Annotated in this window: 54 protein-coding genes (2 of these 54 cut by a window edge); 41 read left to right on the forward strand and 13 right to left on the reverse strand. The window is 71.6% G+C overall.

Annotated elements, in window-relative coordinates:
- Together ACIBSV_RS25520 and ACIBSV_RS25525 are read left to right on the forward strand one after the other, a co-directional pair.
- A protein-coding gene (locus ACIBSV_RS25520) for a PH domain-containing protein (protein ID WP_395866796.1) crosses the window boundary here: on the forward strand, positions 1-205 show its 3' end. 1,166 nt of this gene lie to the left of the window's left edge; only the last 205 of its 1,371 coding nucleotides appear in the window; its start codon lies off the left edge, out of view; it ends in the stop codon at positions 203-205.
- Positions 206-241: 36 nt separating this feature from the next.
- Positions 242-1,495 (forward strand): CaiB/BaiF CoA transferase family protein, encoded by a 1,254-nt coding sequence (locus ACIBSV_RS25525; protein WP_395866798.1) that lies wholly within the window; start codon positions 242-244, stop codon positions 1,493-1,495.
- 167 nt (positions 1,496-1,662) lie between these two features.
- On the opposite strand, the gene ACIBSV_RS25530 is transcribed toward ACIBSV_RS25525, so the two are convergent.
- Complete coding sequence (locus ACIBSV_RS25530) at positions 1,663-2,637, reverse strand: SAM-dependent methyltransferase (RefSeq protein WP_395866800.1); 975 nt, start codon at positions 2,635-2,637, stop codon at positions 1,663-1,665.
- Between the two features lie 107 nt (positions 2,638-2,744).
- Between ACIBSV_RS25530 and ACIBSV_RS25535 the strand changes: the two genes are divergently transcribed.
- The 3 genes from ACIBSV_RS25535 to ACIBSV_RS25545 all read left to right on the forward strand — a co-directional run bounded on the left by ACIBSV_RS25535 (position 2,745) and on the right by ACIBSV_RS25545 (position 5,969).
- A complete protein-coding gene (locus ACIBSV_RS25535) occupies positions 2,745-3,923 on the forward strand; it encodes a sensor histidine kinase (RefSeq protein WP_395866802.1) in 1,179 nt (392 codons plus the stop codon).
- Between the two features lie 118 nt (positions 3,924-4,041).
- On the forward strand, positions 4,042-5,274 hold the full coding sequence (locus ACIBSV_RS25540) for a histidine kinase (RefSeq protein ID WP_395866804.1): 1,233 nt from the start codon (positions 4,042-4,044) through the stop codon (positions 5,272-5,274).
- Positions 5,271-5,969: a response regulator gene (locus tag ACIBSV_RS25545; protein WP_395866806.1), complete on the forward strand. Its 699-nt coding sequence runs from the start codon at positions 5,271-5,273 to the stop codon at positions 5,967-5,969. Before ACIBSV_RS25540 ends, ACIBSV_RS25545 begins: the two co-directional genes overlap by 4 nt.
- A gap of 177 nt (positions 5,970-6,146) precedes the next feature.
- On the opposite strand, the gene ACIBSV_RS25550 is transcribed toward ACIBSV_RS25545, so the two are convergent.
- Positions 6,147-6,956: an SDR family NAD(P)-dependent oxidoreductase gene (locus tag ACIBSV_RS25550; RefSeq protein ID WP_395866808.1), complete on the reverse strand. Its 810-nt coding sequence runs from the start codon at positions 6,954-6,956 to the stop codon at positions 6,147-6,149.
- Between the two features lie 139 nt (positions 6,957-7,095).
- Here ACIBSV_RS25550 and ACIBSV_RS25555 point away from each other — a divergent pair, with 139 nt between their 5' ends.
- From ACIBSV_RS25555 to ACIBSV_RS25610, 12 genes are all read left to right on the forward strand, one after another.
- Positions 7,096-7,554: a 2,4'-dihydroxyacetophenone dioxygenase family protein gene (locus ACIBSV_RS25555; protein ID WP_395866810.1), complete on the forward strand. Its 459-nt coding sequence runs from the start codon at positions 7,096-7,098 to the stop codon at positions 7,552-7,554.
- A gap of 33 nt (positions 7,555-7,587) precedes the next feature.
- Positions 7,588-8,769, forward strand: coding sequence for a cytochrome P450 (locus ACIBSV_RS25560; RefSeq protein ID WP_395866812.1), 1,182 nt, complete (start codon positions 7,588-7,590; stop codon positions 8,767-8,769).
- Between the two features lie 358 nt (positions 8,770-9,127).
- Complete coding sequence (locus tag ACIBSV_RS25565; protein WP_395866814.1) at positions 9,128-9,565, forward strand: hypothetical protein; 438 nt, start codon at positions 9,128-9,130, stop codon at positions 9,563-9,565.
- 64 nt (positions 9,566-9,629) lie between these two features.
- Positions 9,630-10,568: a Rossmann-like and DUF2520 domain-containing protein gene (locus ACIBSV_RS25570; protein ID WP_395866816.1), complete on the forward strand. Its 939-nt coding sequence runs from the start codon at positions 9,630-9,632 to the stop codon at positions 10,566-10,568.
- Positions 10,565-11,425 (forward strand): pantoate--beta-alanine ligase, encoded by an 861-nt coding sequence (gene panC, locus ACIBSV_RS25575; RefSeq protein WP_395866818.1) that lies wholly within the window; start codon positions 10,565-10,567, stop codon positions 11,423-11,425. Before ACIBSV_RS25570 ends, panC begins: the two co-directional genes overlap by 4 nt.
- The gene (gene panD, locus ACIBSV_RS25580) at positions 11,422-11,853 is read left to right on the forward strand and encodes an aspartate 1-decarboxylase (protein ID WP_395866820.1); all 432 of its coding nucleotides are present in this window, start codon (positions 11,422-11,424) and stop codon (positions 11,851-11,853) included. Before panC ends, panD begins: the two co-directional genes overlap by 4 nt.
- The gene (locus ACIBSV_RS25585; protein ID WP_395866822.1) at positions 11,850-13,499 is read left to right on the forward strand and encodes an L-aspartate oxidase; all 1,650 of its coding nucleotides are present in this window, start codon (positions 11,850-11,852) and stop codon (positions 13,497-13,499) included. The genes panD and ACIBSV_RS25585 overlap by 4 nt, the downstream gene beginning before the upstream one ends.
- Positions 13,496-14,386, forward strand: a complete 891-nt coding sequence (nadC, locus tag ACIBSV_RS25590) for a carboxylating nicotinate-nucleotide diphosphorylase (protein ID WP_395866824.1) — start codon at positions 13,496-13,498, stop codon at positions 14,384-14,386. Before ACIBSV_RS25585 ends, nadC begins: the two co-directional genes overlap by 4 nt.
- A gap of 110 nt (positions 14,387-14,496) precedes the next feature.
- A complete protein-coding gene (locus ACIBSV_RS25595) occupies positions 14,497-15,285 on the forward strand; it encodes a type III pantothenate kinase (protein ID WP_020549599.1) in 789 nt (262 codons plus the stop codon).
- 90 nt (positions 15,286-15,375) lie between these two features.
- On the forward strand, positions 15,376-16,443 hold the full coding sequence (locus ACIBSV_RS25600) for a hypothetical protein (protein WP_395866826.1): 1,068 nt from the start codon (positions 15,376-15,378) through the stop codon (positions 16,441-16,443).
- Positions 16,444-16,513: 70 nt separating this feature from the next.
- Positions 16,514-18,022 carry a bifunctional lysylphosphatidylglycerol synthetase/lysine--tRNA ligase LysX gene (gene lysX, locus ACIBSV_RS25605; RefSeq protein ID WP_395866828.1) on the forward strand — a complete coding sequence of 503 codons (1,509 nt, stop codon included), beginning with the start codon at positions 16,514-16,516 and terminating at the stop codon, positions 18,020-18,022.
- Between the two features lie 109 nt (positions 18,023-18,131).
- Positions 18,132-18,761, forward strand: coding sequence for a GDSL-type esterase/lipase family protein (locus ACIBSV_RS25610; protein ID WP_395866829.1), 630 nt, complete (start codon positions 18,132-18,134; stop codon positions 18,759-18,761).
- Positions 18,762-18,782: 21 nt separating this feature from the next.
- On the opposite strand, the gene ACIBSV_RS25615 is transcribed toward ACIBSV_RS25610, so the two are convergent.
- Positions 18,783-19,667: a M23 family metallopeptidase gene (locus tag ACIBSV_RS25615; RefSeq protein WP_395866831.1), complete on the reverse strand. Its 885-nt coding sequence runs from the start codon at positions 19,665-19,667 to the stop codon at positions 18,783-18,785.
- Positions 19,668-19,907: 240 nt separating this feature from the next.
- Between ACIBSV_RS25615 and ACIBSV_RS25620 the strand changes: the two genes are divergently transcribed.
- The 4 genes from ACIBSV_RS25620 to ACIBSV_RS25635 all read left to right on the forward strand — a co-directional run bounded on the left by ACIBSV_RS25620 (position 19,908) and on the right by ACIBSV_RS25635 (position 22,687).
- Positions 19,908-20,264, forward strand: a complete 357-nt coding sequence (locus ACIBSV_RS25620) for a BlaI/MecI/CopY family transcriptional regulator (RefSeq protein WP_395866833.1) — start codon at positions 19,908-19,910, stop codon at positions 20,262-20,264.
- A gap of 181 nt (positions 20,265-20,445) precedes the next feature.
- Complete coding sequence (locus ACIBSV_RS25625) at positions 20,446-21,384, forward strand: DUF11 domain-containing protein (protein WP_395866835.1); 939 nt, start codon at positions 20,446-20,448, stop codon at positions 21,382-21,384.
- Between the two features lie 219 nt (positions 21,385-21,603).
- A complete protein-coding gene (locus ACIBSV_RS25630) occupies positions 21,604-22,113 on the forward strand; it encodes an amino-acid N-acetyltransferase (RefSeq protein ID WP_395866837.1) in 510 nt (169 codons plus the stop codon).
- A 232-nt stretch (positions 22,114-22,345) separates the two neighbouring features.
- Complete coding sequence (locus ACIBSV_RS25635; RefSeq protein ID WP_355542767.1) at positions 22,346-22,687, forward strand: Lsr2 family protein; 342 nt, start codon at positions 22,346-22,348, stop codon at positions 22,685-22,687.
- 124 nt (positions 22,688-22,811) lie between these two features.
- Here ACIBSV_RS25635 and ACIBSV_RS25640 read toward each other — a convergent pair whose 3' ends face one another.
- Positions 22,812-23,525, reverse strand: coding sequence for an SCO3374 family protein (locus ACIBSV_RS25640; protein WP_395866839.1), 714 nt, complete (start codon positions 23,523-23,525; stop codon positions 22,812-22,814).
- Between the two features lie 460 nt (positions 23,526-23,985).
- Here ACIBSV_RS25640 and ACIBSV_RS25645 point away from each other — a divergent pair, with 460 nt between their 5' ends.
- A complete protein-coding gene (locus ACIBSV_RS25645) occupies positions 23,986-26,508 on the forward strand; it encodes an ATP-dependent Clp protease ATP-binding subunit (protein ID WP_395866841.1) in 2,523 nt (840 codons plus the stop codon).
- Positions 26,509-26,652: 144 nt separating this feature from the next.
- On the opposite strand, the gene ACIBSV_RS25650 is transcribed toward ACIBSV_RS25645, so the two are convergent.
- Positions 26,653-28,845 carry an MMPL family transporter gene (locus ACIBSV_RS25650; RefSeq protein ID WP_395866843.1) on the reverse strand — a complete coding sequence of 731 codons (2,193 nt, stop codon included), beginning with the start codon at positions 28,843-28,845 and terminating at the stop codon, positions 26,653-26,655.
- A 145-nt stretch (positions 28,846-28,990) separates the two neighbouring features.
- Here ACIBSV_RS25650 and ACIBSV_RS25655 point away from each other — a divergent pair, with 145 nt between their 5' ends.
- From ACIBSV_RS25655 to ACIBSV_RS25670, 4 genes are all read left to right on the forward strand, one after another.
- Positions 28,991-29,680: a TetR/AcrR family transcriptional regulator gene (locus ACIBSV_RS25655; protein ID WP_395866845.1), complete on the forward strand. Its 690-nt coding sequence runs from the start codon at positions 28,991-28,993 to the stop codon at positions 29,678-29,680.
- A gap of 74 nt (positions 29,681-29,754) precedes the next feature.
- Positions 29,755-30,507, forward strand: coding sequence for an SDR family NAD(P)-dependent oxidoreductase (locus tag ACIBSV_RS25660; protein WP_395866847.1), 753 nt, complete (start codon positions 29,755-29,757; stop codon positions 30,505-30,507).
- 142 nt (positions 30,508-30,649) lie between these two features.
- On the forward strand, positions 30,650-31,690 hold the full coding sequence (locus ACIBSV_RS25665) for an NAD(P)-dependent alcohol dehydrogenase (RefSeq protein WP_395866849.1): 1,041 nt from the start codon (positions 30,650-30,652) through the stop codon (positions 31,688-31,690).
- Between the two features lie 104 nt (positions 31,691-31,794).
- A complete protein-coding gene (locus ACIBSV_RS25670) occupies positions 31,795-32,145 on the forward strand; it encodes a tetratricopeptide repeat protein (protein ID WP_395866851.1) in 351 nt (116 codons plus the stop codon).
- 3 nt (positions 32,146-32,148) lie between these two features.
- Here ACIBSV_RS25670 and ACIBSV_RS25675 read toward each other — a convergent pair whose 3' ends face one another.
- From ACIBSV_RS25675 to ACIBSV_RS25685, 3 genes are all read right to left on the reverse strand, one after another.
- Entirely contained in the window at positions 32,149-32,829 is a 681-nt protein-coding gene (locus ACIBSV_RS25675) for a lysoplasmalogenase (protein ID WP_395866853.1), read from the reverse strand.
- Positions 32,826-33,686 carry a sterol desaturase family protein gene (locus ACIBSV_RS25680; RefSeq protein WP_395866855.1) on the reverse strand — a complete coding sequence of 287 codons (861 nt, stop codon included), beginning with the start codon at positions 33,684-33,686 and terminating at the stop codon, positions 32,826-32,828. The genes ACIBSV_RS25675 and ACIBSV_RS25680 overlap by 4 nt, the downstream gene beginning before the upstream one ends.
- A 153-nt stretch (positions 33,687-33,839) precedes the next feature.
- The gene (locus ACIBSV_RS25685; protein WP_395866856.1) at positions 33,840-34,961 is read right to left on the reverse strand and encodes a DUF2382 domain-containing protein; all 1,122 of its coding nucleotides are present in this window, start codon (positions 34,959-34,961) and stop codon (positions 33,840-33,842) included.
- 704 nt (positions 34,962-35,665) lie between these two features.
- Between ACIBSV_RS25685 and ACIBSV_RS25690 the strand changes: the two genes are divergently transcribed.
- Positions 35,666-36,133, forward strand: coding sequence for a GNAT family N-acetyltransferase (locus tag ACIBSV_RS25690; protein ID WP_395866858.1), 468 nt, complete (start codon positions 35,666-35,668; stop codon positions 36,131-36,133).
- Positions 36,134-36,143: 10 nt separating this feature from the next.
- Here the strand turns inward: ACIBSV_RS25690 and ACIBSV_RS25695 are convergent, their stop codons facing one another.
- Entirely contained in the window at positions 36,144-36,380 is a 237-nt protein-coding gene (locus ACIBSV_RS25695) for a hypothetical protein (protein ID WP_395866860.1), read from the reverse strand.
- 444 nt (positions 36,381-36,824) lie between these two features.
- Here ACIBSV_RS25695 and ACIBSV_RS25700 point away from each other — a divergent pair, with 444 nt between their 5' ends.
- On the forward strand, positions 36,825-38,645 hold the full coding sequence (locus ACIBSV_RS25700) for a hypothetical protein (RefSeq protein WP_395866862.1): 1,821 nt from the start codon (positions 36,825-36,827) through the stop codon (positions 38,643-38,645).
- Here the strand turns inward: ACIBSV_RS25700 and ACIBSV_RS25705 are convergent.
- Positions 38,569-39,522, reverse strand: a complete 954-nt coding sequence (locus ACIBSV_RS25705) for an A/G-specific adenine glycosylase (protein ID WP_395866864.1) — start codon at positions 39,520-39,522, stop codon at positions 38,569-38,571. The two genes, ACIBSV_RS25700 and ACIBSV_RS25705, sit on opposite strands and share 77 nt — an antisense overlap.
- A gap of 181 nt (positions 39,523-39,703) precedes the next feature.
- Between ACIBSV_RS25705 and ACIBSV_RS25710 the strand changes: the two genes are divergently transcribed.
- Positions 39,704-40,546, forward strand: a complete 843-nt coding sequence (locus tag ACIBSV_RS25710; RefSeq protein ID WP_395866866.1) for a hypothetical protein — start codon at positions 39,704-39,706, stop codon at positions 40,544-40,546.
- 94 nt (positions 40,547-40,640) lie between these two features.
- On the opposite strand, the gene disA is transcribed toward ACIBSV_RS25710, so the two are convergent.
- Together disA and radA are read right to left on the reverse strand one after the other, a co-directional pair.
- Complete coding sequence (disA, locus tag ACIBSV_RS25715; RefSeq protein WP_020549623.1) at positions 40,641-41,750, reverse strand: DNA integrity scanning diadenylate cyclase DisA; 1,110 nt, start codon at positions 41,748-41,750, stop codon at positions 40,641-40,643.
- A 349-nt stretch (positions 41,751-42,099) separates the two neighbouring features.
- Positions 42,100-43,491, reverse strand: a complete 1,392-nt coding sequence (radA, locus tag ACIBSV_RS25720) for a DNA repair protein RadA (RefSeq protein ID WP_395866868.1) — start codon at positions 43,489-43,491, stop codon at positions 42,100-42,102.
- A 133-nt stretch (positions 43,492-43,624) separates the two neighbouring features.
- Between radA and ACIBSV_RS25725 the strand changes: the two genes are divergently transcribed.
- Both ACIBSV_RS25725 and ACIBSV_RS25730 read left to right on the forward strand, forming a co-directional pair.
- The gene (locus tag ACIBSV_RS25725; protein ID WP_395866870.1) at positions 43,625-45,133 is read left to right on the forward strand and encodes a hypothetical protein; all 1,509 of its coding nucleotides are present in this window, start codon (positions 43,625-43,627) and stop codon (positions 45,131-45,133) included.
- Positions 45,134-45,250: 117 nt separating this feature from the next.
- Complete coding sequence (locus tag ACIBSV_RS25730; RefSeq protein ID WP_395866872.1) at positions 45,251-46,909, forward strand: hypothetical protein; 1,659 nt, start codon at positions 45,251-45,253, stop codon at positions 46,907-46,909.
- A 52-nt stretch (positions 46,910-46,961) separates the two neighbouring features.
- Here ACIBSV_RS25730 and ACIBSV_RS25735 read toward each other — a convergent pair whose 3' ends face one another.
- The gene (locus ACIBSV_RS25735) at positions 46,962-47,705 is read right to left on the reverse strand and encodes a hypothetical protein (RefSeq protein ID WP_395866874.1); all 744 of its coding nucleotides are present in this window, start codon (positions 47,703-47,705) and stop codon (positions 46,962-46,964) included.
- 106 nt (positions 47,706-47,811) lie between these two features.
- Here ACIBSV_RS25735 and ACIBSV_RS25740 point away from each other — a divergent pair, with 106 nt between their 5' ends.
- From ACIBSV_RS25740 to ACIBSV_RS25785, 10 genes are all read left to right on the forward strand, one after another.
- Entirely contained in the window at positions 47,812-48,738 is a 927-nt protein-coding gene (locus ACIBSV_RS25740; protein ID WP_395866876.1) for a Ppx/GppA family phosphatase, read from the forward strand.
- 169 nt (positions 48,739-48,907) lie between these two features.
- Complete coding sequence (locus ACIBSV_RS25745; RefSeq protein WP_395867036.1) at positions 48,908-49,723, forward strand: sugar phosphate isomerase/epimerase family protein; 816 nt, start codon at positions 48,908-48,910, stop codon at positions 49,721-49,723.
- Entirely contained in the window at positions 49,716-50,342 is a 627-nt protein-coding gene (locus ACIBSV_RS25750; RefSeq protein WP_395866877.1) for a TetR family transcriptional regulator, read from the forward strand. The genes ACIBSV_RS25745 and ACIBSV_RS25750 overlap by 8 nt, the downstream gene beginning before the upstream one ends.
- 163 nt (positions 50,343-50,505) lie before the next feature.
- Positions 50,506-52,359: a dihydroxy-acid dehydratase gene (gene ilvD, locus ACIBSV_RS25755; RefSeq protein WP_395866879.1), complete on the forward strand. Its 1,854-nt coding sequence runs from the start codon at positions 50,506-50,508 to the stop codon at positions 52,357-52,359.
- Between the two features lie 148 nt (positions 52,360-52,507).
- Positions 52,508-53,299, forward strand: a complete 792-nt coding sequence (locus ACIBSV_RS25760; protein ID WP_395866881.1) for an ABC transporter ATP-binding protein — start codon at positions 52,508-52,510, stop codon at positions 53,297-53,299.
- Entirely contained in the window at positions 53,296-54,033 is a 738-nt protein-coding gene (locus tag ACIBSV_RS25765; RefSeq protein WP_395866883.1) for an ABC transporter permease, read from the forward strand. Before ACIBSV_RS25760 ends, ACIBSV_RS25765 begins: the two co-directional genes overlap by 4 nt.
- An 82-nt stretch (positions 54,034-54,115) precedes the next feature.
- Positions 54,116-54,925 carry a pyrroline-5-carboxylate reductase gene (proC, locus tag ACIBSV_RS25770; protein ID WP_395866885.1) on the forward strand — a complete coding sequence of 270 codons (810 nt, stop codon included), beginning with the start codon at positions 54,116-54,118 and terminating at the stop codon, positions 54,923-54,925.
- Positions 54,922-55,605: an HAD family hydrolase gene (locus ACIBSV_RS25775; protein ID WP_395866887.1), complete on the forward strand. Its 684-nt coding sequence runs from the start codon at positions 54,922-54,924 to the stop codon at positions 55,603-55,605. Before proC ends, ACIBSV_RS25775 begins: the two co-directional genes overlap by 4 nt.
- A 65-nt stretch (positions 55,606-55,670) precedes the next feature.
- The gene (locus tag ACIBSV_RS25780) at positions 55,671-56,879 is read left to right on the forward strand and encodes an MFS transporter (protein ID WP_395866889.1); all 1,209 of its coding nucleotides are present in this window, start codon (positions 55,671-55,673) and stop codon (positions 56,877-56,879) included.
- 32 nt (positions 56,880-56,911) lie between these two features.
- Positions 56,912-57,160 carry the beginning of an acetoin utilization protein AcuC gene (locus tag ACIBSV_RS25785; RefSeq protein WP_395866891.1) on the forward strand. The gene runs 954 nt beyond the window's last position, so 249 of the gene's 1,203 nt are visible here — the first part of the coding sequence; its start codon is at positions 56,912-56,914; the stop codon falls past the right edge of the window.

Below are 57,160 nucleotides of genomic sequence, written 5' to 3' on the forward strand. Positions count from 1 at the left end.
GGCCACCGTGCACCTGGATTCCACGCCTGGCCCGGTGCATGTCAAGGCGGCCCGACGGGACGCGGCCGAGGCGCACACGATGGTCGCCGAACAGGCCGAGCGCTCGCGCGTCGGACGCCGCGGCGCGGGCGCGGAACGCTGGATCCACAACGCATCTGACAGTTCGTCAGGTTCCGCCTCTTCCCTCGGAGAGGGCGCCGGTTAATATCTGACGCATCGTCATATTCGCAGGGAGGCAGCGATGAGTCAGGTCGAGTCGAAGGGTGGAGCCCCGCTCGCGGGGGTTCGCATCATCGAGTGTTCGATGCTGGGGCCGGCCGCGATCACCTCGTCGCTGGTGGACCTGGGCGCCGAGGTGATCAAGATCGAGCCGCCGCAGGGCGACTACATCCGGGACATGACGTGGCCGATTGTGGAGGGCTCGTCGCTGATGCACCTCCACGTCAACCGGGGCAAGAAGTCCCTGGTCCTGGATCTGCGCAAGCCCGAGGCGATCGAGACGTTCAAGGCCCTGGTCAAGGACGCCGACGCGGTGATCGAGGCGATGCGGCCGGGCGGTCTGGCCCGGCGCGGGATCGGCTACGAGGACTTGAGGAAGATCAACCCGAGGATCGTGTTCTGCACGATCTCCGGCTACGGCGCCACCGGTCCGTACCGGGACATGCCCAGCCACGGCGTCGCCTACGACACCTGGGCCGGCGTGGTGAAGCCCGCGATCGACGAGGACGGCTTCCCGTACCTGCCCGAGCACGCCTCGATCGGCATCCACGCCGGCCCGATGTTCGGCGCGCTCGGTGTGCTCGCGGGCATCATCCGGGCCCGGGCCACCGGCGAGGGCAGTGTGATCGACATCGCCCAGTCCGACGCCGCCGCGTCGATGGACTGGCTGCGCAGCGAGACCTGGAAGGCGTACGAGCGCCCGGAGTCCGAGGTGACCGGCAACAAGTCGGACGACTACGAGCGCCGCGCGCCCGGCACCGGGGGCATGGAGAAGGGCGTGCGCTACCAGATCTACGCGACCAAGGACGACCGGCACGTGTTGTTCATGGCGTCCGAGCAGTCGTTGTGGAAGAACTTCTGCGAGGCGGTGGACCGGGCCGACCTGTTCGAGCGTTGGCCGGGCTCCAAGTACGCGGACCACGCGGTCGGCAACGTCGAGCTGCGAGGCATCCTGCGGGACATCTTCGCGACGCGCACCGCGCGGGAGTGGATCGAGTTCGGCAACGAGGCGAACACGCCGATCGCGCCGGTGAACACGCCGCAGACGATCGCCGAGGACCCGCAGTTCCAGCACCGGTTCCCGTGGATCGGCCAGGATCGGCTCGGCGCGGAGCAGCTCCCGTCGCCGATCAAGTTCGTCGGCGAGACGCTGCCGGTGCCGGAGCGGGCGCCGACGGTCGGGCAGCACAGCGCGGCCGTTCTGGCGGACCTGCTCGGGTACGACGAGGCCAGGATCGCCGAGCTTCGGGCGGCGGGTGCGCTCGGTAACAGCTGAGATTGGCCTCGAGCGCCGGCCGGGCTGGATTTGGTTGGCTTCCAGCGCCGGCCGGGCCGAGGGGTGGCCGCAAGCGCCGGCCGGGCTGAATGCGGTTGGCTTCCAGTGCCGGGCAGGCTGGATTCGGTTGGTTCTCAGGGGTCGCAGTCGGGCGGTCTCGGGGCCGGTCAGGGGCGGAGGCGGGCGGGGACGTTCATGCCCACGCCCTGGGCCAGCCAGTGGAAGTCGCCGAGGCCGCCCTTCGCGGTGAGTTCGCCGGCCTCGCCCGCGTCGCGCAGGCCGGCGAGGTAGCCGACCGGATCGGTGCGGGCCAGTTCGTACGGCGGTCGGTGGCCGACCACGCCCAGCGCGCGCAGGGCGTGTCGCTGGGTGGTCAGGACCGTGTCGCGCGCCCCGGCCGCCTCGCCCGCCGCGGCCACCGCGTCCATCGCGACATGGCAGGTCACATCGCAGGTGCCGTCCGGAACCGGCGGCACCTGCCGGCCCTGCCGATACCCGGCGAGCGTGCCGTACGGCGGGCGCCCGTCGGCCAGGTGCCCGTAGTCGATCGCCACCGCGACCCCCCGCTCCAGCCGCTCGATCGCGCCCGCCCACGCGAGGTCCCGCGGGTCGCCGATCTCCGCGCGCGCGCCCGGTTCCGCGCCGACCAGTGGCCACCAGCGGTCCAGCCAGCGCGCGTCCCGGTCGTCGGTGACCGCGCCGAGCCGCTCGTGGCCCGAGCGCACGTCCACCTCGACCAGCCTGGGCACGCCGTGCTCGTCCACCTCCGCGACGTCGGCCGGCACGTTGTCCAGCCACTCGTTGGCGATCAGCAGCGCGGTTCGGCCCGGTGGGATCTCCGGCCCCCAGGCGATCGACAGCGGCAGGGCCTCCGGCCGGTCGGCGACGTCCACGCCGATCAGTTCCAGGTGCGGCGCGATCCGACACAGCGCGATCAGCAGTTCGCCGCGCCCGGCGCCCACGTCCACGACGGTGTCCAGGCCCGCGGTCCGGGCCAGGTCGGCCAGCGCGCGGGCGAACAGCGGGGAGGCGTGTACCGAGGTGCGGAAATGGCCGGCGGGGCCCTCGGCCCGGCGGTAGAAGCCCTCGGCTCCGTACAACGCCCGACGGGTGGCTTCCTTCCAGGTCAGCCGTCGTTCCATCGCACCCGACGGTACCGGCCCCGGATCGCGCCCGTGCGACCGAGGTCGGTTCTGTGCCGGTCCGTCCGGAGTGCGAGCGAACGGATGTGCCCGTCTACCCTGCCTGTGTGCATCACCTGTACGCCTGGCTCCGTGGACGCCCCCTGCTCGTGGACGGAGCATGGGCGCTGCTGCTGCTCATGTTCGGCCTGTTCGAGGTGATCATCGATCAGCCCGGGCCGCCCGACGTCCCGCATCTGATCGCGCTCGGCACGATGTCGATCGTGCTGCTGATCCGCCGGCGCAATCCCACCCTCGCGCTGGTGGTCACCGTCGCGATCGGGATCTTCCAGCTCTTCGACGACATACCGCCGGGCCTGGAGGCGCTCGCGATGCCCGCGATCGCCTACAGCGCGGCCGCGTACAGCCCGCGCTGGGCGTCGCGCACGGCGCTCGTGGGCGGGGTGCTCGCGCCGATCGCGGCGATGTTGCGCTGGTGGGACAACCCGGATGTACCGACCACCGGCATCGTCTTCTTCACGCTGCTGCTGATGGGCCCGTTCGTGATCGCGTGGGTGCTGGGCGATTCGATGCGCACCCGGCGGGCGTACTACGTCGAATTGGAGGACCGGGCCGACCGGTTGGAGCGCGAGCGGGACCAGCAGGCGCAGATCGCGGCGGCGAGCGAGCGGGCCCGGATCGCGCGCGAACTGCACGACGTGGTCGCGCACAACGTGTCGGTGATGGTGGTGCAGGCCGACGGCGCGGCGTACGCGCTGGACGGAGCGCCGGAGTTGACCCGCGAGGCGCTCGGCACGATCTCCGCCACCGGGCGCGAGGCGCTCGCCGAGATGCGCCGACTGCTGGGCGTGCTGCGCTCGCAGAACGAGGGCGACGCGTATGTCCCACAACCGGGCGTCGAGCAGCTCGAGGACCTGCTGGAGCGGGTGCGCAGCGCGGGCCTGCCGGTCGGTCTGGCGGTCGAGGGGGTGCCGGTCGAGCTGCCTCAGGGCGTCGCGTTGACCGTGTACCGGATCGTCCAGGAGGCGCTGACCAACACCCGCAAGCACGGTGGGCCGAACGCCGAGGCGATGGTGCGGCTGCGCTATCTGGGCGAGGACGTCGAACTGGACGTGGGCGACGACGGCCGCGGCGCGGCGGCCCCGGGCGACGGGATGGGCCACGGTCTGGTCGGCATGGGCGAGCGGGTCGCGCTGTTCGGCGGGCGGTTGGAGACCGGACCCCGGTCGGGCGGCGGCTGGCAGGTCCGGGCCCGATTGCCGGTACGCCCGGGGGAGGGCTCCTGAGCCGTCCGGACGGCACTCCGGGCGTGCTTGCCGCATTGCCGGGTGCGACTTGTGGCGGAGGACCGATTCGGTACGTCGGTTGACGCGCGCACGACCCGGTGCCGCGTAGCGTCGAAGTGTGCAACGAATCTACGCGTGGCTGCGAGCGCACCCCTTGTGGGTCGACTCGGTGTGCACGATTCCGATCCTCGGCCTCGCACTGCTGCAGGTCTTCGAGGACACCACCGCACCCGCTCCGCGCTGGTGGTGGTTCGTGATCGTGATGCTGCTCAGCCTGGGCATGGCGCTGCACCGGGTGCGGCCCCTGACCGCGACCGCCATGGTCGTGGTCGGCGGGTTGATGCAGCTGGTCTGGGACGGCACGCTCACCTCGGCCAACTACGCGATGCTCGTCGCGCTGTACACGGCTGCCAAGTCCGGCCCGCGATGGCTCTCGCGCATCGGGCTCGCGATGGTCCTGCTCGGGCCGGCCATCCTGCTTGCGCGCTTCCCGGAATCGAGCGATTCCTCGTTCCGCGACAACGTCATCGGTTTCGGCTTCCTCGTGGTGCTGCTCGCGATCGCGTGGGTGCTGGGCGATTCGATGCGCACCCGCCGGGCGTTCTACGCCGAGTTGGAGGAGCGGGCCACCCGGCTGGAGTTCGAGCGCGACCAGCAGGCGCAGATCGCCGCGGCGGCCGAGCGGGCCCGGATCGCGCGCGAACTGCACGACGTGGTCGCGCACAACGTGTCGGTGATGGTGGTGCAGGCCGACGGCGCGGCGTACGCGATCGACTCGTCGCCGGACCGGGCCCGCGAGGCGCTGGGCACGATCGCGGCGACCGGACGCGAGGCGCTGGCCGAGATGCGTCGGCTGCTGGGCGTGCTGCGCTCGCAGGCCGAGACCGACGCGTACGTACCTCAGCCGGGCGTGGACCAACTCGGCGAACTGGTCGAGCAGGTGCGCACCACCGGTCTCAACGTCGAGCTCCGGGTCGAGGGGGTGCCGGTCGAACTGCCGCAGAGCGTCGCGCTGACCGCGTACCGGATCGTCCAGGAGGCACTGACGAACACCCGCAAACACGCCGGCCCCGATGCCACCGCGACGGTCGGTGTGGGCTACGGGGAAGATGGCCTGGAGATGGAGATCAGCGACGACGGGCGGGGCGCCGCGGCTCCCGGCGACGGCATGGGCCACGGCCTGGTCGGTATGCGCGAGCGGGTCGCGATGCTGGGTGGTCGGTTGCGGACCGGGCCCAGCGTCGGCGGAGGGTGGTCGGTCAGCGCGATGTTGCCCTACGCGGGCCGCCCCGACTCCTCGTCCGTCTCCTCCGGCACGCCCAACAGGACGACTCTTCAAGGAGCTCAGTGAGCATCAAGGTGATGCTGGTCGACGACCAGGAATTGCTGCGGACCGGCTTCACCATGGTGTTGCAGGCGCAGCCGGACATGAGCGTGGTCGCCGAGGCCGGCGACGGTGTCGAGGCGCTCGACAAGCTTCGGCACGCGGACGTCGACGTGGTCCTGATGGACGTGCGGATGCCCCGGATGGACGGGGTCGAGGCATGTCGGCGGATCTGTGCCGAGGGTGGTGAGAACGCGCTGGTGCTGCCGGAGGGCCGGGCCCGGCCCAAGGTGCTCATGCTGACCACCTTCGACCTGGACGAGTACGCGTTCGCCGCGCTCAAGGCCGGGGCCAGCGGCTTCCTGCTCAAGGACGTGCCGCCGCCGGAACTGCTGTCCGGGATCCGCGCGGTGGCCTCCGGTGACGCGGTGGTCGCGCCGAGCACCACCAAGCGTCTGCTCGACCGGTTCGCGCCGATCCTGCCCAGCGACCACGAACCCCGGCCGGACGTTGTGGACGCGCTGACCGAGCGCGAGCTGGAGGTGATGATGTTGGTCGCCCAGGGCCTGTCCAACGCGGAGATCGCTCAGCGGCTGTTCCTGTCCGAGGCCACCATCAAGACCCACGTCGGCCGCATCCTGATGAAGCTCGGGCTGCGCGACCGGGTCCAGGTCGTGGTGCTCGCGTACGAGACGGGCCTGGTCAAGGCCCGGGGCCGCTAGGCGCGGTGCCAGGCGGCGCGGACCCACCAGGATCCGCCGGGACAGGGCCTGGCACCCGTCCCGAGGACCTGTGTCCGGGATCGTGAACGCGGGTCGGGCGATCGCCCGACCCGCGTTCGGTGTCCGGCCGGCCCGCGTCGGCCGGTCGATCGGTGGATCTGTCGGTGTATCGGTGGATCAGTCGGTGTAGAAGCCGCCGTCCGGGTGCAACATCTCGCCGGTGAAGTAGGACGACTGGTCGCTCGCCAGGAACAGCGCCGCGTTGGCCACCTCGCGGGCGCTGCCCATCCGGCCCAGCGGCACGCTGCCGAGCAGGCGCTGCTCCAGTTCGGGCATCCCGCGCAGGACCGCCGTCATGTTGGTCTCGATGAAGCCCGGTCCGATCGCGTTGACCCGGATCCCGGCCGGTCCGAGCGCGAGCGCGGCCTGCTTGGTCAGCATCCACACGCCGGCCTTGGACACCGAATAGGCCGCCGAGCCGGCCTCGGGGTGCTTCGCGGCGATCGACGCGATGGTGATGATCGAGCCGCGCCGGCCGCCGGCCACCATCCAGCGCGCGGCGGCCTGGACCGCCAGCAGCGTGCCGGTCAGGTTCACGTCGAGCACGCGCTGCCACTCGGCCAGGGGGCTGTCCACGAATCGTTTGATCGGGTCGCGTTCGACCGCGGCCCGGTTGCTCGGCCGCCCGCTGACGTAGTCGGCCGTACTGATGCCCGCGGCGGTGACCAGGACGTCGATCGCGCCGAACGTGTCGATCGCGTGCTGCATCACCGTCCCGGTGTCCGTGGGGCTGCTCGCGTCGGTGTGCATGTAGGTGGCCCGCCGGCCACGTTTCTCGACCGCCTCGATGGTGTCCATCGCGGCTTCGTCGAGAAGATCGGCGACCACGATGTCGGCGCCCTCCTCGGCGAACCGCTCGCAGCACGCGCGGCCGATCCCGTTGGCGCCGCCGGTGACCACGGCGACCCTCCCGTCGAGCTGTCCCATCTCCCGCTCCCCATCTCCATCCCCCCGCGTGTGCGATCGATGGTGTTGCCCATCCCACGCGACCCTCGAAACTCCCCGATCCTTGAGGCATGCTGTTACACCGTTACAGGAGCAGTGATCGCCTCCGGGAGGAACCCGCATGACCACCACCGCAGCCGGCCGCCCCGCCGTGCACATCGGGGCAGAGGACCTGCCGTTCGTCGAGATCGGCGACGGCAACAAGCTCAAGGTGCTGTGCGTCAAGGAGGAGGAGGGCCTCTGGATCGTGGAGAACATCTTCCAGCCCGGCTTCGCCGTCGAGACGCACCGCCACACCGGCCCGGTCTACGGCTACACCACGTCCGGCGCGTGGAAGTACGCCGAGTACGACTACGTCAACCGGGCCGGCTCGTTCCTGTACGAGCCCGCCGGTTCGGTGCACACGCTCACCTGCGTCGAGCCCGACACCCGGGTGTGGTTCCAGATGTACGGCGCCAACCTCAACCTGGACGCCGAGGGCAACATCACCTCGGTCACCGACGGCGCCGGCACGCTGCGCGCCTACTACGCCCTGTGCGAGGCGCAGGGCTTCGGTCGGCCGAACGTGCTCGTGGGCTGACGACGTGCGATCCGCGGTTGCGAGGGAGACGCCATGACCAGCACGCCCGACCTGATCCGACCCGACCTCTACAGCCCCGAGGGGTATCTCGACGGGCCGCCGCACGCGCTGTTCGCCGAGCTGCGCCGGACCGATCCCGTGTACTGGCAGGACATCCCGGGGCAACCGGGCTACTGGGCCGTGCTCAGGCACGCCGACGTCGAGTACGTGTCGCAGAATCCGGCGATCTTCTCCGCCGAGGCGGGCGGGATCATCCTGGAGGACCTCGAACCCGAGCGGCTCGAAGCCCTGCGCGGCACGTTGTTGTCGATGGATCCGCCGCGCCACCGCGCGTACCGCAAGCCGCTGGTGAAGTCCTTCACCGCGAAGGTGGTCGGCGGCATGGAGGACCGGATCCGGACCATCTGCCGGGAGATCTTCGCGCGTGTGGGCACCGGCGACGTCGAGTTCGTGCACGACGTCACCTCCGGCCTGCCGACCCAGGTGATCGGCGAGCTGATGGGCCTGCCCGCGGCGGACTGGGACCACATCCACGAGCTGGCCGAGCGGAACACCGCGGGCGAGGGCGGCCGGGCGGCGATCGAGATGGCCCGCTACGCGATCGGCTTCGCCGCGCGGCGCCGGGCCGAGGAACCGCGCGAGGACATCACCTCGCTGATCCTGGAGTCCGAGTTCGGTGGCCGGATGATGACCGACCTCGACTTCGGCCAGTTCTTCGTGCAACTGGTCACCGCCGGCAACGACACCACCAAGACCATGCTGTCCGCCGGACTGCACGCGCTGCTGAGCCATCCCGACCAGCTCGCCGCGCTGCGCGCGGATCGCGCCCTGGTGCCGGGCGCGGTCGAGGAGATCCTGCGCTGGGCCAACCCGCTGCACTACTTCCGCCGAACCGCCACCCGGGACACCGAGCTGCGCGGGGTGTCGATCAAGGCGGGCGACAAGGTGGCCATGTACTACACCTCGGCGAACCGCGACGAGGAGGTCTTCGCCGACCCACAGCGCTTCGACATCACCCGCAGGCCCAACCCGCACCTGTCGTTCGGCTTCGCCGAGCACTTCTGTCTGGGCGTGCACATCGCGCGCCTGGAGGGCCGGGTGTTCTTCGAGGAGCTGCTCGCGACCTATCCCACGATCGAGGCGACCGGCGAGCCCGAACGGTTGCGCTCGAACCTCAACAACGCGCTCACCCGATTGCCGGTCCGGCTCGGCTAGGGCCGGTTTCCGGACAGGTCCCGGGTCCCGTCCCGGGGGCGGTGTGGACTCGGATCGGACCGGGTTCCCCTCCGGTCCGGCGGTGCGGAGCGGACGGATCCCGGGATCCGTCCGCTCCGGGGGCGGTGCCGACCTGCCGTCCCGGGAGTGACCGACGGTGACCGGGCGTGATCCGGCCGAAGCGGCCGGTCTCTGCGGTGGCACGCGAGCGGTCCGCCAGGGCCGCTCTCGCGCCCTTAGCCGGCCGCGAGGCATGCGATCGCGGTCAAAAGGGGACACATAAGCGACCGACTCAGGGAAAGAAGAGGGCCGAACCCTCGCACCTGGTCAATCGTCACCGGTCTCCGGGAGGCTCCCCATGGGAAGCCGTCAACTGGTCATACGCGCGGGTCGACGCTGTGCGCTCGCGGTCGCCGCGATCGGAATCGTCGCGGCGGCCGGGGCCCTGGACGTCGGCTCCACCTCCTCGCCGTCACCCGAGCGCAGTAGCGCCGCCACGTCGGCGCAACCGACCGCCCCCGACACCCGACAGTCCTCCTCCGCCTACTCGCTGCAAACCCAGGGCGGCCCACGCAGCGTCCGGGTGGCCCGGGTGGTCACCGGCACGATGTTGTTGACCGGCCTCGTGCTGACCGCGCTCGGTGCGATCGGCATGCGCGGCCCCGAGCTGATCCGCCACCGGGTCGTGCGACGGGTCGTCCACCAGGCCGGCTCCTCCCGGTATCGGTGGCAGCCGCCCGGCGTGCCGCGGACCGGCCTGCCGACCAACCCGGGGACCGGCCCGCCCGGCGCGTGAGTACCCTGATCGGGCCAGTACTCGTCCGGTACCCGCCGCGGACTGGAACGGAAGGCTCGCTCGCGTGAACAACGACATCAACGCACGTCCGAATCCGCACGGCCGCTCGCCCGACCCTGCCGACCGCCCCGCGCGGCTGCGCGTGGGAGTCGTCGGCGCCGGCCGTGTCGGCCCGACCCTCGCCGCCGCCCTCGCCCTCGCCGGGCACTCGGTGGTGGCCGCCTCCGGTGTCTCGGAGACCTCCCGGCGCCGCGCCGAGGACCTGCTCCCCGGCGTCCCGCTGGTCACCCCGCAAGAGGTGATCGCGGCCTCCGACCTGACCCTGCTGACCGTGCCCGACGACGCGCTGGAGGCGCTCGTGCACGGCCTGGCCGAGACCGGCGCGATCAAGGCCGGTCAACTCCTGGTGCACGCGTCGGGCCGCTACGGCGTCGATGTCCTGGAGCCCGCCACCCGCGCCGGCGCGCTGCCGCTCGCGCTGCACCCGGTGATGACCTTCACCGGCAGCACGATCGACCTCGAACGACTGGCCGGGTGCTCCTTCGGGGTCACCTCGCCCGAGCCGCTGCGCCCGGTCGCCGAGGCGCTCGTGGTGGAGATGGGCGGTGAGCCGGAGTGGATCGAGGAGCGCGACCGCGCGCTCTACCACGTGGCCCTGGCCAACGGCGCGAACCACCTGGTCACCCTGGTCGCGCAGTCGATCGAACTGCTCGGCGCGGCCGGCGTGCGGGCCCCGGGCCGGATGCTCGGACCGCTGCTCGGCGCCGCCCTGGACAACGCGCTGCGATCCGGCGATCACGCGCTGACCGGCCCGGTCGCGCGCGGCGACGCGGGCACGGTGGCCGCGCACGTGGCCGAGCTGCGCCGGGTCTCACCCGAGGCACTCGCCGCCTACGTGGCGATGGCCCGGCTGACCGCCGACCGCGCGCTGAACGCCGGCCTGCTCAAGGCCGAGGCGGCCGAGGCGCTGCTGGGCGTGCTTGCCGAGGGCGGCCGACCGTGACCGCCGTGCGCCTGGCCCGGACCGCGGCCGAACTCACCGAGGACACCCGGCCGTACGGGTTGCGCGCGGTGGTGATGACGATGGGCGCGCTGCACCAGGGCCACGCGGCGCTGATCCGCGCTGCGCGCGGGTTCGTCGGCCCGAGCGGCCACGTCGTGGTCACCGTGTTCGTCAACCCGCTCCAGTTCGGCGCGGGCGAGGACCTGGACCGCTACCCGCGCACCCTGGACGCCGACCTGGAACTGAGCGAGGAGGCGGGCGCCGACGTGGTGTTCGCGCCGTCGGTGCAGGAGGTGTACCCGGGCGGCGAGCCGCGGGTGCGGATCACCGCCGGGCCCACCGGCGCGGTCCTGGAAGGCGCCTCCCGCCCCGGCCACTTCGACGGCATGCTCACCGTGGTCGCCAAGTTGCTGCACCTGACCGCGCCGAGGGTCGCCTTCTTCGGTGAGAAGGACGCCCAGCAACTCGCGCTGATCCGGCGCATGGTGCGCGACCTGAACTTCCCCGTCGAGATCGTGGGCGTGCCCACCGTCCGCGAACCCGACGGGCTGGCCCGGTCCAGCCGCAACCGCTACCTGTCCGAGGCCGAGCGGGAGAACGCGCTCTCGCTCAGCCGCGCGCTCGACGCGGGCGCCCGGCGCGCCGGCGAGGGCGCGGGCGCCGTGCGCGCCGCCGCCGAGGACGTGCTGCGCGCCGTGCTGGAACCCGACTATGTGGAGTTGGTCGACATCGACGACTTCACCCCGGTGGCCGCCGACCACGCCGGCCCGGCGATCCTGGCGATCGCGGCCCGCGTGGGCGCCACCCGGCTCATCGACAACGCCCGCCTGACGATCACGGGAGTCCCCCGGTCATGATGCGCACGATGTTCAAGTCCAAGATCCACCGCGCGACGATCACGCAGGCGGACCTCCACTACGTCGGCTCGATCACCATCGACGAGGATCTGCTCGAAGCCGCCGACATCCTCCCCGGCGAACTGGTGCACGTGGTCGACATCGACAACGGCGCGCGCCTGGAGACGTACACGATCGCCGGCCCGCGCGGCACCGGCGTGATCGGCATCAACGGCGCCGCGGCACGCCTGGTGCACACCGGCGACCTGGTGATCATCATCGCCTACGCGCAGGTCACCGACGCCGAGGCGCGGGCGATGAAGCCGCGGGTGGTGTTCGTCGACGCGGCCAACACGATCACCGGCACCGGACACGACCCGGCCGAGGCCCTGCCCGGCGGCGAGACGGTGCGCGGCGACCGGGTGGTCCCCGCGCGGGCCGCGCAATGAACACGCCCGTAATGCCCGCGCGCCTGGCCGCACCCGATCCCGGGTGGACCGTGCGCGCGGATGTGATCGTGGTCGGCTCCGGGGTGGCCGGCCTGACCGTCGCGCTGCGCGCGCGCCGGGCCGGCCGGGTTCTGCTGGTGACCAAGGCGCAACTCGACGAGGGCTCCACCCGCTGGGCGCAGGGCGGGATAGCGGCCGCGCTCGGCGAGGGTGACACCCCCGAACAGCACCTGCGCGACACGCTCGTGGCCGGTGCCGGATTGTGCGCCGAGGACGCGGTCCGGGTGCTGGTCACCGAGGGCCCGGACGCGGTGCGCCGACTGATCGACACCGGCGCCGAGTTCGACCGGGGCCCGGACGGGGACGTGCTGCTCACCCGCGAGGGTGGTCACCTGCGCAACCGGATCGCGCACGCGGGCGGCGACGCGACGGGTGCGGAGATATCGCGCGCGCTGGTCGCCGCGGTGCGGGCCACGCCGGACATCGAGGTGATCGAGAACGCGCTCGTGCTCGACCTGCTCAAGGACGCCTCCGGGCGCGCGTGCGGGGTCACCCTGCACGTGATGGGCGAGGGCGCGCGGGACGGGGTCGGCGCCGCCGTGGGGCGGGCCGTCGTGCTCGCCACCGGCGGCATGGGCCAGGTCTTCTCGTCCACCACGAACCCCTCGGTGTCCACCGGCGACGGGGTCGCGCTCGCGCTGCGCGGCGGGGCCGAGGTCACCGACCTGGAGTTCGTCCAGTTCCACCCGACCGTGCTGTGGCTCGGCCCGGGCGCCGAGGGCCAGCAGCCGCTGGTCTCCGAGGCCGTGCGCGGCGAGGGTGCCCATCTCGTGGACGCGGCCGGCATCCGGTTCATGACGGATCGCCATCCGCTGGGCGAGCTGGCCCCGCGTGACATCGTGGCCAAGGGCATCATGCGCCGGATGGCCGAGACCGGCGCCGAGCACATGTACCTGGACGGTCGGCACTTCGGCGCGGACATGTGGAAGCACCGCTTCCCGACCATCCTGGCCGCGTGCCGCGCGCACGGCATCGACCCGGTGACCGAGCCGATTCCGGTCGCGCCCGCCGCGCACTACGCGAGTGGAGGCGTACGGACCGACCTGCACGGACGGACCAGCGTGCCGGGGTTGTACGCGTGCGGAGAGGTGGCGTGCACCGGCGTGCACGGCGCCAACCGGCTCGCGTCCAACTCGCTCCTGGAGGGCCTGGTCTTCGCCGAGCGGATCGCGGCCGACCTGGCCCGGGACATGCCGCCGTTCGCCGAGCCGGTCGCGCCGAGCGGTGTGACCGGGCTGCTCGGTGAGGCGGCGCGGCTGCGCCTGCAGCGGGCGATGACCGCCGGTGCCGGGGTGCTGCGCGACGCGGCCGGGCTGATCGGCACCGAGGCCGAGCTGACCGCGTTGGCCGGTCGTACCAGCACCGACCCGTGCACGCAGACGTGGGAGACCACCAACCTGCACCTGGTCGCCGGCGCGCTCACCCGTGCCGCGCTGCTGCGCGAGGAGACGCGCGGCTGCCACTGGCGCGAGGATCATCCCGACCGCGACGACACCGCGTGGCGCGGGAATCTCGTCACGTCGCTGCGCGAGGGCGCCCTGCACGTCGCCTACCAGGCCTACGAATCCGAGGAGTCGACCCCGTGACCACCGTCGAGCTGTCCGCCGATCTCACGTCGCGCCTGGCCGAGGCCGGGCTCGACCCGCTCGCCGTCGCCGCGCTGGTGACCGCTGCCGTGGCCGAGGACCTCGACGGCGGAGTGGACGTCACCTCGGTGGCCACCGTGCCGGAGCACGCGCGCGGCCAGGCCGAGTTCGCCGCGCGCGGGTCGGGCGTGGTCGCGGGCATCCCGGTCGCCGAGGCGGTCCTGGAACTGGTCTGCGGCGCCGACCTGGTGGTCGCCCGGCACGTCCGGGACGGTGACGCGGTGACGCCCGGCACGGTGCTGTTCACGGCCGAGGCGAGCACCCGCGCGCTGCTCACCGCCGAGCGGGTCGCGCTCAACCTGCTGTCCCGGCTGTCCGGCGTGGCCACCGCCACCCGCGCGTGGGTCGACGCGATCGAGGGCACCGGTGCCTCGGTCCGCGACACCCGTAAGACCACGCCGGGCCTGCGCGCCCTGGAGAAGTACGCGGTGCGCTGCGGCGGCGGGGTCAACCACCGGATGTCGCTGTCCGACGCGGCCATGGTCAAGGACAACCACGTGGTCGCCGCGGGCGGCGTGGCGGAGGCCTTCAAGGCGGTGCGCGCGGCCTTCCCGAACGTGCCGGTCGAGGTCGAGGTGGACCACCTCGAACAGATCCCGCCGGTGCTGGACGCGGGCGCCGACCTGATCCTGCTGGACAACATGACGCCCGAACGCATGCGCGAGGCGGTGACCCTGGTCGCGGGCCGGGCCCGACTCGAAGCCAGCGGCGGCCTCACCCTGGCGACCGCCCGCGCGGTCGCCGAGACCGGCGTGGACTACCTCGCGGTCGGCGCGCTCACCCACTCCGCCCCGATCCTGGACGTCGGCGTGGACCTGCGCGCCTGAGCGACCGGTACCGTTCACCGGATCAGCCGTCCCCGCCCCGCCGCCCCTCTCCTTCCCGAAGCCGCGCTCCGTCCCCCACGGCCCGAGCCAGAACACCAAGGACGCCCACGATGTTGCTCACCATCGACGTCGGTAACTCGCATACCGTGCTCGGCCTGTTCGACGGTGACGAGATCGTCGAGCACTGGCGCATCTCGACCGAGGCCCGGCGGACCGCCGACGAACTCGCGGTGGTCCTCGCGGGATTGCTCGGCCAGCACCCGCTGATCGGTGCCGACGGCATCGACGGCATCGCGATCTGTTCCACCGTGCCGTCCGTGCTGCACGAGATGCGCGACATGGTGCGGCGCTACTACGGCGACATCCCCACGGTCGTCGTCGAGCCCGGGGTCAAGACCGGCGTGCCGGTCCTGATGGACAACCCCAAGGAGGTCGGCACCGACCGGATCATCAACGCGCTGGCGGCGGTCAAGCTGTACGGCGGCCCGTGCGTGGTGGTCGACTTCGGCACCGCGACCACCTTCGACGCGGTCAGCACCAAGGGCGAGTACGTCGGCGGCGCGATCGCCCCCGGCATCGAGATCTCGGTGGACGCGCTGGGCGCGCGCGGCGCGCAACTGCGCAAGATCGAGCTGATGCGCCCGCGGAGCGTGATCGGCAAGAGCACGGTCGAGGCGATGCAGGCGGGCATCCTGTACGGCTTCGCCGGCCAGGTGGACGGCGTGGTCAAGCGGATGGCGGCCGAACTGTCCCCGGACGACCCGGACGCGGTCACCGTGGTGGCCACCGGCGGACTGGCGACGCTGGTGCTGGGAGAGGCCTCGGTGATCGATGTGCACGAGCCGTGGCTGACCCTGATCGGCCTGCGGATGGTCTACGAGCGCAACGCGGCGGTCTGATCGGAGCCGGCCTCGCGGTCGGCTCCAAGTCGGAAAAACACACGCATCAAATAAGCCGGATTGTCCACCTCTCCGCATACAGTGCGTGGTATGCCGACGCCACATGGTGACCAGGGGATGGCCTTCAGCGCGCACGAGGTGCGGGTGCTGCGTCGCGCGCTGGCCGTCGCGCTGCGCGGGGGGCGCGACTCGGTCGACTTCTGGCTGCTGGGCCGGGCGATCGGCGAGGCGCAGGACGAGCGCGAACGGCTGCGCGCGTTCATGACGGCCGAACTGCGGCGCTATCGGGCCGCGCTGCCCGGGAGCGCGGCCGGCTTCCTGTCCTGCCTGCGCAACGCGGTGGACGAGATCGCGCACGTCCCCTCGGCCGAGGACCTGGCCGCCCTGCGCACCACCCTCGACCTGCCGTGCGGCGAACGCGAACGCGCGAGCCGCGCGGCCCTGCTCCGCCGCTGCACACACCTGGCCGAGACCGACCTCGAACACCGCCTCGCCGCCCGAGCCCACCGCCGAGCCACCGCCGAAGCCGCCCGAGCCGTCCGCACCGACCCCCTGGACATCCTGATCCCCACCCGCCCCCGCCCCGCCCCACCATCGCCGACACCGGCCGAGCACAAACGCGACCGCACCCCGGAGCCGACACCGGTGCCGGTTGCGGCAAGCGAACCCGAGCCCCGGCCGACCCTCGCCGAAGCACCCGTCGCGCAGGCTGCGGACCAGACCGGTCCGGAGGCGACGGACGACGCCATGGCCACCACGGATGTCGCCAACGGCGCGGAGCCGGCTGACGGTACGGATGTCACGGACGGTACCGCCGAGATCGTCGATCGCGCCGTCGAGGACCCGTCCGAGGCCGAGCACGAACCCCAGGCCGAGCACGAAGCCCAGGCCGGGCCCGAAGCCGAGCACGGGCACGGGTTCGCACCCGACGCACCCGCGTCGCCCGAGCCCGAGGGCGCCGAGGTCGCGACCGACCGCGACGCCGAGAACCCGAACGCGACGCACGCACCCGCCCCCGATCCCGCGCCGGCCGCCGTCCCGCCCCTCGACGTCGGCCCGATCCGCGCGGCCCTCTCGCCGGTCATCCCGCACCGCCGCCAGGGCCGCCCCCTCGGCCAACTCCCGGCCCCCGAGATCCTCCAGACCGGCACCGGCTGACCGGGACCCCGCTTCCCATCCGGGCGGATATCGGTTCGGGGAGTCGGTTGGCCATGGGTAGCCTTGTCCCGTGACCGAGCAGAGCGCAGCGCAGCCGCAGATCGACGACCTTCCCGAGCAGATGCGGGTTCGCCGCGACAAGCTCGATCGGCTTCGGGCCGAGGGGACCGACCCGTACCCGGTCGGGTTCCCCCGCAGTACGACGGTGGGCGCGCTGCGTGCCGAGTTCGACGGTCTCGAGGCGGATGTGGAGACCGGGCGCCGGGTCGGCGTCACCGGCCGGGTGGTGCTCTACCGCACCGGCGGCAAGCTGTGCTTCGCGACGCTGCGCGACGGGGACGGCGACATCCAGGTGATGGTCTCGCTGGACGGCGTCGGCGCCGAGTCGCTCGCCGCCTGGAAGAGCGACGTCGACCTGGGCGACCACGTCGGTGTCGAGGGCCAGGTGATCACATCCCGCCGCGGCGAGCTGTCGATCATGGTCGACACGTGGGCGATCACGTCCAAGTGCCTGCGCCCGCTGCCGGACAAGCACAAGGGCCTGACCGACCCCGAGGCCCGGGTCCGCCAGCGCTACGTCGACCTGATCGTCAACGACGAGTCGCGCGCGATGTTGCGCACCCGCAGCCGGATCGTGCGCTCGATCCGCGAGTGGTTCGACACCAGGGACTTCCTGGAGGTCGAGACCCCGATGTTGCAGCCGGTGCACGGCGGCGCCACCGCGCGCCCGTTCGTCACCCACATCAATGCCTACGACATGGACCTCTACCTGCGCATCGCGCCGGAGTTGTACCTCAAGCGCCTGGTCGTCGGCGGCGCCGAGAAGGTCTTCGAGATCAACCGCAACTTCCGCAACGAGGGCGCGGACTCGACGCACAACCCCGAGTTCACCATGCTCGAGGCCTACCAGGCGTACGGCGACTACAACACGATGGCGACCCTCACCCGCGAGGTCTACCAGCACGTCGCGCAGGCCGTGTTCGGGACGCACACCTTCCGCTACGGCGACCGCGAGGTGGACATCTCCGGCGAGTGGCGCGAGATCACCGTCTACGGCTCGGTCTCCGAGGCCGTCGGCGAGGAAGTCACCCCCGAGACGCCGATCGAGACCGTGCGCAAGCTCGCCGACGCGCGCGAGATCGAGTACGACAAGGCGTGGGGCCAGGGCAAGCTGGTCCAGGAGATCTACGAGGCGCTGGTCGAGCACACCCTGGCCGAGCCGACCTTCGTGCGCGACTTCCCGATCGAGACCTCGCCGCTGACCCGCCAGCACCGCAGCGTGCCGGGCGTCGCGGAGAAGTGGGACCTGATCGGCTTCGGCATGGAACTGGGCACGGCGTACTCCGAGTTGGTCGACCCGGTCGAGCAGCGCCGCCGGCTCACCGAGCAGTCGCTGCTCGCGGCGGGCGGTGACGTCGAGGCCATGCGGATCGACGAGGACTTCCTGCGCGCGCTGGAGTTCGCGATGCCGCCGAGCGGCGGCCTGGGCCTGGGCATCGACCGGATGATCATGGCCTTCACCGGCCGCGGCATCCGCGAGACGATCCTGTTCCCGCTGGTGAAGCCGACCACCGACTGACCCGCCGGACGGCGCGGCGGAGCCCCCTCGGTGACGGATCGTCGCTCCCGAGGGGTCTCCTGTCCCATTTCCGGGCGCGTCACCCGTTCGTACGCATAGGGTCGGCCGCATGGAAGCAGCCCCCGATCTGCGGATCTGCGTCGCCGGCGACTCGTTCGTGCAAGGCGTCGGCGACCTCTCCGGCGGCGGATGGGTCGGTCGCCTCGCGGCCGAGTCCCGCCGCCGGGGCCGACAGTTGACCGCGTACAACCTCGGTGTACGACTGGAGACCTCGGCCGACGTCGCGGAGCGCTGGTACGGCGAGGCGGTCCCGCGCATGCGGCACGCCGACGGCACCGGCATGGTGTTCGCGTTCGGCGTCAACGATGTCAAGGTCGAGCACGGCCGCCGCCGGGTCAAGCATGCCGACAGTGTCGCCAACCTCGACGCGATACTGGACACCGCCACCGGCGCCCGCTGGACCTGCCTGGTCGTCGGCGCACCCCCGGTTCCCGGCGAGGCGAACGACGGCGAGGAGGCGCTCGTCCTGGAGGAGGCGTACGCGAAGACCTGCGCCGCGCGCGGCATCACCTTCGTGCCGCTCCAGCGCGTGCTGCGCGAGGACCCGCAGTGGTGGGCGAGCATCGAGGCGTACGGCGACGGGGCGCACTGCGACTCGGTCGGCTACGCCAAGCTCGCCGGGCTGATCGCCGAGGGCGGCTGGTGGGACTGGTTGGACTCGCTCGCCCGCAGGGACTGAGCGGGCCGGCCGAAACGGCACTCAGGGCTTGACGCCCTTCTTCGCCAGCCACGAGCCCGGGTCCACGGCCGCGCCGCCGCCTGGGTGCACCTCGAAGTGCAGGTGCGGGCCGGTGGAGTTGCCGGTGGTACCGACGTAGCCGATCACCTCGCCCGCCGTCACCGAGCCGGAGGTCTTCGCGAATCGCGACTGGTGGCAGTACCAGGTCTGGGTGCCGTCGGGGTGGGTGATCACGATCCGGTTGCCGAACGCGCCCGCGCTGCCGGCGGAGGCTATCTTCCCGGCGGCGGCGGCCTTGATCGGCGTACCGGCGCGCGCCGCGAAGTCCAGCCCGGTGTGCGTGTGCGCCCAACGCGAGCCGCTGTTGCCGAAGCGGCCGGTCAGCGTGTAGTCGGAGGTCGGCAGCACCCATCCGGCGGCCCGCTGGGCCTTCGCGCGCTCGGCCTCGGCCCGCGCCGCCGCCTGCTGCTCGGCCTCCTGGGCCTCCTGGACCTGCTCGGCCTCGCGGGCCCGCTCCGCCTCCCGCTCGGCCTCCTGCGCGCGTGCGAGTTCCTGCGCCTGCTCCGCCTCCGCTCGTGTGGCCGCGTCCGAGGCCGCCGATTCCTTGGCCTGCTCCCCGGTGGCGCTCAGCGCCGCGCGCTCCTGGGAGCGCGCCGCGACGTCCGCACCACGATCGGCAAGCCGCTGCGCCGTGCCGGGATCGGCGCTCGCCGACCCGGCCGCGTGCTCCCGGCCCGCTCCCGAACCCGCCGTCTGGACGCCGGTGGTGACCGCGACGGCCAACAGTGCGAGGCCCGAGACCACGGTGACCGAGCGACTCGGGCGCAGGCCCTTGAGCCGCGCGACGCGGTCGATCGGCCCGGATGTGGGCGTGGGCGTGGACGGAGCTTCGGGGGAGTGCGGCACGAATACCTCGGGGTTTCGACGACAAGGCCGGGATCAGTGGTAGCAATCCGCCGCATATAGACCAAGTCGTAACGGAGCGGTCACTACGACGCCACGTAGTAATCCCCGTGCGCGCCCGGGCGGCGCGGATCATTGCTTGCGACAAATCCGGACGAATCCATGTCTACGATGCCGCGTAGGAGATCGCGCGACGAGCGTGACGCAGTTCACCGCGCGACCAGGTTTCACGAAGGGCCCGCCATGAATCGTCTCGGTGAACTCGAAACCCAGGTGATGCTCCGCGTCTGGTGGCTCAATCGCCCGTCGTCGGTGCGCGAGGTGCAGGAGGCGCTGCTGCCGGATCGTGAACCGGCCTATACGACGGTGATGACCGTGCTCGACAAACTCTTCCGCAAGGGCTTGCTGCGCCGCCGCTTGGCCGGTCGGGCCTATCTGTACGAAGCCGTGCGCTCGCGCGACGCGTATACCGCCGAGTTGATGCGCGCCGACTGGGCGGCGGGCGACAGTCGTGCCGGTGCTCTCGTGCACTTCGTCGAGGGCATGACCCCGGAACAGATCGAGGCGTTGCGCGACGCGTTGCGGGTCGCGCTGCCGTGAGTCGACCCGCCTGGAACGCCGGATCGGCCGCGACTTCGGGACTTTCCTGGGCTGACCGGAGGTCTTGTTAATTCGTTCGGCGCAGCCGCAGTGCCCCCGGGGCGCAACTCTGCGTAATCGTATTAATGATCTACGTAAGAAAATGCGGACTTCTGCACAGCGGAACGGAAAGTGGGCCGACATGATGCGAGCGAAAACCCGAGCGAGGCACGCCCTCGCGATGGTCACCGTCGGCGTGACCGCCGCGTTGGGCGCGAACCTGGCCGCGGCCGGCCAGGCGACCGCGGTGCCGCAGCTCCTGCCGCAACCGGTCGAGACGTCGTACGGCACCTCGTACACGACCTCGTCGGGCGTGTCGTACGGGACTTCCCAAGGGTGGACGCTGTGGTCGTCCTCGCGGGTGCCCCCGCCGCTGTCCGGGATGACCGCGCTCGACGACGCGATGGCCGAACTGCGCGCCCGACTCGACCGGATGCGCGAGACGCTCGGGATGGGCGTGCAGAGCACGCTCTCGGGCCTGGGGACCTCCCTGGGCACGACGCTGCCGCCGGGCGTGACCCTGCCGGACCTGCTCGACCTCGCCGACCTCGACCTCGCCGACCTCGGCACCGACACGACCTCGGTGGCGCAGCCGATTCAGCCGCCGGCCCCGAAGGCTCCGCCGCCGGTGACGCCGGACAAGCCGCCCGCCCCGCCGGTCGACCCGGCCTCGGCGACGAGGCTGGAATTGCGCCGCACGGCCGACCGCGCGCAGGCCAAGCCCGGTGACACGGTCACCCACACGGTGACCGTGCTGAACTCCGGCAGCGCCGAGACGAAGTCCGCGATCGTGCGCAACGCGTTGCCCGCGGGCGTGAAACCGGTGGAATCCAAGCCGTCGCAGGGTGAATTCGACACCGCGACCGGAGTGTGGAAGACCGGCCGGATCAAGCCCGGCTCCGCGATCACCCTGATTCTCGTGTTCAAGGTTCCGGAAGGCGCGGCGGGATCCGAGATGACCGCTCGTTCGAGTTTCGTCAGCGCACCGGGTGCGAAGCCGGTGATCGGCAACGCGTGCGGCGACGATGCCGAAGCGGCCTGTGCGAGCACGCGCGTGGCCGAATCCGGGACCCGGGAATGACCGGGGGAATCCGTCCATATCCGGCCTGATCACTCCACGATCCGTGGACTGGGTCCGTCGGTATCGGTGCCGGATGTATGAAGAACCAGAGGTCCGGGCGGTGGGAAACCCCGCCCGGACCTCTGCCGTCGGTCCGGGTGTTTCCGCGACCACCCGGGCAGATCGGTGGTAAACAGGGCGGAGCGGCGATGCCTATCGTGATCGCGATAGCGTCAGCCCATGGAAGTGACGATCCGACGTGCCAGAACGTCCGATGTGCGGGCCATTCGTCGCCTTGTGGATGGGTACGTGGGGCTGCGTATCCTCCTCGACAAACCAACTGTCACCCTCTTCGAGGATGTTCAGGAGTTTTGGGTCGCGGAGCGGGACGCGGACAGTGAGGTGGTCGCGTGCGGGGCGCTGCACGTGATGTGGGAAGACCTGGCGGAGGTACGCACTCTCGCGGTGGATCCCGTGTGCCGCGGCTCCGGAGTGGGTCACCTCTTGCTCACCAAACTCCTGGAGACCGCGCGTTGGCTCGGCGTTCGACGGATATTCTGCTTGACCTTCGAGGTCGACTTCTTCGCGAAGCACGGCTTCGTCGAGATCGAGGAGACACCGATCGACGGCGATGTCTACAGTGAACTGATGCGTTCGTACGACGAGGGTGTCGCCGAGTTTTTGGATCTGGAACGCGTCAAACCCAACACCCTTGGCAACACGCGGATGCTGCTCCATCTCTGGCAGTGATCTCGATCCGCGTAGACCGGGCGAGTGTGGTGGAGATCGCGTGCCCCGCGCCGGCGAACCTCTTGACGCTTCTTGCCCGTGACGGTGTGGTGTGCGGTGAAGTCGCAACCACAAACCCGGTAACGTATTGCCGACTCGACGGGTTCCGCGCCGGTGGGTTTGTATTTTCCCGCAGAAAGCGGTTTCCTTTTCTTGAGCTGGTTGTGAACCCTCCCGATGAAAGGGAATCCTGGTGGCACAGAAGGTCCAGATTCTTCTCGTTGACGACCTCGACGGCGGCAAGGCCGATGAGACGGTGACGTTCGCGCTCGACGGTGTCTCCTACGAGATCGACCTGAGCGCCACGCACGCAGAGCAGCTCCGCGCGGCCCTGACGACCTACGTCGAGGCCGGCCGTAAGACCGGTGGCCGGGTCGCGGCTCGCCGCGGCGTCCGCCAGGTGGTCAAGGGTGGTGCCGCCTCCGGCGACACCGCCAAGATCCGCGCCTGGGCCAAGGAGAACGGCTACGACGTGAGCGAGCGCGGTCGCGTGCCGGGCAACATTCGCGACGCCTACGAGAAGGCCCACGCCTGATCGTCGACGCCATCATCGAGCGGTGCCCTCCCCCGATTCGTTCGGGGGAGGGCACCGCTCATGTCGTTTTCCGGGGTCCGGGGGCCGGGGCCGGGATCGGTGTCGGCGTCGTCGCGGCCGGGCCTCAGGCCGGCGCCGGGCGGTGGTGGGTCAGCGGCCTGGGCTCGGTCGCCCGCGGCCTCGGGAACAGCCGTACGTGCTGGCACGCGTGCGCCAACGTGCTCAGCAGCCGGGTCACGTCCGGGAAACGCACGTCCACGTGCAGCACCGCGCCGAGGGCCGCGAGGTCCCCGGCGGGGCACACCCGACCCGGGTCGACCGGTGGCCGCAACCAGCGCGCGTGCTCCCACGACCGCGGCCACGGTGCCCGCCACGTGGCCGGCCACGGCGACGGCGCGGCCACCGTGTCGCCCTCGCCGTACGCGCGAAGGTCGAGGTCCAGATCGGCCCAGTCCAGCCAGTCCAGCAGCGCGGGCAGGTCGCCCGCGACCCCCGGGGCCACGAAGAACTGGATCCGGCCGGTCCCGGTCGCGGCCACCGGCCCGATCGGGACGCCGAGCCGCTCGGCCCGGTCCAGGGCCCGGACACCGGCCGCGCCGGGCACGTCCAGGACGTCGAACCGCACCCCCGCGGCCAGCCGGACCGGGGCCGACGGGGTGGCCGCCCAGTGGCCCGCGAGCACACGCGGATCGGTGGTCGCGGCCGCGCTCTCGTGCGCCGGGTCGAGCGATCCCGGACCCGCCGGCCATCCGAGGGCGCGCGCGTACCAGAGGGCCTCGTCCAGCGGGCCGGGTACGACGGGCGCCGAACGGGACGCGAAAACAAGCGTGGCTGCCATAACGTGTTCAACTCCGGGACGACAGCGAGGTTACGAAAGGTGATATGGCAACCGCAATGAGTGACGCAATGCGAGGGACGGCCGCGCCGGCCCTTCCCCGGCGCCCGCGCGGTTGCCCGTACACCGGTCGTGACCTGCCGGTATACAGCAGGTGTCGTCCGGGGTATGACCCGAACATGGAGGGGACACGGGGAGGCGGAATCCGGGCTCGCGCCGGGTCGGACCGGTGCCGGAAAATACCGCGTTCGCTTCTGGCGTACTCGGAATCGGCCTCAGGACGTGGCCGGCGGGAACACCGACACGCACCATCGGGTTTGACTAGTTGTCCAACGCGGTCCGCAACACGTGGGTCGCACGTCTTCACGGACGAATCGAGCGGTCCTGCGTGCAGGACTAGCATGCGGAAGGACAGGGAGGGGACCGTCCCCGATCTGCACGACCGCTCTGAGGAGCGATAACGATGTTCGAGAGGTTCACCGACCGCGCGCGGCGGGTTGTCGTCCTGGCTCAGGAGGAGGCCCGGATGCTCAACCACAACTACATCGGTACTGAGCACATCCTCCTCGGCCTCATCCACGAGGGTGAGGGCGTCGCTGCGAAGGCCCTGGAGAGCCTCGGCATCTCGCTTGAGGCAGTGCGTCAGCAGGTTGAGGAGATCATCGGCCAGGGCCAGCAGGCTCCGTCCGGTCACATCCCCTTCACGCCCCGTGCGAAGAAGGTCCTCGAGCTGTCGCTTCGCGAGGCGCTCCAGCTCGGCCACAACTACATCGGCACGGAGCACATCCTTCTGGGCCTGATCCGCGAGGGCGAGGGCGTCGCCGCCCAGGTCCTCGTGAAGCTCGGCGCCGACCTCAACCGGGTCCGCCAGCAGGTCATCCAGCTGCTCTCCGGCTACTCGAGCGGCAAGGAATCCGCCGCTCCGGGCGGAAGCGGCCAGGAGGGGACTCCGTCGACGTCCCTCGTGCTCGACCAGTTCGGGCGCAACCTGACCCAGGCGGCGCGCGAGGGCAAGCTCGACCCCGTCATCGGGCGAGAGAAGGAAATCGAGCGGGTCATGCAGGTGCTGTCCCGCCGCACCAAGAACAACCCCGTCCTGATCGGCGAGCCCGGCGTCGGCAAGACCGCCGTCGTCGAGGGCCTGGCCCAGGCGATCGTCAAGGGCGAGGTGCCCGAGACGCTCAAGGACAAGCAGCTCTACACGCTGGACCTCGGCGCGCTGGTGGCGGGTTCCCGCTACCGAGGCGACTTCGAGGAGCGGCTGAAGAAGGTGCTCAAGGAGATCCGCACCCGAGGCGACATCATCCTGTTCATCGACGAGCTGCACACGCTCGTCGGCGCGGGTGCGGCCGAAGGCGCGATCGACGCGGCGAGCATCCTCAAGCCGATGCTGGCGCGAGGTGAGCTGCAGACGATCGGCGCGACCACGCTCGACGAGTACCGCAAGCACCTGGAGAAGGACGCGGCGCTCGAGCGCCGGTTCCAGCCGATCCAGGTCGCGGAACCGTCCCTGCCGCACACGATCGAGATCCTCAAGGGTCTGCGCGACCGCTACGAGGCGCACCACCGCGTGTCGATCACCGACCAGGCCCTGGTGGCCGCGGCGACGCTCGCGGACCGGTACATCTCCGACCGGTTCCTGCCGGACAAGGCGATCGACCTCATCGACGAGGCCGGCTCGCGGATGCGCATCCGGCGCATGACCGCACCGCCGGACCTGCGCGAGTTCGACGAGAAGATCGCCAACGTGCGTCGGGACAAGGAGTCCGCGATCGACGCGCAGGACTTCGAGAAGGCCGCGTCCCTGCGCGACAGCGAGAAGAAGCTGCTCGCCGACAAGGCGAAGCGGGAGAAGGAGTGGAAGGCCGGCGACATGGACGTCGTGGCCGAGGTCGACGAGGAACTGATCGCTGAGGTCCTCTCGACCGCCACCGGAATCCCGGTCTTCAAGCTGACCGAGGAGGAGTCGGCCCGTCTGCTCCGCATGGAGGACGAGCTGCACAAGCGGGTCATCGGCCAGAAGGACGCCATCAAGGCGCTCTCCCAGGCCATTCGGCGCACCCGCGCCGGACTCAAGGACCCGAAGCGTCCCGGTGGTTCGTTCATCTTCGCCGGCCCGTCCGGTGTCGGTAAGACCGAGCTGTCCAAGACGCTCGCCGAGTTCCTCTTCGGCGACGAGGACGCGCTCATCCAGCTCGACATGAGCGAGTTCTCCGAGAAGCACACGGTGTCCCGGCTGTTCGGTTCGCCGCCCGGATATGTGGGTTACGAAGAGGGCGGCCAGCTCACCGAGAAGGTGCGCCGCAAGCCTTTCTCGGTGGTTCTGTTCGACGAGGTCGAGAAGGCCCACCCGGACATCTTCAACTCGCTGCTGCAGATTCTGGAGGACGGTCGCCTGACCGATTCCCAGGGTCGGGTGGTGGACTTCAAGAACACCGTCATCATCATGACGACCAACCTCGGTACGCGGGACATCTCGAAGGGCTTCGGCCTCGGTTTCTCCGGATCGTCCGACGTCAAGACCGGTTACGACCGGATGAAGGCGAAGGTCAACGAAGAGCTGAAGCAGCACTTCCGTCCCGAGTTCCTCAACCGTGTCGACGACACGATCGTCTTCCACCAGCTTTCCGAGGAAGACATCATCCAGATCGTCGACCTGATGATCGCCAAGGTGGACGAGCGGCTGCGCGATCGGGACATGGGCATCGAGCTCCGTCCGGCCGCCAAGGCCCTGCTCGCCAAGCGGGGCTACGACCCGCTGCTGGGTGCCCGTCCGCTCCGGCGGACGATCCAGCGCCAGATCGAGGACAACCTCTCCGAGAAGATCCTCTACGGCGAGCTGCGCTCCGGGTCGATCATCGTGGTCGACACCGAGGGTGAGGGCAAGGACGAGCAGTTCACCTTCGAGGGCATGGAGAAGGCCCCGCTGCCGGACGCGCCGCCCATCGAGGCGACCGGCTCGGGCCCGAACCTGACCAAGGAGTAGTCGGCCGCGGGAGACCGCACACGACGAAGGGGTCGCCCCCGGGAAGTACTTCCCGGGGGCGGCCCCTTTTCGCGTGACGACCGTGGTGGACGACCGTCGTCGGCGACCGGCGTGGTGTCCGGTACGACGACCCGGCGCGAGGGATCAGCGCGCGCCGTCGGCCACGTGCTCGTCGACCCTGTCCGCGCTACCCGACCGGGCCGGCGGCGCGGCCGACTCCGCCGGTTCCGCGGCCGACTCGCGCAGGCCCACCCGGTCGTGCAGCCGGCGCAGGACCCGCGGGGAGTACCACGCGTGCCGACCCAGGAGGCGCATCGCGGCCGGCACCAGCACGCCGCGGACCAGGGTCGCGTCCAGGAGGATTGCCAGCGCCGCGCCGAAGCCGAACAACTGCAGGAAGCTCACGCTGCTGGTCAGGAAGGCCACGAAGGTCACCGCGAGCAGCGCGGCGGCGGTGGTGACGATCCGTCCGGTGCGGCCCAGGCCGTGCCGGACCGCGTCCTCGTCGGATTCGCCGGCGTCGTGCAGTTCCTTGATCCGGCTGGTCACGAACACCTCGTAGTCCATGGACAGGGCGAACGCGATGCAGAACAACAACACCGTCATCGACGTGTCCATGGGCAGCGGTGTGAAGCCAAGCAGGCCGGAGAGATGCCCGTCCTGGAAGACCCACACGGTGACGCCGACCGCGGCCACGATGCTGATTCCGTTCAGGAGCAGCGCGCGCAGCGGTTGCAGGATGCTCCCGGTGAACAGGAACAGCAGGACGAACGTGCTGAGCACGATCAGCCCGAAGGCCAGCGGCAGCCGGTCGCCGATCGAGGTCTTGGTGTCGACCAGGCGCGCGTCCGTGCCGCCGACCAGGGCCTCGGTGCGCTCCGGCGCCGGGATCGAGCGGACGTCGCGGACCAGGTCCTGCGCGGCGTCCGACTTGGCGGGCAGTGTGGTGATCACGGACAGCAGGCGGGCGTTCGGCCGGATCCGGTCGGGGCCCGCGCTGTCCACCCGGGTGACGCCGGGCAGCGCGGCGAGGCGCGCGGCGTAGCCGTCCACCGGGGCCTCGGCGCCGGTGCCGAGCAGCACCACGTCCAGCGTGCGGGTGTCGTCGAGGCTGTAGTCCGCGCGCAGCGTGTCGCCGACCTGGCGGGCCTCGGTGCTGGTCGGCAGGACCCGCTCGTCGGGCGTGCCGAACTTGACCCCGAGCAGCGGCGACGCGGCGAACAGCAGCACCGCCACCACCGGCAGCGCGGTGAGCGCGGGCCGGCGGGTGACGAAGCCGGCGAGCCGCGACCACATCGGTGCCTCCGCGCCCTGGACCCCCTTGACGCCCTTGATCCGCATCGACTCGACGCGGGGCCCGAGCACGGTCAGCAGGGCCGGCGCGACGATCAGCGCGGCGAGCGCGGAGATGGCCACCACGCCGATGCCCGCGTAGGCGAAGGAGCGCAGGAAGTACTGCGGGAAGACCAGCAGCACGGCGAGCGCGGCGGCCACCGTCGCGGCGGAGAACAGGATCGTGCGACCCGCGGTGCGCAGCGTGCCGACCACCGCGTCGTGCAGGTCGTGGCCGGCGTGCAGCAGTTCGCGGTGTCGGGCCACGATCAGCAGCGCGTAGTCGATCGCCAGCCCCAGGCCCAGGGCGGTGGTGAGGTTGATCGAGAAGATGGAGACGTCGGTGAGGCTGCCGAGGACGTACAGCTCGGCGAAGGTACCCATGATCGCGATGAAGCCGATCACCAGCGGGACCAGGGCGGCGATCAGGCTGCCGAAGGCCAGCACGAGCAGCAGCAGGGTCAGCGGGACCGCGATCGACTCGGCGATCGCCAGGCTCTTGCCGACCTGGCCGTTGACCGCCGGGCCGATCGAGGCGTCGCCGCCTATGCGCACCTTGAGCGGACTGTCCGGGGGCAACTGGGCGCTCTTGGGCAGTTCGCTGACGTCTTCCTCGACCGAATGGGCGACGAGCAGCGCGCCGCGGCCCCCGTCGGCCTTGAGGCCGGGTGCGTTGGTGGTCCAGTACGAGGCCACCTGGTCGAAGCCCGGCGCGGCGGCGAGGGCCGCGGTGAGCCGGCGTCCGGCGTCCGCGACGGCGGGTGTGTCGACGCCGGAGCCGTCCTTGGCGCGTACCTCGACCACCAGGTTGGGTTGGCCGCCGAAGGTGTCCTCGATCTCGTCCTGGGCCCGGGTCGAGGCCGAGTTCGGCGCGTCGAAGCCGCCCGACTGGAGCTTGCCGAAGGCGCCGAAGCCCACCCCGGCCGCGACGAGCAAGAGCAGTCCGCCGACCACGAGCACCATGCGGGCCCGGCGGAATACGAGATCCCCTAGTCGTTCGAGCATGATCATCGACCTTCCATGTGGTCCCCGGGGGACGGAGATGCCAGGGTTGGGCAAAACGATGTTGACGCCGATAACAATGTTGGCATTGATAACTTGGCATTGAATGTGCGCAGTGTCAACATGGGGTTGGATCGAACGGAGAACCATGGCAAGCGAGCAAGCCGCCGGCACCTCGGGTCGTCGCGGATACCACCACGGCGACCTGCGCAACGCGCTGACCGAGGCCGCCGTGGAACGGGCCCGGGCGGGCGGCCCGCAGGCGATCGTGCTGCGTGAGGCGGCGCGGGCGACGGGAGTGTCCTCCACCGCCGCCTACCGGCACTTCGCCAACCACCACGAGCTGGTCGTGGCGGTCAAGGATCGCGGCCTGGCGCTGCTCGCGGCGGCGATGCGGGCCGAGTTGGCGAACGGCGAGCCGTGCCCGGACCCGGGCGACGAGGCGATGCGCCGGCTGCGCGCCGCGGGGCTCGGCTATGTGCGCTTCGCGTTCGCCGAGCCCGGCCTGTTCCGGACCATCTTCTACGGGGCCGGCGAGGGCGAGTCGATGGTCGGTCGTCGGCAGGCGGCCCAGGCCGCGGGCGAGGCCGAGGGGCAGCTGCCCGGCACGCCGGACCAGTCGGAGGAGTCCTACGCGCTGATGTCGCAGGCGCTGGACGAACTGGTCGAACTCGGTCGGCTGCCGGCCGAGCGGCGCGAGTACTCGGACGTGGTGATGTGGTCCGCGGTGCACGGCCTGAGCGTGCTGCTGCTCGACACCGAACTGGCCCATCTCCCGGACGGGATCAAGGCGGACATCGTCCGGCGCGGGCTGGATGTGGCCCTGAGCGGCCTCTAGAGGCCCGCCGCGGCATCCCCCATTAGGGCCCGTCCGACGGGCGCCGACGGTCGGACGCTCGCAGGATCGAAGGCATGAGCGCCGACTTCGCCGACAAGACCGCCATCGTCACCGGTGCCGCCTCGGGCATCGGCGCGGCCATCGCCCGCAGACTGGCCGCCGACGGCGCCGACGTGGTGGTCGCCGACCTCGACGACGTCGGCGCGACCCGCGTGGCCGCCGAGATCGAGGCGGCCGGCGGCAGCGCCCGGGGGATGCGCGTGGACGTGGCCGATCCGGAGTCCTGCGCGCTGCTGGTGCGCGCGGCGGTGGAGGCGTTCGGGGGGCTGCACCTCGCGGTCAACAACGCCGGCATCACCGGTCCGCACGCGCACACCGGCGAATACCCGCCGGACGGCTGGCGCAAGGTGATCGACATCAACCTCAGCGGCGTCTTCTACGGCATGCGCCGGCAGATCCCGGCGATGCTGGAGTCCGGCGGTGGCGCCATCGTCAACATGGCCTCGATCCTGGGCTCGGTCGGCTTCCCGAACGCGGTCGGCTACGTGGCCGCCAAGCACGGCGTACTCGGCCTGACCAAGACCGCCGCGATCGAGTACGCGCAGCGCGGCATCCGGATCAACGCGGTCGGCCCGGGCTTCGTGGAGACCCCGCTGCTCGAGGAGTCCGACGCCGAGGCGCACGCCGCGCTGGCCCGGCTGCACCCGATGGGCCGACTCGGCACGGTCGACGAGGTGACCGACCCGGTCGCCTTCCTGCTCTCCGATCGGGCCGCGTTCATCACCGGCAGTTACCACCTGGTGGACGGCGGCTACACCGCGCCGTAGCCCGGCCCAGCGGATACCCCCACCCCGTAATCCATTCGGTTGGCGAGCAATAGTCTGACAAGTGACGTCGCCGGCCCGCCGTGCCACCCGAGCACCACCCGTGTCATCACTGGGGGCCGGTACGCCGGAAAGGGAGAAACCCATGAAGGCCGTCCAATACGTCGAGTTCGGCAAGCCGGTCGAGGTGCGGGAGATCCCCGCGCCCGAACCGGGCCCCGGTCAGGTACTGCTCGAGGTCACCGCCGCCGGCGTCTGCCACTCCGACATCTTCGTGATGAGTCAGCCCACCGGAAGCTTCGGTCCCGACGCCCCGCTCACCCTGGGCCACGAGGGCGCCGGCATCGTCGCCGCGCTCGGCGACGGGGTCACCGGCGTCGAACTCGGCGACGCGGTCGTCGTCTACGGACCGTGGGGCTGCGGCACCTGCCGCGCGTGCGCACAGGGCAAGGAGAACTACTGCGCTCGCGCCGCCGAACTGGGCATCCGGCCGCCGGGACTGGGCGCGCCGGGCGCGCTCGCCGACTACGTGCTGATCGACGACGCCCGCCACCTGGTGCCGATCGGCGACCTGGACCCGGTGCAAACCGTTCCGCTCACCGACGCCGGCCTGACGCCGTACCACGCGATCAAGCGCTCGCTGGACAAGCTCTACGCGGGCAGCACCACCGTGGTCCTGGGCGTCGGCGGCCTCGGCCACATCGGCGTGCAACTGCTGCGCGCGCTCTCCGCCACCCGGGTGATCGCGCTGGACGTGAGCGAGGACAAACTGGAGCTGGCCCGGGCGTCCGGCGCACACCTGGCGATCAAGTCCGACGACAAGGCCGCCGACATCGTCCGGGAGGCCACCGACGGCCTCGGCGCACAGCTCGTGCTCGACTTCGCCGGCGTGCAACCCACCGTCGACCTGGCCGCGAAGTGCGCGGCCACGGAGAGCGACCTGACCATCGTCGGCATCGGCGGCGGCACCCTCCCGGTCGGCTTCGGCCTGATCCCGTTCGAGTGCTCGGTCAGCACGCCCTACTGGGGCACGCGGGCCGAGCTGATCGAGCTGATCGACCTGGCCCGGCGGGGCGCGGTGAGCGCGCACGTGGAGAGGTTCCCGCTCGACCAGGCGCCGGACGTGTACGACCGGCTGCACCACGGCCGGATCAACGGCCGCGCGGTGCTCGTCCCGGGCGCCTGACCCGCCCGCCACCGCGCCGGGATGCCTCGGCCGGAATACCTGGCCGGGGTATTCGGTTCTGCCGGGTGTCCGACGCCGTCACGAGCATCGCGAAGGGAGCCACCGTGACGCTGACCCTGGAGAACTACCGAGTAGCCGAGGCACTGGTCGAGTGGCGCGACCCGCTGGGCGCGCTGCGCCTCCTGGAGCCGGTGCTCGAGGAGGAGCGCGACAACGTGGCCGTGCAGCAACTGGCCGGTCGGGCGTACTTCCTCTCGCTGCAACTGCGCCGGGCCGAGGAGACGCTGCGCCGGGTGATCGAGCTGGACCCGTGTGACGCGTGGGCCACGCACGCGCTCGGCCGGACCCTGGAGCGGGCCGGTCGCGGCGCCGAGGCCGCGCCGTTCCTGCGACTCGCCGCGGCGATGAACCCGGAGCCGGAGTACACCGCGGCGGCCGCGAGGTACGCCGACTGACGCTTAGCCCGACGAGGCGGTGGACCGACGGTCCGCCGCCTCGTTCGTGCCCGGACCGGCGAACGGCCAGGCGGCCCAGGTGAGCGCGAGGAGCAACTGGGCGGCCACGTAGGTGGGCATCACCACCGCGTCCTGACCCGGCACCAGGTCCACGTCGGCGATGCCCAGGGCGATCACCGCGTCCGAGAGCAGGAACAACGCGCCGCCGATCCCGGTCCGCCGGCTCACTCCCGCGGCCCCGACCGCCATCGCGGTGAGCAGCAGGCTGTATCCGAGCACCGGCACCAGCAGGTCGTCCAGACCGCGCCACACCAGCGCCATCATCGCGGCCCACGCGAGCAGGTATCCGACGGCCGTCCGGGCCCGGAACGTGCCGCCCAGGCGCCGGAAGGCGATCAGGTAGCACACGTGCCCGACCGCGAACCCGGCCATGCCGACCATGAAGGTCGCGTCGTGGTCCACGAGCAGCCCGACGTCGCCGACGAACCCGCCCACGAGCGCGCCGATCGCCGGCCCCCGAACGCGCTCGGCGCCGGGCCGGGCGGCCACGCACACGAAGGCGATCAGCACCGGCATCAGCAGCGTCTTGGTGACCCAGCGGGGCCCGTCGACATCGGTCGCGGCGAACACCGTGTCGGCGACGCCGAGCGTCAGGTACGCCGCGACCAGGGCGCGTGCCCTCACGCGGTCGCCCGGGCGACGCTCGCGGGCTCGGCCGCCTCGACCGCGGGCTGCCAGCCGGGACCACGAAACACCCGGCCGAACCGCGTCCGCCAGCCGCGCGCCGCCCGGACGTCACGTGCGATGGCCGCGTACTCGTGGAAGGCCACCCGCAGCGGGTTGTACGTCTCGATGTTCTTGGTGAGCCCGTAGTCCACCGGCTCGCCCTCGGGCTCGAAGCTGCGGAACAGGCGGTCCCACAGGATCAGGATGCCGCCGTAATTGCGGTCCAGGTACTGCCGGTTCGAGCCGTGGTGCACACGGTGGTGCGAGGGCGTGTTGAGGACGAACTCGATCGGCTTCCAGAGCTTGTCGATCCGCTCGGTGTGGATCCAGAACTGGTAGAGCAGGTTGATCGAGAAGGAGGTGACCACCATCGTCAGCGAGAAACCGAGCAGCAACATCGGCCCGATGAACACGATGTGGTGCGCCCCGGTCCAGGTCTGCCGCAGCGCGGTGGAGAGGTTGTAGTGCCGGCTGGAGTGGTGCACGACATGACTGGCCCACAGCAGCCGGATCTCGTGTCCGGCGCGATGCTCCCAGTAGTAGAAGAAGTCGACGCCGACGATCACCAGCACCCACGCCCACCACGTGTTCCCCACCCGCAGCGGGGTCAGCTCGTGCAGCCCGTCCCAGGCCAGGACGGTCAACAACCCCCACCCGAGCCCGGCCGCGATGCTGCCGAGACCCATGGTCAGGCTCGTCGCGGTGTCCTTCACCGCGTACCCGCGCTCGTCGTCGTCGGGGGCGAAGCGGTACGACACCCATTCCACGACCATGAGCAGGGTGAAGGCCGGAATGGCGAACACCGTGAGGTCCATGCCTCGGACCCTACTGGCGAGTAACGCCCGGTGGAAGAGGTGATTTCCCGCGAATTTCCCGAACCGTGCCCCGAGCGGGGCGAAGCCCCCGGACGCCGCCGGAGAAAGGCACCGGGAGACGATCGGGGGCTTCGCGGAGCCGGCCGGACGGCCCTACATGTTCGTGTTCTTGTTCTTGTCCATGTTCTTGTCCAGCCGTTCGCCCTTGCCGTCGAGGACCTGCACCTTGTCCCCGTCGTGCAACTCGATCCGCTCGCGACGGACCTCCTCGGTCACCCGCTGCTCGCCCTGCACCCTCTTGGAGACGAGCCGGATGCGCTCGACCGGGACGACCTCCTTGCGGACGACCACACGTTCGGCGTGCAGCACGATCTCGTGCGCGTTCTCACGCATGTCCGGCCCGTCCAGCGCGGCACGGCGGTTGGAGTTGTCGATCGGTTCGCGAACGATCTCCCACTCCTCGTGCGTCACCGGGACGACCTTGTCCACGCGCTCGGTCTCGATCACCTTGCGCAGCGCCGCGCGCCCGGCCTCGATCGTCTCGACGTGCACGTCCAGCCGCTCCTCGGAGCGGGTCATCGCGTCGTCGGAACCGGCCTTGGCGGACATCGCCGCGCCCCGGGCCGTGCCCGAGTCGGCCGAGGTCGAACGGGTCGTGGTCGAGGAGGACATGCCCGCCTTGGCGGTGTCCGCCTCCATCGCCGGCCGACCGGTCGCGGTGCCGGAGGCCGCGGCCGTGGTCGCGGCGGGCGTACCGATCCGCGTCGGCGGGTCGTTGGTGCGCACCGACGGGTCGTGCTTGCCGGTCAACTCCTCGAAGCCGTTGTCCGAGCCCGCGAGCTGCGACTTGGACATGTCCGGATGCCGGCGCGTCTCGGCCGCGCCGGCGGCACCGGCTGCTCCGCCGGCCGTACCGGCGGTCCCGGTGCCCTCGGTGGTCCCGGTGCGCGTCATGCCGGTCGACGGCGTGACGCTGTAGTGCCGATAGAGGCGAGCCTCCTCCTCCGGCGACAGGTGCTCGTCGGTGCCCAGGCTCGGCGCCTCCTTGACGAGTTCCTTGTCGAAGGGCACACGCAGGTCGTCGCCTTGCATGTCGGCCGGGCCCAGCGGCACGAAGCTCTCGCGGCCGCCGAACATGCCGGTCTTGACGGTGACCCACTCCGGCTCGCCGGTGCGGTCGTCCAGATACACCTGGCCGATGGTCCCGATCTTGCTGCCTTCGGAATCGACGACCTTGCGGCCGATCAGTTCCTGCGGGGTGACGTTCGTCTTCACGAGCCAACGCTCCTGTTCCCGGCGCCGCGACAGGGATGTCGCGACACGGCGGTCGTCGTGTGGGAGCTCCGCTCACCAGCAGACGGCTAATCGGCCGATGCGACAACCGGAGCCGGTCGGGGCGGCGCCCGCCGGGCACCCGTGAAGGGCTGCCAGCAGCGGGAATTCGAGCGGTGATGGATTGTCGGCGAGGACCGTGGATTCACCCGAGTGGGTGAGTGACCGCCCGGGGTCGGCCGGTTACCGGCCGGGCGGACGGGACCGTGGGGTCCCGAGCCCGGGGGCGATCCGCCGGGGCGTCGTCCGACAGGATTCGAGCCGTGTGGGAGATCACCGATCACGACGAATTGCTGCGCCGCTGCGATGGTGACGCGATGTGTGTCCGGACCGCGCAGGGGCCGACCGGCGGGCGCCGGCCTGGGCCGACGCGGACGGAGCGGCCGTGGTGGTCGCCGGGGCCTGAGCTGTGCCGACACGACCGGCCGGCGGTGCACGGGCAGCCAGAGGCGCTCGTGTGTACGACGGGCTCGGGATGACCTATCGGCCGGTCAGGGCCGCCGGGCGGTCGGGGCGGGCGGGCTGACGCGACGGGTGGGGCGAGTAGGGCCGGTGCGGCGGGTGGGGTGCTCGGCGGGGCATCCGGCGGCGGATGTGTGGTGCGCGTATATCCCGGTCGAGGCCGTCGCGATTTGTAGGCTTTCGGTATGACCATGACGATCCGCCCGGCGACCGCTCGGGATCTGTCCGGGCTGCTGGCGCTGTATGCCGAGTTCCATCCCGACGACGTGCCTCTGCCGATCGAGGACGCCCATCTGATCTGGGCGGACATCGCCACCCAGCGCGGTCGCACGGTGTTGGTCGCCGATCTGGACGGCATGGTGGCGGGCACCGCCGACTGCGCGGTGTTGCCCAACCTCACGCGGGGTGGCCACCCGATCATGTTCGTGGAGAACGTCGTGGTGGCGTCGACCCACCGGCGACGCGGAATCGGCCGCCGACTGCTGGTCGCCGCCGGCACGGTCGCCGCCGACGCGGGTTGCTACAAGGTGCAACTCCTGTCGGCCGACAGCGCCGAGGTGCTCGCGTTCTATCGGGCCTGCGGCTTCGAGGGCGAGTCGGCGCAGGGCTTTCGCCGCTACCTGCGCGGATCCGCCTCCGGGAACGCGCGCTAGATTCGCCGGTTCATCGGCCGGTGCGCCACGGCCCGCCGGGGGAGCCTTCCGGGGGATCGACCGGTCCGTTGCGCAGCCAGCCGGTGCCTCGGCAGTGCGGGCAGCGGGTGCCGGCCCAGATCGTCGACACCTCGCGGTGTCGGCTGCGGTAGACCCGGCCGGAGGTGTCCAGGCCGGTGCCCTGGCAACCCATGCACTGGATCGCGTCGCCCGCCGTGGGCTCGTCGCGCCCGGAATCCTCCGTCACCGCGTCCCCCTTCGATCCTCGGTGTGCGCCCGCGACCGAGCCGCATCGCGTTCCGTAGCCGGCGCGTGTACGTCCAGTATTCGCGGGTGGCTCGCCGCGCGCCGGGATTCGGGGCAAAAGGTTCCCGGGCGGGTTCCGGCGGCGGAGGTGGCGATCCGTCCGGCCGGGGGGCCGCCGGGCTCCCGGGCGTCGGTCGACGCCGGCCGGTTCGGGGCGAGGTACGGAAATGCGTTTTCCTGCGGGCTTCGTTACGTTGGAAAAGAATGGATATGGATGTCGAAATGTCGCCGTGCCCACTCGGATGATCGACTCGGTTTTCGATCGCATTGTCGAACGTGGTTCGGGGGCAATTCGGACCGCCAATTTTCCCGATGATATTATCGGGCGGATCGGTGTGCGGGACGACAGGAGTTCGGGGGCAGGACGATGGCCGTAGGAAGCACCTTGGCCGAAAAGAATGAGGCCGAGGGCGCGGCGAATATCGATCCGGAAATGTCGCGAAATAGGCCGTGGCAGCGGCTCGACGCGCGGACCGGATGGGCGATCGCCGTCGTGCTGGTGCCGGCCCTGTTGCTCGGGCTGGCCGGCTTCCGGCGGCGCTGGATCGGCGACGACGGACTGATCTTCGTTCGCGTCTCGCAGCAGATCCTGGACGGGAACGGGCCCAACTTCAACGTGGGCGAGCGCGCCGAGGCGGCGACCTCGACGCTCTGGCCGTGGCTGCTCGCGCTGGTCGGCGGGGTGACCGGGATCGACCTGGTCACCATCGCGGTGTACGGCTCGCTGCTGTGCGCGGTCGGCGGTCTGGCGCTCGCGACCGCGGGAACCCGACGGCTCTACCTCGACCTCCCGGGCGGCGGATGGCCCCTGCCCGCAGGTGCGTTGGCGATCGCCGCGCTGCCGCCGTTCTGGGACTTCGCCACATCCGGCCTGGAGATGGGGCTGATCTTCGTCTGGCTGGGCACGAGTTGGTGTCTGCTGGCCCGACTGGACCGCAACTCCTCGTTCGCGCGCCAGGCGTGCACCTCGTTCGCGCTCGGCATGGGTGTGCTGGTCCGGCCCGACCTCGCGCTGGGCACGATCGTGTTCGCGGTGGCCGCGTGGCTGCTGCTGCGGCCGACCGGCAGGCGGTTGGCCGTGCTCGCGGTGTTCGGCGGTCTGCTGCCGGTGCTCTACCAGATCTTCCGGATGGGCTACTACGGCGTCCTGCTGCCCAACACGGCGATAGCCAAGGAGGGCACCAAGACCGACGTCGGTCGCGGATGGACCTACTTCGAGGACTACGCGAGCCCGTACAACATCTGGGCACCGCTGCTGCTGACCGCGGTCGCGGTCGGGCTGCTGGCCACGATCGGCCGTTCGGTCGGCGACTTCGAGCGCTATCGCATCCGGGTGCTGACCGCGACCGCCCTGGTCGTCGGCACGGTGCTGCTCGGCTACGTGATCGTGGTCGGCGGCGACTTCATGCACGCCCGTCTGTTGCTGCCGGGCACGTTCGCGTTCCTGCTGCCGGTCCTGGTGCTGCCGTTGCAGCGGCTGTACGCGGGTACCGCGGCGGGGCTGGCCGCGTGGTCGCTGGTCTGCGCGGCCTCGATGCGGGTGCCGTACCAGGGCTTCGGGCCGAAGAACATCGAGGACACCCGCTCGTGGTACGTGACCTGGACCGGCGAGGAGAACCCGGTCACCTCGAAGGTCTATCGGGACGCGTTCGTGAAGCGGCTCGAAGGGGTCGGCACGGAGTGGAACAAGGACATCGCGACGCCCGGGGCGCAGTTCGTCTATCTGACCTACTACCACGAGCCCGACAAGTTCTGGATGTTGAACTTCGACTTCCGCTCCGCACCGCTCAAGTACCACGTCCCGATCACCGACTCGGTGGTCTACGGCGCCCTCGGGCAGCCCGCGGTGCTGGTGCCGACGTCGGGTCTGGCGATCGACATCTTCGGTCTGGCGAATCCGCTCGGCGCGCACCTGGACCTCGACTATCGGACCCGGTCCGGGCACGACAAGCTGACCTACATCGAATGGATTCTCGCCGACTTCACCCAGCCGGGTACGCAGCTGGACCTGCGCAATGTCGATCCGGCCAAGGTCGAGGCGGCCCGCCGGGCATTGAACTGCGGCGGTATTCGCGAACTCCAGCAGGCGACCCGCGAACCCATGTCGGTATCGCGGTTCTGGAAGAACCTCACCGGGTCGGTGAAACGGAACTCGATGCGGATTCCGACGAATCCGATCGACGCGGAGAAGAAGTACTGCCGCTGAGCGGCCCGGCGGGCAACCGGTACACGCCCGCCGCCAACGGCTCGACCAGGCCGTCCGCGACCAGCCCGTCCAGTGCCCGCGCGCGTTGGACGGGCTCGTCCCACGCCGCGTCCAACGCGGACTGCGACACCGGTCCGGGGCTATCCCGCAGCACCGCGAGCAACCGCCCGCGGACCTGCCGGTCGGTGCCCGCGTAGGTCTGGCCCCGGCGCGGCGGGCCCTCGTACGCGGGCTTGCCCGCCAGGCGCCACGCGCACAGCGCGGCGACCGGACAGCCCACACACTTGGGCGACTTCGCCGTGCACACCAGCGCACCGAGTTCCATGACCGCCACCGCCCAGGTCGCGGCGGTCTCCGCGGCGGCGGGCAGCAGCGTGGTCGCGGTACGGCGCTCGGCCGGCGTCGTGGCCTGCGGGGGGTACTCGACGCCGTCGATCGCCCGGCCGATCACCCGGCGCACGTTGGTGTCCAGCACGATGTGGCGCTGCCCGAACGCGAACGAGGCGACGGCCGCGGCGGTGTACTCGCCCACCCCGGGCAGCGCGAGCAGGTCCGCGTGGGTGGAGGGGACCTCGCCGTCGTGGCGTTCGACCATCGCGACCGCCGCGCCGTGCAGCCGCAGCGCGCGGCGCGGGTAGCCGAGCCGGCCCCACATCCGCACCGCCTCGCCCGGCTCGTCGGCGGCCAGCGCGGCCGGTGTGGGCCAGCGCCGCAGCCAGGCCTGGTAGACCGGCAACACCCGGACCACGGGGGTCTGTTGCAGCATGAACTCGCTGACCACGACCGCCCACGCGGAAGCGTCGGGGGTTCGCCAGGGCAAATCGCGTCGATGGGCCGAATACCAGTCGAGGATCGGCTCGTGCAGTGCGTGTGACATCTCTCCCCGATCCTCGCACGTTATGGGCGGTCACTCGGGCGAGTGACGGTGGCTTCTGCCCGCAAATGCCGGAATAGGCCTGCGACCAGGGCTTCTTCGGGCACGACACGGCGAGAAATTCCAACGCGTCGGACGGTGTGGCTACACCGGACGGCGTAACGATCTCCCCTAGAGTTTGCGCGTGGACTCGATGCGCCGTCCCGTGGGTCACCTGCCGTCAACCGTGTATTGGCGTCGGCGGGTCGTCGTGCTGCTCGCCCTCGCGCTGTTGATCGCGCTGGTGGCCTGGGCATGCACTGCCGGTGGGGACTCCGACGACAAGAAGAACGCCGCGGACAAGAAGCCGGCCCCGAGCGGCTCGGCCTCGCCCGATCCGAGCGCCATCACGCCGGGGCCCAACCCGACCAATGGCGCCAATCCGCCGATCCCGGGCGGTGGCACCGGTACGCCCGGCGCGGGGACCTCCGGCGCGTCGGCGGGCACGTCCGGCCAGCCCGGCGGGCAACCCGTCCCGAGCGGCGGGCAGTCCGCGGGTACCGCGGGCAACTCCGGCGCGGCGAGTTCCGGCGGGAAGGCCGCGCCGAACGGCGGCACGTGGTGCACGCCGAACATGATCCGGGTGCAGATCCAGCCGGTGGACGCGGGCAAGACGGCCTACAACGCCTCGCAGAACGTGGCGCTCAAGCTGATCGTCACGAATCAGACCGGGCCCACCTGCTACGTCGACCTCGCGCCGAGCCGCGCCTACATCGAGGTGCTCTCCGGCCCCGAGCGGCTGTGGAGTTCGGCCGACTGCGTCGCCGGCGCGGCCACCGACGTGCGGCAGTTGCAGCAGGGCGACGCGCAGGCCGTCTCGATCACTCGCGACTGGTCCTGGACCCGCTCCAACGCCGCGCAGTGCGCGACCAACGGCGGGCAGAGCAAGGCCGCGCCCGCGGACAAGGCCGCCTACCGCGCGAAGGGCACGCTGGCGGGCCTGGAGCCGTCCGGCGAGTTCGTGTTCACCGCGGCGGTGGGCAAGTAGCGGCGATCCGCATCCGAACGACGAAGGAGGGCCCCGGCGCTTGCGCCGGGGCCCTCCTTCGTCGTGTGTGCGACGTCGTGACGTGCGGAGGGGGCTACACGTAGCGCTCCAGGATCGAGGACTCGGCGAGTCGGGACAGCCCCTCGCGCACGCTGCGCGCGCGGGCCTCGCCGACGCCGTCCACGGCCTGGAGGTCGTCGACACTGGCCGCGAGCAGCTTCTGCAGACCGCCGAAGTGCTCCACGAGCCGCTCGATCACCACGGGTGGTAGCCGGGGGACCTTCGCCAGCAGTCGGTAACCGCGCGGGCTGACCGCCGAGTCGAGCACCTCGTGCCCCGAGGTGAAGCCCAGCGCGCGGGCCACGGTTTGCAGGTCGAGCAGGTCCGCGTGGGCGAGACCGTCCAACTCGGCGAGCACGTCGGCCTCGGTCCGGCCGCGCTTGATCGCGCGCTCGGGCACGTAGTCGCGGGCGACCAGCTTGCGGTCGTCCTCGACGCCCGCGATCAGCTCCTCCAGTTGCAGCGAGAGCAGACGCCCGTCGACGCCCAATTCGGTGACGTAGCCGTCGATCTCGCGGGCGATCAGGCGCACCATCTCCAGTCGCTGGGACACCGCGCACACGTCCCGCACGGTGACCAGGTCCTCGATCTCCAGCGCGGACAGCGTGCCCGACACCTCGTCGAGCCGCAGCTTGTAGCGCTCCAGCGTGGCGAGCGCCTGGTTGGCCCGGGACAGGATCGCCGCCGAGTCCTCCAACACGTGTCGCTTGCCGTTGACGTAGAGCGCGATCAGGCGCATGGACTGGCTCACCGAGACCACCGGGTAGCCGGTCTGCTTGTTGACCCGCTCGGCGGTGCGGTGCCGGGTGCCGGTCTCCTCCGTCGGGATCGACGGGTCCGGGACGAGTTGCACGCCCGCCCGGACGATCTTCGTGCACTCGCGGTCGACCACGACCCCGCCGTCGAGCTTGCACAGCTCGCGCAGCCGGGTCGCGGAGAACTCGACGTCCAGCACGAAACCGCCCGTGGAGAGCGCCTCCACCGCCTTGTCGAAACCGAGCACGATCAGGCCGCCGGTGTTGCCCCGGAGAATGCGCTCCAGGCCGTCGCGCAGGGCGGTGCCCGGGGCCACGGATTGCAGCGCGGCCCTCACGAGGGCCGCGTCGGCACTCGTGCCCTTGTCGGTCCGGTCATTCGTAGCCACAGAACTCCCCGTGGTCGTTGCCATCCTCGGCCGGCCATCGGCCGTCACCCGGGCATTTGCTCCGGTATGCACGGCCGGGAGCGCCTCAGGACCTGCGGTCGACACAGGTCGGCCGCTACGTCGGAAGATCGGTGGAAAAGTCTAGTGCCTCCCGACCGCCGACCGGTCGCCTTATCCGGCCCGAAGCCGTGTTTCGGCACAGGTCGCGCATGCCGTTCCGCTTGTCGAGTATCTCCGAGGCGACGCCCGGTCACTCCTCGGGGCACCCGGAAAGTTGTCGGCCGGCATCGGAGCGTCCCGCCGGTGTCCCCTCCGGGTCCGCTTCCCGGGGTGCCCGCGGGTCGGCCCGTCACTCGCGATCGGGCTTTCGCTCGCGGTGCGACACCAGGTTGAACGCGCGCAGCGCCTCGCGGATGTCGGCCACCTCGATCACCTTCATGCCCTTGGGGACCTTGCCGGGGTCGGGCGGCACCAGCGCGTGGGTGAAGCCGAGCCGGAACGCCTCGGCGAGCCGGCGCTGCACGCCGGTGGCCCGGCGGATCTCGCCCGCGAGGCCGACCTCGCCGATCGCGACCAGCTTGGACGGCAGCGGGTGGTCGGCGGCGGCGCCCGCGAGCGCGAGGGCCGCGGCCAGGTCGGCGGCCGGTTCGGTGAGCTTCACGCCGCCGACGGTGGCGGTGTAGATCTCGGTCTTCTCCAGGCGGACCCCGCCGCGCCGCTCGAGCACCGCGAGCACCATGCCCATCCGGGCCGAGTCCAGCCCCGAGGTGGCCCGACGCGGGGTGGGGATCTGCGACGGCGCCACCAGTGCCTGTACCTCGACCACCAGGGGGCGCTTGCCCTCCAGGGTGACCGTGACGCAGGTGCCGGAGACCGGCTCCTGGCGCTGGGTCAGGAACAGGCCGCTGGGGTCGGTCAGGCCGGTGATGCCCTCGTCGTGCAGCTCGAAGCAGCCGACCTCGTCCGCCGTGCCGTAGCGGTTCTTGATCGCGCGGACCAGGCGCAGCCGGGCGTGTCGGTCGCCCTCGAAGTGCAGTACGACGTCGACCAGGTGCTCCAGCAGGCGCGGGCCGGCGATCGAGCCGTCCTTGGTGACGTGGCCGACCAGGACGGTGGCGATGTTGCGTTCCTTGGCGATCCGGATCAGCGCGCCGGTCACCTCGCGGATCTGCGACACGCCGCCGGGCGCGCCGTCGATCGCGGGCGAGGCGATGGTCTGTACCGAGTCGACCACCAGCAGCGCGGGCTTGACCGCGTCGACGTGGCTGATCAGCGCGGCGAGGTCGGTCTCGGCGGCGAGGTAGAGCTCCTCGTTCAGCGCGCCGATCCGGCCCGCGCGCAGTCGGACCTGGGCGGCCGACTCCTCGCCGGTGATGTAGAGCGTGCGCGCGGCGGGCGAGGCGGACTTGCTCGCCACATCCAGCAGCAGGGTGGACTTGCCGACCCCGGGCTCGCCCGCGAGCAGCACGACCGCGCCCGGGACCAGGCCGCCGCCGAGCACGCGGTCCAGCTCGTCGACGCCGGTCGAACGGAACTTGGCGGTCTGCACGTCGATCCGGCCGATCGGCAGCGCTGCCGTGGTGACCGGGCCGGCGACGATCGAACGGGCCTTGGGCGCGCCGAACTCCTCGACCGTGCCCCACGCGTGGCACTCGTTGCAGCGGCCCAGCCATTTCGGCCCGGTCCAGCCGCATTCGGTGCAGCGGTACGACGGGCGATCCTTCGTAGTGGTCCTGGCCATGCCAGGAACGTTAACGGCCCGCGCCGACATCGATGACCGGCGTCCGATCGATCACGGTCGGAATGTCTTGATCCTGTCACCGAGCCCGCAAAGAGATGGTGACCATGGGCCGTTCTCCCTACCGTGTGGCGGCATGGCGCGTGGGGACGTTGCGGGGCAGGGGTCGGGGACGACGGACGTGACGGGGGCGGTGCCCGACGCGGTCGCGTTGTACGACGCCCATGGCGACGCCCTGTTCGGCTTCTGCGTGGGGCTCGTGCACGACCCCGAGGTCGCCGTGCGGGTGGTGCGGGACACGCTGGCCGTCGGGCCCGAGCGGATCCGGCTGCTGCGCGAGGCCGGGCGGACCCGGGCGCTGCTGTACGCGCTCGCGCGCGCCGAGTGTGCCCGGGCGGCCGGTGGCCGGCGCGGGCCCGGGGTGGTCGAGCAGGTGTTGGCCGCGGGTGGTGCGGCGTGGACGGTGCCCGACCGGCATCGGCTGCCGCCGCTGGTTCCGTACGCGCTGTGGGCGGTGGACGAGGTCGAGCGGATCGCGCTGGACCTGTGTGTGCGGCACGGCCTGGACGGTGCGGAACTGGCCGATGTGCTGGCGCTGTCCGAGCGGCGGGTGGAGCGCGCGCTGGCACGCGGATGGGCGCAGTTCGAGCAGGCGCTGGCGGTGTACGCGGTGGCCACGCACGCGCGCCGGGACTGCCCCGAGCTCGCGTTGTTGTTGCCGGACGAGGGCGCGGCGGTGGAGGCGACGTTGCGCCCGCCGCTGTACCTGCACGTGGACTCGTGCCCGGACTGCGTGGCGCTGCGACCGGGCGAGGTGGACGCGCGGGAGCTGTTGGCGGCGGGCGGATCGCCCGCCGCGCCGTACTCGATCCGGACCGAGTTGCTCGTGAACGGGACGGCGGCCTTCGGTGGGTGGGGCGGTGTCGGCGCGTCGGCCGACCGCGGCGCCTTCCCGAGGGGGACCGGCCGGCCCCGTTCGCGGGTGCCGATGGTGGTGGCGTGCGCGGTCGTCGCGGCGCTGGTGTCGACGCTGGGCGTGCTGGTGCGGCCGGGGGCCGGGGGCGAGGGCACGCCGGTGGCGCTGGGGTCGGCCCAGGTGCCGGATCAGCCCGCGGCCGTGCACCCGCCGGCGGCGCCCTCGGTCGCGCCGAGCAGCGCGTCCGTGCCCGGGCCGACCGCGTCGCGTGGCCCGACCGCGCTGCCGGGCACGCGCGCCGGCAGCGCGAAGCCGACCACCCGGAGCAGCAGGAGCGCCAAGCCCCCGGCGGGCGGCCCGGCTTCGGCGGCCGGCCTTCCGGTGAACCGGCCCCGGTCGCTGGGCTCCACCGAGGGCAATCCGGCGCCCCGGGGCACGCTCGTGTGGTCGAGCCGTGTGCTGGAGCTGGGGTCCGACGGCGCCGCGCGGGTCGTGCGGCTCACCGCCGAGAACGGACCGGTCACGTGGTCCCTGGGCATGTCGGAAAATGATTGGCTCACGGCGAGTCCGAATTCCGGAACGCTGGCCAACGGCCAGTCGATATCGATCACGATCTCGGCGAATCCGGACATGGCACCGGCCGCCACGTGGGAAGTGAGCGTTTCGGCGAATCCGACGGGGGTTTCGCTCGCGGTCCGTGGTCCGGGGCGTCGCGTGGAGGTTCGATGAAAAAATCCGGCCAAAGGTGACGGACATTCACTCGAAAGTATGATTGTCGACCTCGAAAGGCGTATGAAAGTGCAAATCACCTGAGTCGGCGGCTCTCGGACACCTACGTTCACGAGCGTGAAGGATTCGGTAACCGGCCCGGCGGCTGCCCCGGGAGGGGCTCCTTGCTCCACTCCCCCCGCCGCGGTGCTCTCGTGGGGACGCGCCGCCTACGACGCCTACGCCGAAGGGCTCTACACCTACTGCCTCTCGGTGCTGCGCGATCATCGGGCAGCTGCGGAGTCACTGCGCAGCACCTTCGTGCTGGCCGACCGTCACATCGGCCGGCTCCCCGACCTGGACCTGCTCAAACCGTGGCTGTACGCGCTCGCCCGCTACGAGTGCCTGGTCCGTCTGGACGCGCACGTGCGGGTGGGCAGCGGCCCCGCGCGGCCCGAGGACGTGCGGGTGGTGTGGGCGCACGAGCGCTGCCTGCCGCCGGCTTCGGACGCCGACGATCCCGTCGACCTTTTCCCGGGCACCGAGGCCGGTCGCGCCTCCGCGCGGCACGGCGACCTGGACGAACTCGCCTGGCCCGAGGCCGTGGGCCTGACCCCGGAGCGGCGCGAGGCGCTGGAGTTGTCGGTGCGGCACGGGCTCGACCCACGCGGGCTGGCCGCCGTGCTCGGCTGCGACGAGCAACACGCCCGCAGCCTGCTCCTGGGCGCCGGCCGCGAGGTGGACCGCACCCGGGCGGCGGTCGCGGGCGCCGCGGCCTCGCACGGGTGCGCGGAGGGCCGGGAACTGGCCGGCGCGCGGCTCACCTCCGCGTTGCGCGAGCGGCTGATCGCGCACGTCGAGACATGTCGGCGGTGCGGACCGCGGGTGCGCCGCGCCGCGACCTGCCTGGCGCCGACCACCGGCGCGGCGGCGGCCCCGGTCGGGCTCGCGCTGATCGCCCCGCCGGCGGCGCTGCGGATCGAGGTGTTGGGCGAGGTGGGCAAAGGGCGCTCGGCCCAGCGCCCGCCGGAGCTCGCCCGTCGGGTCGCCGAGTTCGACCGGGCAGGCTTCCCGGTCTTTCGCGCCCGCGTGGTCGAGCGCGGCAATCGCCGCCGGGCCACGGTGATCGCGGCGGTCGTGGTGGCCGCGGTCGTCGCCGCGCCGGCGCTGGCCCTGTGGCAGGCGTCCGGCGGGTCGGCCGGGGAGTCGAGCGCCAAGGCCGTCACGATCGCGTCGGCGCGGGCGGACGGCCCGAACGGCCCCGTCGCGCTCACACCACCGATCGGGCCCGCGCGCTCGCCGGCGGCGGCGACGATGAGTCCCGCGGTGGCCGACACACCCCACGGGAACGGCTTCGCGCCGATCTCCCCGGCCGGGTCGCCCGCCGCGGGACCGGCCGAGGTCGCGCCCGGGGCGGTCCCGTCACCGCCCGCGCCGGCCGGCGTGCCGAGTGCCACGCCGCCCCTGGTCACGGTCACCTCCACCGGTGATCGCACGGTCGTCACGCTGCGCAACGCCGGCCCGGTGCCGGTCGCCTGGCAGGTCGGGACGGCGGCGCCCTGGTTGCGGCTGAGCCACACACACGGCACGCTCGCCCCCGGACAGCGGGACACCGTCACCGTCTCGGTCGACGCCGAGCGGGCCCCTCGGGGGTCGTGGGTGGCCAAGGTGGAGGTGGATCCGGGCGACGTGGTGGTCACCATCGAGGGCCGCACGGGCGAGACGACCTCCCCGAGCGTCCCGCCGAGCACGACGCCCGCGAGCACCACGAGCGCCGGCCCCGAGCCGACCGGCTGAACGGTCCCGAGACCGGATCCGGCACCGGCCCCGCGACCGGATCCGGCACCGCTCAGACGACCGGATCCGCCGGGTGCGGCGCGATCGGCCGCCCGCCCGCCAGCCGGGTCTCGCAGGCCGCGACCAGCACCGCGTACGCCGCCTCGCCCATCAGCTCGCGCAGTTCCGGACCGTACGACAGATAGACCGGCTCGCCCGCGCCGTGCGCCTCGGTGCTCCCGGTGCACCACCAGTGCAGGTCGTGCCCGCCCGGTCCCCACCCCCGCCGGTCGTACTCGCCGATGGTCACCATCAGCACGCGGGTCTCGTCCGGCCGGTCGATCCAGTCGTAGGTGCGCCGGACCGGCAGTTGCCAGCACACGTCCGGCTTGGTCTCCAGCGGGTGCACACCCTCGCGCAGCGCGAGCGCGTGCAGCGAACAGCCGGTGCCGCCGGCGAACCCGGGACGGTTCAGGAACACACACGCCCCGTCCACCAGGCGGGTGCGCTTGTCGCCGTCCTCGAACTCGCTGACGCCCTGCTCCAGGGCCAGGTCGTGGAACTGCCAGGTCTGCGGGGTCAGCCGTTCCGCCCAGGCCAGCACGCGCTTCTCGTCGTCCTCGTCCGACCAGTGCGCGCCCAGCGAGCAGCACCCGTCCGGCGCGCGGCCGGCCACGACGCCGTGACAACCGGCGCCGAAGATGCACTGCCAACGCGACGTCAGCCAGGTCAGGTCGCAACGAAAGAGTTGATCGGCGTCCTCGGGGTCGGGGAATTCGAACCAAGCGCGCGGAAAATCCAGGTCTACCTCAGGCACGGGACAAGCCTAGGGCTCGGCGCGGGGTGGTCCGTCGGGCAAAGGTGTGGCAACCGAGGGAACGCCCCCGCTCGCGCGCCGGGGGCGACGGATTACCTTCGTGACCATGCGACTCGGTGTTCTCGACGTGGGCTCCAATACGGTCCACCTGCTCGTGGTCGACGCCCATCAGGGTGCTCGGCCTCTTCCCGCGTACTCGCACAAGCGCGAACTGCGCCTGGCGGAGCTCCTGGAGCCGGACGGGAGCATCGCCCCGCACGGGGTGGATCTGCTGGTGCGGACGATGGCGGCGGCCCTGGAGGTCGCCGAGGACAAGGGCGTCGAAGACCTGCTGCCGTTCGCCACGTCCGCGGTGCGCGAGGCGGCCAACTCCGAGGCGGTGCTCGATCGGGTGCGCCGCGAGACCGGCGTGGACCTCCAGGTGCTCACCGGCGCCGACGAGGCGCGACTGACCTTCCTGGCGGTCCGCCGCTGGTTCGGCTGGTCCTCGGGCCGGCTGCTCGTGCTCGACATCGGCGGCGGTTCGCTGGAGATCGCGGCGGGCGTGGACGAGGAGCCGGACGCGGCGGCCTCGCTGCCGCTGGGCGCGGGCCGGCTGACCCGGGCCTGGCTGCACACCGATCCGCCCTCGCCGGACGAGATGCGGGTGCTGCGCAAGCACGTACGCGCGGAGATCGCACGCACGGTCGCCGAGTTCAGCCGGCTCGGCCGGCCCGACCACGTGGTGGCCACGTCCAAGACGTTCAAGCAACTGGCCCGGATCGCCGGCGCGCCGGCCTCGGGCGAGGGGCCCTACGTCAAGCGCTCGCTCAGCCGGGCCGGACTGGCCGACTGGCTGCCCCGGCTCGCGGCGATGACCTCGGCCGAGCGGGCCGCCCTGCCGGGGGTGTCCGTGGGCCGGGCGCCCCAACTGGTCGCGGGCGCGATAGTGGCCGACGCGGCGTTGGACCTGTTCAACGTGAGCGCGCTGGAAGTGTGTCCGTGGGCCCTGCGCGAGGGCATCATCCTGCGCCGGCTGGACTGGATGGACTGACCCGCCGCTCACCCGGATGCCGTGGTCCGGCCCCCGGTTCGGACGCACCGATGCGCGCGATACCGCCGTGTCGGCGGTCGATGGTTCTACTCTGGGCGACGTGGCCGACCACGACATACTCCACGGTACGGGGGCCGACACGTCCGAGGCGCGAGGGCCGGACGCGGTTCTGCGCGTCCCCGACGCGAAGATCGCCCTGTCCACCGCCTCCGTCTATCCCGAGTCCACCGCCGACGGGTTCGAGATCGCGGCCCGGCTCGGCTACGACGGGATCGAGGTGATGGTCTCCACGGACCCGGTGAGCCAGGACGTCGAGGCGCTGCGGCGACTGTCCGACCATCACGGCGTGCCGATCCTGTCCGTGCACGCGCCCTGCCTGCTGATCACCCAACGGGTGTGGGGCACGGATCCGTGGACCAAACTGGTGCGCGCGCGGGACGCCGCCGAGCGGCTCGGCGCCGGGACCGTCGTGGTGCATCCGCCGTTTCGTTGGCAGCGCAGCTATGCCCGCGACTTCGTGCGCGGCATCGAGCGCATGGCCGGCGAGACCGATGTGCTGTTCGCGGTGGAGAACATGTTCCCGCTGCGCTACCGGGACAAGGAGGTCGCCGCGTACGCGCCGGACTGGGACCCCTCCGACGAGGAGTACCGCCACTTCACCCTCGACCTGTCGCACACCGCGACCTCGCGCTCGGACGCGATGGACATGCTCGCCCGGATGGGCGACCGGCTCGGGCACGTGCACCTGGCCGACGGCAGCGGCTCGCTCAAGGACGAGCACCTGGTGCCCGGACGCGGCACCCAACCGTGCGCGGAACTGCTCGAACACCTGGCGCGCACCTTGTTCGCCGGGACGATCGTGCTCGAGGTGAACACCCGCCGCTGCTCCTCGCGCGCCGAGCGTGAGGCGGATCTCGCCGAGGCGCTCGCGTACACGCGCCTGCACCTGGCCGCGGAGGCCGAGCCGGAGCGGCGTTATGGCTGAGGCGCGAACGGCCGCCGAGTCGGCGGGCACGCGGCGCGGCCCGGGCCGGCCGCCGGGTCGGCGCGGCAACGCCTCGGCGACGCGCGAGGGCATCCTGGACGCGGCCCGCGCCGAGTTCGCCGCGCGGGGCTACGCCGGTGCCTCGGTGCGCGCGATCGCCCGCGGCGCGGGCGTGGACCCGGCGCTCGTGCACCACTACTTCGGCTCGAAGGACCGGGTGTTCATCGCGGCCATGGACCTGCCGCTGGAGCCCGAGGCGCTGGCCGCCCGGGTGTTCGCGGCGGGCCCCGAGCACGCGGGCGAGCGGCTGGCCGAGGCGTTCGTGACGCTGTGGGAGCACCCGGACACCGGCACCCGGCTGCTGGCCATCCTGCGCACGGCGGTGTCCGACGGCGGCAACCCGGCCTTTCGCGAGTTCGTCGGCGCGGAGCTGATCGCGCGCCTGGCCGAGGGGGTCGGCGGGGCGGACGCGGCGCTGCGGGTGAACCTGTGCGTGAGCCAGCTCCTGGGGACCGCGCTCACCCGCTACGTACTGCGACTGGAGCCGATCGCCTCGACGCCGGCGGCGGAGGTGGCCGCCCGGCTCGCGCCGATCCTCCAGCGGCACCTGACCGGCTGAGCGCCGCCGGGCCGGGTCGGGTCCGGTCGTCGGGTCCGGTCGGGCCGGGCCGGGTTCGCTCGTGGGGGTCGCATAGTGGACGTCCGCGCCGTCGTCGGCGCTCGCGGACGTAAGCTCGAAAGCACCCCGGATCCACCGGTGAATTGCTGAGAGGGTGTGTGCAGTGCCGCAACTCAGGTCTCGGACGGTCACCCACGGTCGCGAAATGGCGGGCGCACGCGCGCTCCTCATGGCCGCAGGCGTCAAGCGTGAGGACTTCGGCAAGCCGATCATCGCGGTTGCCAACAGCTTCACCGAGTTCGTACCGGGGCACACCCACCTCCAGCCGGTCGGCCGGATCGTGTCCGAGGCGATCTCCGCCGCCGGTGGCATCCCGCGCGAGTTCAACACGATCGCGGTCGACGACGGCATCGCGATGGGTCACTCCGGGATGCTCTACTCGCTGCCCTCGCGCGAGCTGATCGCCGACGCGGTGGAGTACATGGTCAACGCGCATCAGGCGGACGCCATGGTGTGTGTCTCGAACTGCGACAAGATCACCCCCGGCATGCTGATGGCCGCGCTGCGGCTGAACATCCCGGCCGTGTTCGTCTCCGGCGGCCCGATGGAGGCCGGCACCGCGGTGATGGTCGACGGTCGGGTGCGCCCGCACCTGGACCTGATCACCGCGATCTCCGACTCCGCGTCCGACCAGGTCTCCGACGAGGACCTGGAGCGGATCGAGAACGCCGCGTGTCCCACGTGTGGTTCGTGCGCGGGCATGTTCACCGCCAACTCGATGAACTTCCTGGTCGAGGCGATGGGCCTGGCACTGCCGGGCAACGGCTCGGTGCTGGCCACGCACACCGCGCGCAAGGCGCTGTACGAGGGCGCGGGCCGCACCGTCGTGGAGATCACCAAGCGCTACTACGAGCAGGACGACGAGAGCGTGCTGCCGCGCAACGTGGCGACCCGGCAGGCGTTCGAGAACGCGATGGCGATGGACATCGCCATGGGCGGTTCGACCAACACCATCCTGCACCTGCTCGCGGCCGCGCAGGAGGCCGAGATGGACTTCACCATGGCCGACATCGACGCGCTCTCGCGGCGCGTGCCGTGTCTGGCCAAGGTGGCGCCGAACAACGCGCCATACCACGTGGAGGACGTGCACCGGGCGGGCGGCGTGCCCGCGCTGCTGGGCGAGCTGTACCGCGCCGGACTGCTGCACGAGGACGTGCGCTCGGTGCACACCGACTCGCTCGCCGAGTGGCTCAAGACCTGGGACGTGCGCGGCGGTTCGCCCTCCGCCGAGGCGGTCGAGCTGTTCCACGCGGCCCCCGGGTGTGTGCGCTCGGCCACCGCGTTCAGCCAGTCCGAGCGCTGGGACTCGCTCGACCTGGACGTGGCCTCGGGCTGCATCCGCGACGTCGAGCACGCGTACAGCAAGGACGGCGGCCTGGGCATCCTGTACGGCAACCTCGCCGAGGCGGGTTGTGTGGTCAAGACCGCGGGCGTGGACGAGTCGATCTGGACCTTCTCCGGACCGGCCGTCGTGGTCGAGTCGCAGGAGGCGGCGGTCGACGCGATCCTGACCAAGCGGGTCAAGGAGGGCGACGTCGTGGTGGTCCGCTACGAGGGCCCCAAGGGTGGTCCCGGCATGCAGGAGATGCTCTACCCGACGTCCTTCCTCAAGGGCCGCGGGCTCGGCGCGAAGTGCGCGCTGATCACCGACGGGCGCTTCTCCGGCGGCACCTCGGGCCTGTCCATCGGGCACGTCTCGCCGGAGGCCGCGGCCGGCGGCACGATCGCGCTGGTCCGGGACGGCGACATCATCACGATCGACATCCCGAACCGCCGGATCGAGCTGGAGGTCTCCTTCGAGGAGCTGGCCGAGCGCCGCGAGCGGCTGCTGCACGACCTGGGCAAGTACCGCCCGGTCGACCGCGACCGGGTGGTCAGCACGGCACTGAAGGCGTACGCGGCGATGGCCACCAGCGCGGACCGGGGCGCGGTGCGTGACGTGTCGATGTTCGACTGATCCACGGCGGTTTCCGAAAGGGCGTCCCGGCTTCGGCCGGGGCGCCCTTTCGTCGTGTGCGGGGTCGTGCCGGGCCGGGCCTCGACCCGGCGGGCCCGCCGGGTCGGAGGGCCTTGACGAAGCGAGCCGGCGAGCGCATATTCAACACATGATGAATTATGCCGAGGACGCGATCCGGGCCGAGGGGCTGCGGGTCGTGCGTGGTGGGCGTGTGGTGCTCGACGACGTGTCGTTCGTCGTGCCGCGCGGGAGCGTCACCGGGCTGCTCGGGCCGAGCGGCTGCGGCAAGAGCACGCTGATGCGTGCGATCGTCGGCGTGCAGGCACAGGTGAGCGGGCGACTGGAGGTGTTGGGCCGTCCCACCGGGGACAAGCGGCTGCGCAGCGCGATCGGCTACGTGACCCAGGCGCCGTCGGTCTACGCGGACCTGACCGTGCGGGAGAACCTGCGCTACTTCGGCGCGATCCTGGGCGCCTCGGCGGGCGAGGTGGACCGGGTGCTCCGCGAGGTGGACCTGACCGATCGCCGGGACGCCGAGGTGGCCCGGCTGTCCGGTGGACAGCGGGCCCGGGTGTCGTTGGCCGCCGCGCTGCTCGGCGAGCCGGATCTGCTGGTCCTGGACGAGCCCACGGTCGGCCTCGACCCGGTGCTGCGCCGGGACCTGTGGGGTCTGTTCCATCGGCTCGCCGCCGACGGCGTCACGCTGCTGGTCTCCAGCCACGTGATGGACGAGGCCGAGCGCTGCGAGCGGCTGTTGCTGCTGCGCGACGGCGCGCTGCTCGCCGACGACACCCCCGCCGCGCTGCTCGAGCGGACCGGGGCCCGGGACGCGGAGTCCGCCTTCCTCGCGCTGGTCGACTCCGCGCGCGGCCCGGCCGCTTCGACCCCGGCCGGCACCTCCGTCGCCGCTTCGATCTCGACCTCCGGGAGCGCGTCATGACCGGCACCGCCACCACCGCCACCGCGCGCCGCGTGCTCGGTCAACTGCGGCACGACCCGCGCACCATCGCGCTGATGCTGCTGGTGCCGTGCGTGCTGCTCACGCTGCTGTACTGGCTCTACGACGCCGAACCGCAGCGGTTCGACCGGATCGGCGGGCCACTGCTCGGCATCTTCCCGTTCGTGGTGATGTTCCTGGTCACCTCGGTGGCCACGCTGCGCGAGCGGTCCACCGGCACGCTGGAGCGGCTGCTCACCATGCCGATCCGCAAGCTCGAACTGATCGGCGGGTACGCGCTCGCGTTCGGTCTGGTCGCGGTGGTCCAGGCGGTCGTGGCCACCGGGCTCGCGATCGGCCTGCTCGGCCTGGACGTGGCCGGACCGACCTGGCTGATCCTGTGCGTCGCGGTACTGAACGCGCTGCTCGGGCTCGCCCTCGGGCTGTTGGTGAGCGCCTTCGCCCACACCGAGTTCCAGGCCGTGCAGTTCCTGCCCGCGGTGATCCTGCCGCAGTTCCTGCTGTGCGGGCTGTTCGTGCCGCGCGCGCAGATGCAGCCGGTGCTCGAAGCGGTCTCCGCCGTGCTCCCGCTGTCCTACGCGGTGGACGCGATGTCCCGGCTGACCACCGACAACGAGGTCTCCGGCCTGCTGCTTCGCGATGTCGCGGTGATCGCCGGCTGCGTCCTGGCGGCCCTGGCACTCGGCGCGCTGACCCTGCGTCGACGCACCCCATAGGACACGTGTACGTACCGTACGGTGGCCACCGGAGGCATCCGTGCCTCCGGTTGGACCAACGAACGCGAGAAAGTGTGGGGCCATGGCTCAGCGGGTTGCCGTCGTCGGCACCGGGAAGATCGGTGAAGCGCTGTTGTCCGGGATGATCCGGGCGGGCAAGAGCCCGGACGACCTCCTGGTCACCGCCCGCCGGGCCGAGCGCGCCGAGGATCTGCGCCGCCGCTACGGCGTGGAGGCGGTCACCAACGCCGAGGCGGCCAAGGCCGCCGACATCCTGATCCTGACGGTCAAGCCGCAGGACATGGCCGCGCTGATGGACGAGTTGGCCCCGCACGTGCCCGCCGACCGGTTGATCGTCAGCGGCGCGGCGGGCATCACCACCAAGTTCCTGGAGGCGCGCCTGGCCGCCGGCACCCCCGTGGTGCGGGTCATGTCGAACACGCCGGTGCTGGTGGACGAGGGGATGAGCGCCATCTCCGGCGGCGCGCACGCCACCGAGGAGCACCTGGGCCGGGTCGAGGAGATCTTCGGGTCGGTGGGCAAGACCATCCGGGTTCCGGAGAAGCAGCAGGACGCGGTCACCGCGCTGTCCGGCTCGGGTCCGGCCTACTTCTACTTCCTGGTCGAGGCGATGACCGACGCCGGCATCCTGCTCGGCCTGCCGCGCGCCGCCGCGCACGACCTGATCGTGCAGGCCGCGATCGGCGCGTCGGTGATGCTGCGCGACTCGGGCGAGCACCCCACGCTGCTGCGCGAGGCGGTGACCTCGCCGGCCGGCACCACGATCGCCGCGATCCGCGAGCTGGAGAACCACGGCGTGCGCGCCGCGCTGCTCGCCGCGCTGGAAGCCGCGAGCAACCGGTCGCAGGAGATCGCCGAGGGCCTCAAGTGAAGCCCGAACTGGTGGTCTTCGACAACGACGGTGTGCTGGTGGACAGCGAGCCGATCGCCAACCGGGCGCTCGCCGGGCTGCTCACCGAACTGGGCGTGCCCACCAGCTACGAGGACTCGCTGCGCGACTACCTCGGCGGCACCATGGCGCGAGTGCACACGATCGTCCGCGAGCGGGACGGCGTCACGCTGCCCGCCGATTTCGACCACGTCTACCACGAGCGGGTGTTCGCCGGGTTTCGGGCCGAACTCGAGGCCGTGGTCGGGGTCGCCGACGTGCTCGCCGCGCTCGACCGCGCGGGCGTCGCGTACTGCCTCGCCTCCTCCGGCACGCACGAGCGGATCCGGCTCGCGCTGACCCGGACCGGGCTGATCCGGCACTTTCCCGAGTCGGTCCTGTTCAGCAGCCAGGACGTCGCGCAGGGCAAGCCGGCGCCCGACCTGTTCCTGCACGCCGCCGCCACGATGGGCGTCGACCCGGCGCGGTGCGTGGTGATCGAGGACAGTCCGCTGGGGGTCCAGGCCGCGCGGGCCGCCGGGATGACCGTCTACGGCTATGCCGCGATGACCCCGCCCGAGCGGCTCGCGGACGCCGACTCGCTGTTCAAGGACATGGCGGACCTGCCGGAACTGCTGGGCATCCGAGGGGCTTCGGGCGGTTTGTCCGCCCAGGGAATCTGACGATTCATCAAAAGATCTTCCCGGCCTCTGTCCGTGGAAGTGACCCGTCGGTAGCGTGCACGCCCATGCAGGTGACCGAACCGGCGGCCGGGCCGTCCAAGGAAGAAGCGCTGCGCCGCGCGCGCTTCAGCCTGCTCGCGTGCTTTTTGATCCAGGGCGCCTCCTTCGCGCTCCTGGTGACCCGGATCCCGGCGATCCAGCGCCGCTACGACATGGGCGACGGCACGCTGACCGCGGTCCTGTCGGTGGTGCCGATCGTCGCCGGCGTCGGCAGCGTGCTCGCCGGCGCGCTGGCCAAGCGCTACGGCAGCCACACCGTGCTCCGGGTGTCCCAGCCGATCGTCTGCGCGATCCTGATCGGGGTCGGCGCGGGCGATCGGCTGTGGCAACTGGCGATCGTGCTCTTCGTGTTCGGGCTCTCCCTGGGCGCGGTGGACGCGACGATGAACATGCAGGGCGTGGCGATCCAGGGCCGCGCCGGGCGCAGCATCATGCTCGGCTTCCACGCCTCCTACAGCCTCGGCGGCCTGGCCGGCGCCGGGGTCGCCGGGCTGTGCGCGTGGGGCGACGTCGCGCTGGTGTGGATGTACGCGGGCGCCGCCGTGCTCACCGTGCCGGCTCTGCTCGTGGTCGGCCCCGGCTACCTGCGCGCGGACACCGCGGCGCCGGCCACCGAGCCCGTCGACCCGGAGCGGCCCGCGTACAAGCTGCCCTGGCGCCCGTTGATCCCGCTGTGCCTGGTGATGACGTTCGCCTACATCGGCGACTCGACGGTGGCCAACTGGAGCGCGGTCTACCTGGAGAAGGTGCTGGACAGCTCCGAGGCGTTCGCGGTGGTCCCCTACATCGCGTACATGATCACCACGCTGATCGGCCGCGGCGTCGGCGACCTCGGCGTACGCCGCTGGGGCATGGTCAACGTGGTCCGCGGCGGGGCCGTGGTCGCGGCGGCCGGTTTCGCGGTGGTCCTCGCCGCCCCGCACGCCGCGGTGGGCCTGCTCGGCTTCGTGATCCTGGGCGTGGGCCTGTGCGTACTGGTCCCGCAGACGTTCGCCGCGGGCGGCCGGCAGTCGCCGCGGGACGCGGACGAGGCGGTGGCCCGGCTCAACATCTTCAACTACGTCGGCTTCCTGATCGGCACCCCGCTCGTGGGCGGGATCGCCGACCTCGCCTCGTTCCGCGTCGCGATGCTCGTACCGCTGTTCCTGGTGCTCGCCGTGGTGCCGCTGGCCCGTGCCTTCGCCCCGCACGGTGAACCCGCTCACGACCGATGATCGTGAGCCGGGTCGGGCGGTAGCGTGACCGCATGAGTCGAGCGGTGCGGGTGATGTGGGACGACCGGATGACCGGTTACGACTTCGGCTCGTGGCACCCGATGAAACCGGTACGGCTGCGCCTGACCATCGACCTGATCCGCGCGTTCGGCCTGCACAACCTGCCGGAACTGCGGGTGTGCACGCCTGGGACCGCCACCGACGAGCAACTGACCACGGTGCACACCGCCGCCTACGTGGCCGCCGTGCGGGCCGCCTCCGAGAACCCCGGGCGGGCCGAT

Origin of the sequence: Embleya sp. NPDC050154 (assembly GCF_044460165.1) — a bacterium.
Taxonomy (GTDB): Bacteria; Actinomycetota; Actinomycetes; order Streptomycetales; family Streptomycetaceae; genus Embleya.

Coding starts and splice junctions, on each gene's coding strand:
- ACIBSV_RS25655 (WP_395866845.1), top strand. CDS start 28,991: ATGGCAAGCGAGCAAGCCGCCGGCACCTCGGGTCGTCGCGGATACCAC.
- ACIBSV_RS25725 (WP_395866870.1), top strand. CDS start 43,625: ATGGCGCGTGGGGACGTTGCGGGGCAGGGGTCGGGGACGACGGACGTG.
- ACIBSV_RS25650 (WP_395866843.1), bottom strand. CDS start 28,845: ATGCTCGAACGACTAGGGGATCTCGTATTCCGCCGGGCCCGCATGGTG.
- ACIBSV_RS25595 (WP_020549599.1), top strand. CDS start 14,497: ATGTTGCTCACCATCGACGTCGGTAACTCGCATACCGTGCTCGGCCTG.
- ACIBSV_RS25645 (WP_395866841.1), top strand. CDS start 23,986: ATGTTCGAGAGGTTCACCGACCGCGCGCGGCGGGTTGTCGTCCTGGCT.
- ACIBSV_RS25750 (WP_395866877.1), top strand. CDS start 49,716: ATGGCTGAGGCGCGAACGGCCGCCGAGTCGGCGGGCACGCGGCGCGGC.
- ACIBSV_RS25620 (WP_395866833.1), top strand. CDS start 19,908: ATGAATCGTCTCGGTGAACTCGAAACCCAGGTGATGCTCCGCGTCTGG.
- ACIBSV_RS25780 (WP_395866889.1), top strand. CDS start 55,671: ATGCAGGTGACCGAACCGGCGGCCGGGCCGTCCAAGGAAGAAGCGCTG.
- ACIBSV_RS25630 (WP_395866837.1), top strand. CDS start 21,604: ATGGAAGTGACGATCCGACGTGCCAGAACGTCCGATGTGCGGGCCATT.
- ACIBSV_RS25525 (WP_395866798.1), top strand. CDS start 242: ATGAGTCAGGTCGAGTCGAAGGGTGGAGCCCCGCTCGCGGGGGTTCGC.
- proC (WP_395866885.1), top strand. CDS start 54,116: ATGGCTCAGCGGGTTGCCGTCGTCGGCACCGGGAAGATCGGTGAAGCG.
- ACIBSV_RS25610 (WP_395866829.1), top strand. CDS start 18,132: ATGGAAGCAGCCCCCGATCTGCGGATCTGCGTCGCCGGCGACTCGTTC.
- ACIBSV_RS25565 (WP_395866814.1), top strand. CDS start 9,128: ATGGGAAGCCGTCAACTGGTCATACGCGCGGGTCGACGCTGTGCGCTC.
- ACIBSV_RS25600 (WP_395866826.1), top strand. CDS start 15,376: ATGCCGACGCCACATGGTGACCAGGGGATGGCCTTCAGCGCGCACGAG.
- radA (WP_395866868.1), bottom strand. CDS start 43,491: ATGGCCAGGACCACTACGAAGGATCGCCCGTCGTACCGCTGCACCGAA.
- ACIBSV_RS25530 (WP_395866800.1), bottom strand. CDS start 2,637: ATGGAACGACGGCTGACCTGGAAGGAAGCCACCCGTCGGGCGTTGTAC.
- ACIBSV_RS25555 (WP_395866810.1), top strand. CDS start 7,096: ATGACCACCACCGCAGCCGGCCGCCCCGCCGTGCACATCGGGGCAGAG.
- ACIBSV_RS25760 (WP_395866881.1), top strand. CDS start 52,508: ATGATGAATTATGCCGAGGACGCGATCCGGGCCGAGGGGCTGCGGGTC.
- ACIBSV_RS25550 (WP_395866808.1), bottom strand. CDS start 6,956: ATGGGACAGCTCGACGGGAGGGTCGCCGTGGTCACCGGCGGCGCCAAC.
- ACIBSV_RS25660 (WP_395866847.1), top strand. CDS start 29,755: ATGAGCGCCGACTTCGCCGACAAGACCGCCATCGTCACCGGTGCCGCC.
- ACIBSV_RS25690 (WP_395866858.1), top strand. CDS start 35,666: ATGACCATGACGATCCGCCCGGCGACCGCTCGGGATCTGTCCGGGCTG.
- ACIBSV_RS25665 (WP_395866849.1), top strand. CDS start 30,650: ATGAAGGCCGTCCAATACGTCGAGTTCGGCAAGCCGGTCGAGGTGCGG.
- ACIBSV_RS25640 (WP_395866839.1), bottom strand. CDS start 23,525: ATGGCAGCCACGCTTGTTTTCGCGTCCCGTTCGGCGCCCGTCGTACCC.
- ACIBSV_RS25705 (WP_395866864.1), bottom strand. CDS start 39,522: ATGTCACACGCACTGCACGAGCCGATCCTCGACTGGTATTCGGCCCAT.
- ACIBSV_RS25765 (WP_395866883.1), top strand. CDS start 53,296: ATGACCGGCACCGCCACCACCGCCACCGCGCGCCGCGTGCTCGGTCAA.
- ACIBSV_RS25740 (WP_395866876.1), top strand. CDS start 47,812: ATGCGACTCGGTGTTCTCGACGTGGGCTCCAATACGGTCCACCTGCTC.
- ACIBSV_RS25625 (WP_395866835.1), top strand. CDS start 20,446: ATGATGCGAGCGAAAACCCGAGCGAGGCACGCCCTCGCGATGGTCACC.
- ACIBSV_RS25560 (WP_395866812.1), top strand. CDS start 7,588: ATGACCAGCACGCCCGACCTGATCCGACCCGACCTCTACAGCCCCGAG.
- panD (WP_395866820.1), top strand. CDS start 11,422: ATGATGCGCACGATGTTCAAGTCCAAGATCCACCGCGCGACGATCACG.
- ACIBSV_RS25585 (WP_395866822.1), top strand. CDS start 11,850: ATGAACACGCCCGTAATGCCCGCGCGCCTGGCCGCACCCGATCCCGGG.
- ACIBSV_RS25680 (WP_395866855.1), bottom strand. CDS start 33,686: ATGGACCTCACGGTGTTCGCCATTCCGGCCTTCACCCTGCTCATGGTC.